The organism is Microbacterium sp. WCS2018Hpa-23 (assembly GCF_031843845.1).
GTDB lineage: Bacteria > Actinomycetota > Actinomycetes > Actinomycetales > Microbacteriaceae > Microbacterium.
Genome location: NZ_JAVTIZ010000008.1, coordinates 111,947 through 164,189, shown reverse-complemented (window position 1 = coordinate 164,189; position 52,243 = coordinate 111,947). Strand labels below are relative to the sequence as shown.

The window sequence follows — 52,243 nt, the reverse complement described above, 5'->3', positions numbered from 1 at the left end:
CAGCGGTCGCCGTCTTGACATCACGGATCTCGCCGATGAAGAGCACGTTCGGGTCGGCGCGGACGATGTACTTCATCATGTCGCCGAACCCGGCGCCCTGGATCTCCTCTTTGACCTCGATCTGAGCGATCCCGGGGATCACTCGCTCTACGGGATCCTCGAGGCTGATGAAGACGCCGCTCTCCTTCTCGCGCAGGTACTTCAGGGAACTGAGCGCCGTGGTGCTCTTCCCCTCACCTGTCGGGCCGGCGACGAGGGTCATGCCGCCGGGGAGGTTCAGGAGATCCTTCGTGAACTCCATGTTGCGAGGGGTGAATCCCAGCTGGTCGAGCGGTCGCAGCTCTCCGATCTGCGGCAGTCGGAAGACGATACGCTCCCCGCCATCGAACAGCGGCAGCACCACGGCACGAGCGCGGTAGGGGTATCCGTCGATCGGCAGCTTGTAACTTCCGTCCTCCGGGACCAGGTTGACACCCGAGGACATCTCGGAATCCGTCTTGATCAGGGTGTGGATCGTCTGGCCCAGAACCCCCTCGTAGACGTGCACCTCCTGTGGGGTGCCGTCGACGCGAGCCTCGACTGTGAACGTGTTGCCGAGCTTCGACCGGGTCATGTGGACATCGGAGACGCCCTGGCGGACGAGGTCGATGAACAGCTCCCGGAAATCCGCAGCCGAGCGCCGCGGCAACTCGCTGAGCGGCTTGGTCAGCTCCTCGTACATGGCAGCGACCGGTACGAGGCTGTTCGCCTCGGTAGATGCGACGCGAGGAGTCGCATGCGTCCGCGCGGTCGGCGGCGCCGGGTCAAGAGACACGGTCCGCGTGGGCGGAACGGCCTCGCGCACGGGCGCAGGAGCCGGTCGCGTCTCGACGAATGCAGGCGCAACGGGTGCGACTGCCGCAGCGGGTTCGCGAGGCGTCTCCTTCAGACGCACGGGTGGCGCACCGAGGGTGAGGGTCCTCTTCGGCTGTCGGGCTTCGGTGTGACTCATGGGCACCATTCGGTCTGAGGGTGGGTCGTGGGGCATTCCATCGTATCCGTTTTTACTCGTAAATGGTTGAATTCGTCGTTTCCGCTCGTAGGCGTTGATGGTCGTCAGCTATGCTCCAAAGTCAGTGGATGTGCACTCCGGCAGGAACGTCGGGACTTGGCATCGAGGGGGGCGGCTGTGAAAGCTCGAAACGGATTCTGGGGCGCGGCGGGGGCTGTTGTGCTTGTGCTGACGCTGACGCTGACCGGGTGCGCCGGCCCAGACACGGCGGCTGAAGCAACGCCGACGCCGTCCGAATCCAACTCGAGCAGGTCGACCGCCACCCCGAGACCGAGCGCAACGCCGACCGCCACGCCAAAACCGCCAACCCTCAAGACGGTCACGATTGAGTGCCGCTGGCAAGAGCCCTCGTCCACTATCGGTGAGCCTGCCGAGTACAAGATGGCGACGTACACCGATGTTCATGACGCGTGGGCGAGGGGTATCGCCTTCTCTGGGTGCGATGCGGCCATGAGCTCTTCCGGCGTGTACTCGACCGACGAGATAGCTGCAGTCACAGTTGCATACCCCGAAGAACCGCTCCCGGAGAAGGTGAAGACACTCTGGGGTATCTGCGCTGAGACCTCGAACTTCTACCAGACGAATGGGCCCATCAACCAGAACCAGAGCATCGAGGCCGCGGGCGCACTCATGCTCTGCCCCGACCACCCATCTGCCGCCATCATGGCAAACGGATCGCAGGAGCAGCAGGAACGGAACAACGGCCTGCGTTTCGGATCAGGTGTCTTCGAGGTGAACACGAAGATCCAGCCCGGGACCTACCGCGCCTCCGGCGACATCCAGAATTGCTACTGGGAACGCCTGGACTCCGCCGGCGAGATCATCGCCAACAACTTCGTCTCTGCAGCGACACAAGTCGAAGTCACTGTTCAGGCCTCAGACTTCTCCGTGCACTTCACCGGATGCGGCGAGTTCGTGAAGGTCGGCTGACCCGAGACTCTACTCCGGCGCAGTCTCCACCTGCCTGTCGTCGTCTGATGATGCGCGTTCAAGAATGCGTTCCGTCCATGAATCCAGAAAATCACCGATGGCGCCATCATGTCCGGGCTGAAAACGGAAGTCGCCTCTTGGGAAGCCGACGAACTTGAAGGTCACCCCGTATTCGCTGCTTTGATATTCAGCGACAACCCACGTGGAACTCACGCTCACCCCTGCCGCCACGTGGCCTGTGAGGGTAGGACGCCCACCAGACCGCGTCGCATGGCGATCGTCGACGAAGTAGGGCAGACGATGCTCCGTCGATATCCTCTCCAGCTCGAGCACGATGTGATCGATGAACGCGAGCTTCTTCGTGGCCATACCTGAACGGTACTAGGCGTCGACTGCTCGCCCTAGGAGCCACGGAGTGACGTTCATCCGCTGCGCGCATGAACGTGTGTGCGCCGGCACCTGTCGGTGCGGCAACTGCGACAGGACTGGCTGCGACCAAGTCGCAGCCGGGAAGAACAGTGAGGAGCAGATCTCCTCACCCCACGCCCTCCGAGACACAGGACTTCGAGACCCCCTCTGCAGTTGCAGCGGGGGTCTTCGTCTCGTGACGGGCGTCACATGCACTGACCGATCCAGGAGGAACGCATCGTGTTCAAGAACTACTTCGAAGCGCCCGAAGTCGAGGTCGCACGACTGGCCACGGCCCCCGTCGGGTCCAAGGCTCACACGCTGTCGACTCTCCCGGTGAACATCCGCGGTCCGGTAGAGGATCTGATGATCGAGCTGCCGTTCGCCGCGCAGAGCGGATACACCGTGGTCGTCGTGCCGTTCGACTCCTACGAGCTGACTGCAGAGGAGAAGGCCGAGAAGCCTCCGATCCGTCGTTACCGCACCTGGTGGCGCTGTCTCGTGATCGCGTCCAACCATCCGAGCTACCCCGTCGGCGGGAATCGTCTCGCCATCGGTGAGGACGAGATCGTCCGCGGCACGCTCCGAACGCTCGAGGTCCCCGCTGCGCCCGCGAACGCTGACGCATGAGTGCCACCGCAAAGCCGACGCGTCGCAAGCGCAAGGTCGACCTCTCCCCCGCCGTACCGGCTGAGGCTGACATCAGTCAGTTCCACGTTGGCTGGCCGAACACGAAGCGCGTCGCCAAGCTGATCGGGTACATCGTTCTCCGCATCCCCGTCTGGTGGCGGAGACCCGGTTTCCACACGGAGCCGTTCCGTGCGACCCCTCCGAAGTGGCACCTTCTGCGCGCCCGAATCCACAGCGGTCAGAAAGGCGACTGGGGTGTCCTGTGGGTCGCACAGTGCGGCTACGAGTACAGCAACGACGAGATTCTCGGATGGTTCCTCGACTTCCGGAAGACGGCGCCGAAGAAGGCGGAGCGCTGCATCAAGTGCGAAGACGCTTTCGCTGAGGTCAAGCGCAACGCCGGCGCCTGAGCGTGCCAGTCCCGACCGAACGCAGAAGACCCCGCCCACGAGCATGTGCTCACGGCGGGGTCTTCTGTACGAGATGGGTCAGAACGGGGTGTCGTCACCCATGGGCGTCCACGCATCCGCTCCGCCGGGAACCGCAGTCTCCCAGCCTGCTCCCGCCTCTGCGCTGGGACCCGAAGGTGCGCCGCCGGCGAACGAGCCCGCACTGGCTCCGCCACTCGACGCGGCACGCGTGACCTGGGCGGTCGCATAGCGGAGCGACGGGCCGATCTCGTCGACCTCGAGCTCGATCGCAGTGCGCTGGTTGCCCTCGCGGTCCTGATACGAGCGCTGACGCAGGCGGCCCTGCGCCATGACGCGCATGCCCTTGGTCAGCGAACCGGCGACGTGCTCGGCGAACTCGCGCCAGACCGATGCCCGGAGGAACAGGGCCTCGCCGTCCTTCCACTCGTTCGCTGCGCGATCGAAGTTGCGCGGAGTGGACGCGATCGTGAAGTTCGCGACCGGGAGCCCGTTCTGGGTGTACCTCAGCTCGGGATCCGCCGTGAGATTCCCTACGACTGTGATGACCGTTTCGCCTGCCATGTCTGCCTACTTTCCTCGGTGAGAGCCTGTGTCAGCGCCCGCACCTCGTGCCGGCACCCTTCATTTTCAAGCGTATACCAGCCAAAACGTAGAAAGTAACGGAGTACCAATGTTTATGAACAGCGTGGGCCTCGCTGAGGCGGCTGGTGCATACCTAAGGCGTTGTCGCCGCGAGAACGGTCTCACGCTCGAGGCGATCGCCAGAACCGCTCGCAAGCACGGAGCCAGCTGGAGTCTGTCCAGCGTCCGTGCCTTCGAGAACGGCAACGCGGCTCCTACGCTGCCCACACTGCTGATCGTTGCCCTGACGGTGAGCGAACTGACCGGCAACGACGTCCGACTTGCCGATCTCTTCAGCGACAGCGACACCTTCGACTTCCCGAAACACACGTCCCGCGCCTCGATCAGTCGCGATTGGCTCGAAGCCGTTCTGGCAGGTGGCCCCGTCCGTCCAGGCCCTGGGACACCCGGTGGACCCTTGACCGCGCAGAGCAACATAGACGACCTCCCCGCGCTCGCGCTGAAACGTGCTGCCGAAAAGCTCGAGATCTCGACCGAGGCACTCGAACACTGGGCGGTCGCGCTCTGGGGAGTCGGATTTCAGGACGAAATGCGCCGGCGAGCAGACCTCCGAAGTAGTCCACAGGCCCGCGGACATATCACTCGGTCTCTTGTCACAGAGATCCGCGAGGCGATGGCATCCGAGTCATCCCCTGCATCTGCCCTGCCCGCGCCCGAGAGCGCGCCGAACCATCGACCAAGGAGCTTCACCTCATGAGCACACCCACCACCCGACTCGTCACCAAGGCCGAGGTCACCGATCTGATCACCTTCCTCGGCGCCAACGTCGATGTCGCCGTCGCTGACGGACGACCCGACAAGGCGGACAAGTATCGCCAGTTCCAGGGCACGGTCAGCGGCCTCGTCGACCTCGTCGGTGAGCTTCCGGCCGCGCTGCCGTCGCCGACCGCACCCTCGGCGACCGACCGCCGCGATGTCCCTGTCGCTTCAGATGACGCCGACGTCCACATCTACTTCGACATCTCGGGTAGCGCCAACATCGATGCGATCTTCGCTGCGATCGCGTCTGAGGTCGATCGAGTCAAGCATTCATCGGCCATCGCTCGGCGCCCGATCATGGTGTCGTTCACGCCGTTCACACACGAGGTGCTCCCCGGCGATCACACGATGAAGGTCTGGCCGGCGTTCCCCGACAGCCGCGAGCTCAAGGAGCACCTTTCGGAGATCCCACTCCGCAGCGGCGGAACTGATTTCCACCGGGTGTGGCACGAGATCAACGGAAGCCAGATGCGCAGCGAGCGTCGCAACGTGATCGTCTCCGACCTCGAATGGCTCACGACCCCCGACGTCCTCGCCCGAGAGCAGCCGATCAACATCGTGTACGCCGTGACTCGCGGAGCCAAAGGCGTCACCGTGAACCGCTTCGTCGAGATGTTGCGCGCAGCAGGCCGACACGAATCCACACCCATCCGGTTCTACTGAGCCGACGGGCGCCCCGCACCCGAATGGAGGGCCGCCCGCACCGAAGGAGCAGCATGTCATCACACACGACCATCGACGGCGCCGTGCGCTCCACCGGGCTGAACGTTGCCATGCTCGTCGAGTACGGCTCGCGGGCATACGGCACCGCCGGCGATGCTTCCGACCGCGACCTTCTCGGTGTCTACGTCGAGCATGACCACGAGGTCTATGGCCTGCTGTCGGCTGAGACCCAGATCTTCCGCTTCGGCGCCGGCGGCACGATGACGCAGATGGTCTCAGAGAAAGACCCCCGCAGCAGTGAGGGCGACGTAGAGATGATCTTCCATCCTCTGCGAAAGTTCGTCTCACTTGCGGCGGCCGGGAACCCATCGGTCCTTGGAACGCTCTGGAGCGGGCCCGAGCACTACCTGATGCGGTCCGCTGCGGCACGGCTTCTCGCCGACCACCGCCACCTGTTCCTGTCAAAGCACGCATGCTTTCGGCACGCCGGCTACGCGCGCGCCCAGCGTGACGCGCTGCTCGGTCGCACGAACCGCCGCACCAACCGTCCAGAGCTGATCCTCGAGCACGGGTACGACTCGAAGTATGCAGGCCACCTGATCCGACTTCTCCTTGCTGGACTGACTCTGGTTCGAGAGCGGACGTTCCATCTGCCGATGAAGCCGGAGCACGTCGAACAGCTACTCGAGATCCGCCGCGGTGAGGTCAACTTCGACGATGTCATCGCGTGGTCCGAGAAGCTCGAGCAGGAGCTGTCAGATGAGACCGAAGACTCGGATCTACCCGACAAGGTCGACTACGACGCGATCAACGACCTCCTTCGCGATATCCGTCGCGCTCATCTCCTCCGCTGATCTCAACCACCACCGATGGCACAGCGCGGACGAAGTCCGTGCCCGGCAGCCAGCAAGCGCAGCGCGCAGTACCACTCGACATCGATCATCCGAAGGAACGCCATGATGAAGACCCTCCAACGACGCAAGCTCGAAGCGCGAGCTCACCGTGACTCCGAACTGAAACGCCAGGCCGAGGAGGCCCGCAAGGCTGCAGAAGCCGCGGCACTGAAGAAGAGCGCCCGACGGTCTCTGATTCGTTCGATTCTCGGATGGTCGACTGCAGTGGCTGTTGTCGCTGGGATGGTCGTCCTCACGAACTGGGCGAATGATCTCGGCGAGCGGAATCGCCAGGCCTATCGCGAGGAGATCGCGAACACGGAGTTCTCGCTGGTCACCGATTCGACCGACTCTCTCCTTCGGCGCGTCGATGGCTCGTACTACTCAGTGTCCACCGATGACATCGGGGTCGTTTCGTACGCGTACTCGACCGTCGATGAGCGTGGCGGCGTCGTCGAGCGATCGGTGTCATCCCGAGAGATCACCGGTGAACGATTCCTGTGGATCAAGGAAATGCAGCCTGTAGACGTGACGGTGAAGGTCATCGACCCTGAGGCTGTCTCGCAAGAGCCCCGAGTCGTCGGCGAAATCTGCACGGCCGAACCGATCGACTCGTCCAAGCCGAGCTACACAGATGACCCGCGCTCTGCATTCGGCCCCGACGGACACCCCGCAGATGATCTCTACGGGCCACGGCTGTGCGTCAACCGCGTCACCCTCTGGGTGCCCGACGGCGCCATTCAGCCCTGACCGCACCTCCTGAGCCGCGGCGCATTCCAGAACGACACCAACCTGAGAGAGGCCGTCATGGCTACCGCCGAATTGCACGAGGGGCCAGCATGCGACTGCGAGTACAACTCGCGACATCTGCTGATCGTCCCCGAGGGTGCCCCGGAACTGACGCGGCTGATAGCCGCTCCGATGGCGCCACGGCCCGGTGACACCATCATCAGACCGTTGACCCGTCGCGGAGTTCTGAGAGCTGAGTACAGCTCAAAGATCGAGGGGCATCCGCCCCGCTTCGCGAGGACTCCGCTGGGGTATCGAGCGAACCCGGACTACTTCGAATGGGCATCGCGGGCCGATGCGTGGGCCGACTGTCAGCCCGCACGAGAGCCGAGCGAGCGCCGGTAGGGCCCGCGTTCTCACCCCTCATCCATCCTCCACTTCATTCCCGGCTCTGCATCCCGATCAGGCTCCTCGCCCCCACACCCATCCATCTCCCTCATCGATGGCACAGCGCGGACGCAGTCCGTGCCCGGCAGCCCCGCAAGCGCAGCGCGCAGCCCCATCCCGTTCCCGGAAGGACGCACCATGATCGACCACACCACAGAGAAAGACAGCGCCGAGCTCGCCAGCGAGCAGGGCTTCACGGGTACGTTCGCCGGCTTCATCTCCTGGCTCGAGGACGCACTCGTCTACGGCGCCATCCAAGTGGAGGAGCCGTCGCAAGACGACCTCGGGCGCACCGTCACCCGCGTGCGCACGGCGACGGGAGGGTTCTCGTCCGATGAGCGGCTCCTGGGCCGGATCCGTCGCAACTATCGGCTGACCATGTTCTGGGTGAGCAGTCACCGGGGCGGAGGCACCGTATGGGAGTTCCCGGAGCGCGTGACGACCAGTGACGAGCGGCGAGTCTGGCTGGAGCCCGACGACGGCGTCTTCGAACGCCTCATGCGTGCACGCCGCGTCCGTGTCTATTCCACGGACGGCAGCTACCTCGAGCACGCCTACGAGCACGGAGTCGAGTTCGCGTTCGAAGAACCCGACCGAGACATCATGGAGCCCGACGGCATCGTGATGGTCAGGCCCGCCCCTTCACTGGACGAGCTGTACGGGCCAGCGACCGGAGAGGCGGAATGAGTAACTCGATCCCGGGCGCCGCCCGCGTTCGCGCATGGCTCACGTCTCGGTTGAGCAAGCTCCTCGTCCCGGCCCAGCTCCGGGAGGACATCTTTCATCTTGTCGCCGCGGCCGAATCCACACCCGTCGTGCCGCCCCTGGTGAAGCGCCCCGGTGTCGGAGCGACCGTCACACTGGCCCGCTTCGATCCGTACATGCACCGCGCTCACGCGGCAGTGCCCGGATCCATCGGAGTCGTCACGCGTCACTCTCGATGCACGTCGGATGACGACGGCGTGCTCGTCGACTGGGGCACCGGCGGGGAAGTCCGCTGCGACCTGAGCGAGCTCACCTACCCCTGAGCCTCACACCGAGAGCAACCGCCTGGTCGCACGCACCCCGCGCCGCTTCTCAGAACCATCCAGAAGGAGAGCACCATGCTCATCACCATCGCCAAGAACGTCACGGTGTCGTTCAACCGTCGCTCGTACACGGGTGACCTCCAGTTCGACTCCGAAGCCCACCTGCTGAACATGCTCTATCCCACCGGCGACGAGGACGTCCTCACGCACTCCGCCGATCGCTACGGCCTCGAGACCGCCGCCGACACCGTCTGGATTCAGGACTGGAGTCACCACCAGGGCGTCGCAGGCTCGCTGGTGCGCGCCGGCGTTACGGACGTCGTCCGCTCAGTCCAGATCGCCCTCAACCAGCACCTCATCGAACTGCGGGTGCGGGCGGCCGCCGTTCCCCTGGGATCCACGCTCGATCGGGTCACGACGTCATCGGGATCGGTCTACGAGTTCTCCTGGGATGCCCCCGGATGGCCGGAGAGAGGACCCCGTTCCGGCCACGCCCGCAAGGCCGGAGGCGAATGGCGGCACATCCGCATGGTCAGCGTCGGCTTCGAGTACGGCACGCGCATGTACTTCCACTACGACGACGACTCGAGCGTCACCACCACCCGCATCGTCTCGGCCGAGACGATCACCGTCGACGCGGCACGAGCCGCATGACCCATCAGCCACGAGGAGCACACCACCCATGACCACCACCACGACGACGTCGCGAGTACTCGACCCGCACCTGGAGATCGAACTCGCAGACGGCACGATCCACGTCGGACGGCTGGAATACTTCCCCGACGGGAAGAGCCTGACGCTGTTCGACGACGAGGTCACCGATCCGGTGCTGCTCACCGTCCCGGTCACAGAAGCCCCCATCGAGACCGCAGCGCTCCCTGACGACCATGTGTTGCTGCGCAACTGGACCGAACACCGAGGCGTCCCCGAGCAGCTCGCGAGCAACGGTCTCATCGGTCTCACCGATGAGCAGGTCGCTGTCGGGATGTTCCGCCTGCAGGGCCTCGTCGCCAAGGTCCTGTAGTCGGGTCTCCGGCGCCGCGACGCCGGAAGCACGCACACGAAGAGCAGGTCTCACCAGAGGTTGAGACCGGGAACCGCGTGAGAGCGAAGCCCTCCGCGAGTGAAGGGGGTATCTGCCCACCTGCTGTCACCCAGGCCAGACCTGGGCTGGCGAGATCCGACCGGCAGACCGACCTTCCGCACAAACAGCACGAGCGGGCCAGGACAACAAGTCGTGGCCCGCTCTGCGCTGCAGCAACACCACCAATCCGTGCGCACAGCGCCCGTTCCGCGATCAGCACAAGCGAGTCCCGCGGAGCGACCAGACCGACATAGGCCCCATCACGATAAGGCGGGCGGCTCGCCCTGCAGGACGCTAGTCGGTCACTTCAAGACCACCGCAGCAGTAGCTGCGAGAAACCTCAGATCCCAAGACGAGCAGAGCTGTCTACGGGGGAAGAGATGACGGAGAGTCAGGGCCGGCGACCAAGCCGCCTCATGTGCGCGAGGACGCTTTCGCACGGTGTGAAGCAGTCGCTGACCGCTCCCGACCACAACTGAACAGACTTCCGCAACCTCGGTTGCGATCACGCAGGAACCCCAGGACGGCACAGCCGTCTACGGGGGAACAGGTGACGGAGGAACAGGTCCTCTGCACCAGGAAATCAGACACCGATCACGGCACGGAGCCGTGGTCACATCCCTCGATCAAGGAGATCATCATGGCGAACCCCACCAACAACGGAAGCATCACCGGCCGCGTCGCACAGGACATCCAGTCCTTCACGAACCGTGATGGCAGCAAGAGCCTGCTCATCACCATCGCCGCACGCGACAACTTCCTCTCGGGCACCGGCGAGGACCGCAAGGCCGCGTCGCAGTTCATCGACCTGCGCGCCTTCGTGCCGAGCAACGTCGAGGGCAACGGCTCCTGGGATCGCGTCGGCAACGGCGACCTGATCTCCGTGAACTACAGCCTCTCGCGTCGTCCGTACACGGACAAGGATGGCGAGACCGTGTTCCCGCCCGTCACGGTCGAGGTCGACGGCTACCCCGTCTTCCTCGAGTCGAGCAAGGTCACCCAGGAGCGCGCCGCGCGCAAGGCTGTCGCCGCCGAGGCGCCGGCTCCGGAGTCGACCCTCAGCGAGACCGACGCTCAGGAGCTCGCGCGTCTGCGCGCGCAGCAGGAGCAGCTCGCCGCCGAGGCCACCACGCCCTTCGCAGGTGTGCCGGCCGCAGCCTGAGCGACCTCACAGGCCGACCGTGATGGTGTCCCCCGGCCGGGATGCCATCACGGTCAACCAACCGGATCCCCTCCGCGAGCAACCCCGAGACCCTGCAATCCACTGACTCGACCGACATAGGGCCGACGCGAAGCACCAGGAACTCGCTCAGATGAGCAACGCCGCACTACAGGCTGATCCAACTTCCCCACAGGAAGCGCACAACCCACAACTTCACACCGAGAACCCCACCCCATCAGCGGGTGGGGTTCTTCTTTTCTCCCGGCAGGTAGGAGACCCCTGGTGAAAGAGCAACACGGCAGAGCCGTGTCGGAAGAACACATGACAGAGAAGAGATCCCTGTCCACGTTCCGAGGCAGGAGTTCGCCATGCACATGACCACCTACCAGAGCTGGCAGACGCTGCTCGTCTTCCTCGTCATCGCGATCGCGATCGTCGCGCTCGTCATCCAGCTGGAGCGGCGACGCCGCTGGCGAGCCGAGCAGGTCGCCGCCGGCGAAACCGCTGACACCACCGGCGATGGACAGAAGCCCGTACGCCACCTCCACCTCGTTCCCAAGCCCGCTCCCCAGCCGATCTACGACTGGGAGAAGCAGGGGATCTGACGCCCTTACCAAGCGCCCCTGCCACCACCGACGACATCGCAAAGCCATCACCCGGAGAAGAAGACATGACCATCACGCTCGACCGCACTGAATCCCGTACCGCGTACGTCCGCCCGCTGCTCCCCCGCACCGGACAGTACGTCGTGTCGACGCTGACCCTCGGCGCCTACGTCGCCAACCAGATCGTTCGCGAACAGATGGACCACTCCGTCATGCAGACGGTCGAGTGGACCCTCGCCATGCACAACGTGGTGCCTGTGGCAGGCGGCTCGCTCCCGCGACCGCTCGCCGATATCGCCGGTGAGATCGACGACCTGATCGAAGACCGCGTCGGAGACGAGGACATCGAGCTCCACGACGCCCAGGACATCGTGACGAAGGCCCTCACCTCCGTCTACGGGCGCCAGGCGAAGATCAGCGGCTGGATGCCCGGACATCGCGTCGCCGAAGGTCGCACGGTGCTCGAGCTCAGTGGTGACACGTGCCCGAGCTGCGTCCAGAACCCGACGGGCTTCCGCGTCGGGGACTACACCAACACCGCTCGCTGCCTGAACAGCGAGGACTGCGGATGGACCAACGCCTAAGGCGGGTCCGCTGCAGCTGAGGGGTCGCGCAGAGCGCATCGTCGCGCGACCCCTCACAGACCACCACCGACATCACACCGCGACCAAGGAGAAGCCGTGACGGCATCCACCAGCATCCACATCGAGATCACCCACCCCACCCACGTGCCGGTTCGCCGCCACGTCACGATCCCGAGGTCTGACCAGCTCACGCAGGACTGGTTCGACAGCCAGACCGACCAGTCCGCATCGGTGCGACTGCTCATCCGCGACGAGATCCTCGAGCACGGCATGGGCGACCGCGTCACGCGAGAGAAGTTCGGATCCACCTCCGCTCAGCTCGCGGCTCGCTCAGGCGGCTCCGCCTTCACCGCACCTACCCCCGCCACGCCAACTTCGGCCGCATCCTCGACTGCACCCACTCCGTGGAGTGTCCCGCTGCTCGATCCGCGGGACGAGGAGATCGCCCGGCTGAAGGAACAGCTCGAGCAGAAAGGCGCAGAGCTCACGAGCCTCCGCAACCTCGTCGGCCCGTACATCGAGTTCGCATCGGAGCTCGAGCGCATCGGACTCACCAAGGACGGGCTCCTCATCTGAGCGCCTACCACCGCCGGCGGCCCACACTTCGGGCCGCCGGCAGTCCCCGCCATCAAGCACCCGTGCGGATCGATCCGCGCTACGTCTGACCCGCTGGGTCGAGAAGGAGACCCACCGTGTCCACCGCCGTCCTCGAATCCCCTGTTCGTCAGCTCGTCGTCGGCGACAAGGTGACGATCCTCCGCAACCTCGACAACCCCGCATGGTGCCAGCCGATATACGGCACACCCCGCGACGTTAACACCCAGTGGGTGCGTCAGGAAGGCTGGGCGGCCGAGATCGGCGTCGGCGAGGTCACCGACGTTCGCGATCGCACCCAGTACACCGTCGTCGACGGCGAGCTGGCCAAGATCGTCCGTCGTGAGATCCGCATCTCCCACCAGACCTGGTACGACGCCGAGACCCTCCAGCAGGTCGGACCTCGAGCGACGTACATCACCCCCATCAGCTTCGACCAGGAGACCCTGTGAGCTCGCAGACCACCACGACCAACATCAGCATTCGAGTGACCCAACGCACGAGCGAGGAGTCCGTGCGGAGGCGGGTGTCTATACCGCCCTCGGACTCCGTTGTTCTGGACTGGTGGGACACCCAGGTAGATCCCGGGCTGTCAGTGCGCCTTCTCATCCACGAGGAGGTTCAGGCTCACGGGCTGGTGGACCGTATGAACCGGATCGGAGCTTCTGCCGCTCCGCAGACAGCGCCCGCCGCGACGGCGGCTGCGGGCACCACCATCCCTGATCACGTCGCCGCCGCGATTGCGCAGATCCGTAGCCTCAACGACCACTGGGGTCCGCTGTTCGACGATCTCGTTCGCGAAGCGCGCGCCTGAGTTCCCGAGCGAACCGGCGAGCCGATGGGGCCAACTCTCCTGTCGGATCGCCGGTTTCGGCTACCGCCACGACCACAAGCACGGAGGTGCCATCATGCGTTACTCCCTGACCGACCTCTACAACGCCGACCTTCGGGTGAAGGACGCAACCGCGCGCCGGCTGGCCGCCGGCGGACTCATCCCGCACCCACTGATCAACGTCCAGTACGCCGACGCGATCAGCACCTGCACCCACGCGAAGCGGCACCGCCCTGGACAGTTCTGCCCGGGACGGGTGAGGTTGCCCGACGGCACGTTCGCGCCCCGGCGGCAGGAGATCACTGCGGACGATCCGCTCCCCTCTGGCGCAGACATCGAGCGCCGCGTCATGGACCGCGTCTACCGCCGCAGCAGCACTCCCACAGGCAGGTACGCGCAGAACCTCGGGGCTGTCCGCGTGCGCACCGTCCTTCAGAACCTTCGAACCCAGACCACAGAGGAGGTTGCTCGATGAGCGACACCAGCTACGCCCCCGTGACCGTCATCGGGGCCTCCGAGCCCTTCGTCACCCCCGTCGAGCTGTCTGCGGAGGCCGTGAACGCTGCGCGCCACACGCCCGAGGCGATTCAGGCATCGATCGATGAAGTCGACGCGATCCTCGTCGAGTCCCTGCACGCCGCCTGGCTCAGCGCACATGTGGCTCGCATGGAGTCCGGGAATCGCGCCATGCGCTCGATCCCGGCCTACCAGCGCGCGAACGCGGCCAAGCACCAGCTCGAGGCCGTCTGGATCACGCTCGGCCTCCCCGGGAAGATCCACGACGTACCGCAGCGCATCGCCAGCTGACACGTCGTGCACGAGCAGCGGGGTCCCGGGTGACGACACCTCGGGGCCCCGCTCGCCAACGATCGCCACTCGGCTGCGGATGCGGGACGATGGACACCACTCTCCCGCTTGCAACGGGATTCGGATATCCTGGTAAATGAGAAGAAACGAAGGTGCGCCATGCCTGCCGAGAAGATCTACTACGAGGACCAGACCAACTGGGACACCTCTGACTTCCGCGCGCTGTGGCGGTACTTCGATCACCTCTTCGGTTTCGTTGGCCCGACGGCACCGCTGCGTGAAGCTCTTGCTCAGTTCGACTCACTCTCCGAGCTGGATCAGCGACGCGTGACTCGCGCGGCCGCGCACCAGGATCGTCGCACCGGCAAGAAGGACGACGAGCTCTCTGCCCTCGACCTCGCGCGCATGAGCCCCGAGACCCGCTACCTGATGAAGCACATGCTCATCCACAAGCAGCTCTTCGACACCGCCCTCGAGCGGTTCCCCAACCTGCGCGGCCTCGCCGACGTCGGAGACCTCGGTCGCACCCTCGTCCTCGAGGAGAAGCCCAGTGGCTCCTTCCCGTACTACGCCTCCGTGGGCATCCAGCTCTGACCCACGCCCCCCTCAGAGAGAGCAGCGCACCATGAGCGATTCAGGCAACCGGAAGACGGCCGCCGAGCTGGACGACGCGCTGCGCCTACTCGATCACGAGCTCAACGGACTTCACCTCGAGCAGCCCATGCAGATCAGAGCGATCGGTGGCTACGCGCTCCTCAAGCACGGCGTGCGCAAGGGTGACATGGCCTACACCGTCGACATCGACACGGTCACCAAGGACTACAGTGCCGAGGTCATCGCGGCCATCGAAACAGTGGCCGAGCGACTGGGTCTCGACTCCGACTTCATCAACAACTACAACCTGATGGACGAGCCGGAGCACGTCGAGCAGATGCTCGACGCCGAGTGGCTCCCCCAGCCGATGGGTCTGCGCAACATCGCCGTGTCTATCGCCTCGATCGAGACGCTCACCCGAGCGAAGATCATCGCGGCCGACACCGCCTCCCTGTCGGGACGGGACCGCGACACCATCGACCTCCAGGCGCTGCTCGATCACCAGGGCATCACGACGATGCGACAGTTCAATGCGTCGTACCCCGACCCGTATGGCGAGTACCCCGAAGCGCAGGAGATCGTTGCTGCGCACTTCCCAGGAGGAGCGCGCTCCGTGCCCTCGCTTGCTGGCATGTTCCCCGAGCTCCAAGATGTCGAACTCGACCCGTATGGTCTTGGTGAAGACGTAGACGACTACGTAGACGACACCAGCTTCTACAGATAGGACTGAGCCATGGATCTGCAATCCATCCTGATGGTCGTGGTTCTGGCGATCGCCACGGTGACCGTTCTCACCTGGATCATCAACGTCTGGCGCCGTCGCAACAGGCGCATCGGAGACTCGCTCACTCCGGAAGAGATCGACCGGGTAATCGAACTTCGCGATCGTCGTTACCAGTCGATGCAGGACGACAAGGATCGCCTCGTGATTCGCGCCGTCGCGATCGTCCTTGTGATGGCCGGCGCTCTCGGTATCGCGTGGGTCAGCTCGCAGATCCCCGCACTCCTTGGAGGCGCCCCTCGATCGACCGATGTTGCCCAGGCCGCCATCTGGTGGGTCGGTGCCACCATCCTCGCCGGGTGCGTCATCGCCTTCCTCGTCCTCCTCCTTCGACCGCTCTACCTGCTAATACTGATCACGGGTGCTGACCAGAAGGTCACCGAAGAGATGCGCACTGCTGCATCCAAGCGGCGTCTCGCACAGGCACCTCGGTCTCGCGGTCGACGACTGCGTCGAGCACGCTGAGCCCCTCCCCTCCGAAAGAACTCCATGAACGACAGCTCATCCACCGCACTCACCGCGACGGTGCTGTTCGCTGCCATCCCCCTCACGATCGTCATCGTCTCGATGATCCAGGTCGCGATCATCCACCGCCGAACCGCTGTGCGCACGACGCCGCTCGAGCGCCCCGCCCTCGTCGCGATCGCGCAGGGGCGTGCCCGGTACGAGGCGCTCTACGCGGGATACCTCGGAGCGACGCGTCTGAAGTACGGAATCCTCATCGTCGCCATACTGCTCATCGCAGTCGGTCTTGCGCTCACATCTCTCGACGAGGAGGTCGGCGTCGCCGTCATCAGCGTGAGCTTCCCCCTGCTCGCCGTGCTCGGCCTCTACCCGGTGTGGCTGAAGCTCCGCCTCGAGTCCTACGCCGGACGCCTCACACCTGCTGAGCGCGAGATCTCTCGCCATTCGCTCTGAAAGCACCGAGCGCATAGAACCGCTTGCGCGGTTCGGGTGTCCGTGGCAGAGCCACGCACGGGGTGATCCGTGACGCAGTAGTTCAACCGTTCGGTCCCAGGTGCGGGTGGTGCAGCCCCCTGGAGAGACCCACGGCCCGCCGATCGTTTCCTGTCAACGACGATCCGCTGAGAAGAACCCCGGCCCCTAACCGGCGATGGAGTGCAAGGCTCCCACGCGTCCCTCTTCCCGTCGGCCTCTGATTCCTACACTCGTTGGCCGGCGGGAAGCACCACCACTCAGACCCCGCAGTCCTCACCGACTGCGGGGTTTCTTCGTACCACGATCACAGCTGAGGAGCACCATGAACATGTCCGAGATCACCATTCCGATCGTCCTCGAAACCGAGCTCGAGGAGCTGCTCAAGCTCGCCGAGGCCGCCCGTGACGAGCAGGGCAACGAGGACTCGATGGCTGCCCGACGCCGCTTCGACCGGAAGATCACCCCGGCGATCGTCATCGACCTGATCGCACAGTTGAAGCGCGCGGAAGAGGAGCGCCGTGAGAGCCGGTCGGTCGAGGCCGACTACGCCAGCATCCTCGCGCGCGGCAGCGAGCTGCTCACCGGCGTGGCGAACGCCCTGAAGGGGGAACCGCTCTCAGGTCGCACCTGGTCTCACCACGACCTTCCCGAGCTCGTCACGGCTCTCGTAGAGGCGTCACGTCAACGCTCCGTCGCCCTGCCCGAACTGTTCAGCCCGCACACATCGAAGCTGTCTCCGGCGTCCATGCTGCGAGAGATCCTCGCCGAGGATGGCCCTCTCACGCACCGGAAGGCTCTGATCCTGCTTCGCAGGCGCCTGAACCAGCTCGACGCGGTCGAAGAGATCCCGACTGAGATCCAGGGTGATCTTGAGTTCCTGCTCGCTCAGGCGATCGACCTCCCCCTCCCCGCCATCGGCCGCTGAAAGGAAGGAGCGCACCATGACGCGACTGAGCGCACACGAGATCGACGAGGAGCTCAGCAATCACGACCCCGAGGACATGTTCATCAATGGGTCCGTCGATCTACTCAGTGGACAGCTCGAGCACATCTACGAGTCTGAGCGCTGCGTCTTCTGCGACACCAACGTCTACGACGTCGGGCTGCCCGGAGTTCCGGCGCACTGCTCTCGCGAGCCGATCACCTACTCGACCGACACCGGAGGGGCGCACCCTGGAATGTCGACATGCGCCGCCTGCAACGGCGCCGGACATCGCGCCGATCAGATGTGCACGCACTGCTCGGGTCGTGGCGAGGTCCCAATCCGTGAGACCTGGGACGAAGACTGGTGACCCGCTTTCTCCCCCTGCCAGCTCCGCTGGTGCGCGGTGTCGATCGCCTCGCACAATCCGCGACCTGCCTCCTGCTCGGCCACGACTGGACCCTCTGGTCCAGCTCGACGGAGCTGCTCACGGTGTGCGATCGCTGCGAGGCGGAACGATCCACACCAGTCCCCTTCGAGGTCTGAGCGGCAACGTCCAGACCCGGACCCACATCGACGAACCCCCGCAGCCTTGCCGGCTGCGGGGGTTCTTTCGTTCGGTCTCAGCCGAGTCCCGGGCTGTCCCGCTTGACGCTGTCCCATTCGGAGGGCAGGTAGCGTGCGCCGCCTTCGGCGTGGATCTGCGCGCTACCGTCACGGCCCCGCTCCGGCCACATCCGCACTCCCCCGACCTCGAGGCTAGGGATCTGCCGCTTGATGCACTCGATGCTGCCGCGTACGAGAACGTGCGCTGCCTCTTCCGGAGCGCGTGCCGCGCCGACCACCGAATCCTCGTGCGCGACCAACATGGCCTCCCAGATCTGACCGACGCCCTCTGGGTCCAGCGTGTAGTGGATCAGCCCCTGCGGCGCCGCCTCCACCTGTATGACGATGGAACCGTCCACCATGTCTTCAGCCCCCTGAAAGCCAGCCATCTTCGATTCCCCTGCGTCGAGCGACCCCACGCCGCTTTCGGTCAGGATACTGGGCTGGCGATCGAACATGATGACGATTGCATCACGTACAGATCTGTGGGTGCCCGAGGACGAACGTGTATCCTGCTCCGACTCTTCACTCCGATACGGCTCGTCCGCCGGACAGAATGCATCTCGAATACCCCATCGAGTTGTCGCCTATCTGCACGCGCTGTATTGTCCGAGGCATGGCTAGACGAATTGTGCACCAGCTGGTTGACGACATCGACGGAACCGAGCTCGACGAAGGCGAAGGTGAGACCGTACATTTCTCGCTGAATGGCACGGCCTACGAGATCGACCTCACGTCAGAGCACGCCGATGAACTGCGTTCCGCACTGGCGCCGTATATCGAATCGGGCCGAAAGGTCACCTCGTCAGCAGCGCGGTCAACGAGTTCCCGCGGCACGTCCGTCCGCAAGCGCCCCGCCCGAAACCCTGAGGTGGCCGCTATTCGCGCATGGGCGAGAGACAACGGTCACGAACTCTCGGAGCGGGGCCGCATTCCGCAGCCGATCGTCGACGCTTACAACGACGCCCACTGATCGTACGAAAGGGGCGCTTCCCGAGGGAGGCGCCCCTTTTGCGTGGGTGAAAATTCCGACGGTCAGCTGCTCAGCACAGCGGAAGGGCTCTTCGGGTGGAGTTCGTTGGGCGTCGAAACGAACGGCTCGATGAGCCTGCGTACATCTTCATCGGCATGACTCAGCCGGCGCGACGTTGTCCAGCCGATGTGCTTCGCTCCTCGACGTCCCTCTTCGCCGTAGAAGTGGAGGACCCTATTGCTGCTTCGCACCCCCAACTCGGCGACGGAGATGGAGCGCACCTGGTCCATATCGACCGACTGGGTCACCCGGCGTCCGGTGATCGTGTTCCAGGAGAGATCCAGCACTGAACCGTTGATCCTGATGGTGGAGCGAGCGCGTTTCGCTTCGTTCGCGAACTCGACAAGGGCTGTGACGATTGTCGCGAGCACGAGGATTACGATTGCCGATCCAGCGCCAATCAGTGCGCCGAAGACGCCTCCCTGCAGGCCTCCGATCTGCACACCGATGTGGAATCCGACCAGCGAAAGGATCATGCCTCCGACCAGCATTAGTGGCGCCGCGAGTTGTCCAAGGGGCATCAGCTTTCCTCCGTGCTTTCTGTGACATCCGACTGTGTGTCGTCGGCGGGTTCGGGATCCGCGTCAACCGGTGTGGCGATAGCGAAGATGTTCTTCAGGAAGTGGCGGTCCTTCGTCATCGGGCCGCCGCACGTGGTCACGACGAGCTGTCGCTCCCCTTCGTTCGACCAGTACTCCTGCGGGAAGTCGGTGTGCTGCTCGACACGCATCTTCGTCAGCTGCCACTCCTGCACCTGACCCTCGGCATCCTTCGTGTAGATCAGCTCCCCACCCGTGAGCGTGTACAGGTATCGAAGCGAGCCCCATCCGCTGCCGGTGCTGACGTGAGCTGCCACGAGAGTCGTACCCGCGTCTCCGCCCACGAGCGGCGCACCGCCCGCGTAGTGCGCGGCACGTCGCGGGTTGCTCGGCACCTTGAGGGTGTCGAAGTCGGAGTATCTGCTCGAGACGAACGTCGAATCGGCCTGGACGGGCATGTACACGCCGAGAGCCGGGATGAACATCGTGTTCGGCTCCATATCCGCGACCGTCATCTGCGACCCGTCATCCATGGGGACAGGTGAGTCGCCGGCCGCACCGACCGGATCCTGCAGCGGCACCTCGAACTCGCTCTCCGGAATCGGAGCGCTGGAGTCGGCCGGTGTGAACGCCTGCCAGACGAGGATGCCCGCTCCGATGAGGAGCACCACGACGAGCATGCTGAGGGCGATGTTGACGATCCGACCCTTCTTCGTCGAACCCTTCGTAGAAGTGGACTTCCCCGGCCTCACGGGTTCGGTGGTGGATGCGGGCGGTGGTGTGAAGGAGTTCGTACCGGATCCCGGTGCCCAGGGCTGTGACGTGCTCATGATGCTGCCTTCGATTCGGTGCTGCGGTAAGTGTGTGTGAGGTGAGTCAGGCGAGCCGCAGCTCGCGCCATGCCCGATCCATCAGAGAGGTTGTGTCGGCGGCCGCGGTGGTCGTGATGAGACCCTCCCGCCGGAGATGCGCGACAGCCTGGCCGCCGGCGAGTGTGAGAGAGATGCCGACGATGGTGACGAAGTAGAAGTCGTCCTGGAGTGCGGAGCAGACTTCGCGGCCGTCGTAGTCGTGGAAGATGCGCACGAGCTCGCGAGAATGTTGTTCGGTCTCGTGCTTGAAGAACGGCTGCAGCGCAAGGTCGACCGTCTCGATCCGTGTCAGAGTGGCGCCCTCGTGCTTCTCGGCGAACTCGGCGACACGAACGAGGTCCTGGCTCCCCAGGTGCAGTCTCTGTGACGGTTTCACCTCTCCGAATGCCGTGGGCAGGATGCGCAGTTCCGATCCTTGCTCGGTCACGTGGATCATCAGCTGCCCCTCGACAGCAGTCCCGGATGCGATCACGGTGCTCACGCGGCCTCCTGCGATTCGACGCTGTCTTCAGGGCGATCAGGGCGGGCGAGGTGCTGCAGACGGGTCAGTGACCAGTTGGCGCCGTCTGCGAACCACTGGCGTACGCGGGTCTTCTTCGCCACATCGGGTTCGAACGGCTCCGTCACGATCTGCGCGACCAGGCGATCGATCTCGGCCGCGACCCGGACCTTCATGCCGCGCTCAGTCACCATCAGCGGGAGCATTTCGATCACGCGGTCCAGGAGAGCGGCCTCGGACGTCGGGAGTCCCTCGAGCTGACGGAACTCGCGGAGTGGGTCGATGAGCGCCAGCACTTCCGTGTCCAGGTCATCGACGAGACGCAGAGCTGCGCGGTCGACGAATCTCAGTGGCGATCCGTCGTCGAAGCGGACCAGAAGCTCTTCGCCGCCGCGGTCGGCCACCACTCGTCCGTACCAGCCGCGCTGATGACGGACGCGGTCGCCGGTCTTGAGTCGAGGCAGAGGGGTGGATGCGACCGCAGAATCGTCATCCGCGGGGGTGAGTTCGCGGAGCCAGTACACGCCCCACCGCTCACCGTTCTCGCGCAGGATGACGTCGTGCTGGATGTCGTCAGTGTTGTCGATCGTGAAGATCGAGCTCGCGCCGCCGTCTGGCATCCGAAGAGGCTCGGGCATGGTGAAGTCGCCAGGCCCCTTGGGTGACATGCCGATCAGCGCCTCATCGGTGAACCGAACGCGGGTCCCATCCGGCCATCTCTGGTGTTCGAGCTTGTTCATGTGGATGCCGTCCTGGTGCTCAGCGGGGTGAAGCGTGATGTCGAGACGAGTGGCTGTCGTACCCAAGCGCGGCCGCCGCTGGAATCGAATCTCAGCGGCGGCCGCGCGTGATGGTCAGGCTGCGGTGGCGAGCTTCTTCTTGCCCGTCGCCGACGCCTTGGCGTCCTCGATCATCTGAGCGGCGATGAGCAGACCTTCGCGGTTCAGGTGACGCGAGTAGCGCACGTCCAGGAACAGCACCGGCGTGCCCTCCGGCGCGACTGCCAGGAGCTTCGCCTCCAGCGAGGCGCGGACGGAGCCGCTGCCGCCACCGAAGACGTAGACGACCTCGGTGGAGCGGCCGACCTCGGCGAGCACCTTGCGGAACTCCTCGGCGACCTGCTCGCTGAACAGCTCGGCCTGCTCGGCGACGATCGCGGAGACCTTGGCGTGCTCGGCGCGCTTGAGCGGCCCCGGGGTCGACAGCAAGTAGTCCGCGAGTGCCTTGCGCGAGTTGAAGGGGAGCTTCGCGCGCTTGAGCGGGATGAGGGAGTTGTTCAGGACCGTGCCGTAGCCCTTGTCGAAGGTCCGCGACGCGTCGCCGTTGAACTTCGCACCGGTGTAGACGGGGAAGTTCACCGTGCCCTCGCCGATGTCGATGCCGACGGTGTTGGTGGCGTCGTTGATGTCCTTGCCCGAGATCCCCGCGAGGGCTTCTGCCTGGGCAGGACTCTTCTGGCGGACGTCGGCGAGCATGGCATCGGCCAGCTCCACACCCAGCTGACGGATCGCGAACTGCGCCGAAGCGCCCTCGGCCGCGACCTCGACGTGGCTGAACTCGATGCGGACGCTCACCGGCGTCTCGAAGTTGTTCACGGTGACGAGGTGGGCGGAGCGCTTGAACTCATCGGCGAAGGTCTGGCGGTGCTCGCGGAACTCGTCGATCGGCAGAGCGAGAGCGACACGAGCCTCCACCTCGAGCTGCGACGTGGGAAGAACGCCGTGCTCGGCCACGTAGTCGCGGACGGCCTTGCCAGCGAACAGTCCCAGCACGAGAACCTTGCTCAGCGTCTGCTCGGCCTTGCTGATGCCCGACGACACCAGGAACTCTTCGAAGCGCGAGGTCTGCGCATTCAGCGCACGCGTGCCGAAGATGTGGCGGTGGGTCACGTGCACGAGCGGCGACGTGAACGTCATGTCCAGCTCGTTGAAGAAGTCACCACCGGCGACCTCCACTGCAGCAGTATCCGGCGTTGCCAGATCGACCGCGCTGGTGACGAGTGCGACACCCGAGGGGATATCGAACTTGTCGAGCTTGTTCGTGCCACCACGGAGTGCGGCCTTCGTGTAACCGTTGCCGACGTCGAGTCCGCCGGTGATCTTGATCTTGCTCATGTGGGTGATTCTCCTGATCTAGGGATGTCGTGAGGTCGGCGAGGGAGGGCTAAGCGCCCAGGCCCATCAGCGATGCGATCGGATCCGGCTCGTTCACCGAATACGGGGACTCGTCATCGCGCGGCACAGAGCGCCCCGAGCGAGCAGGTCCGACGAGGATCGTCCGCTCGGACGCCGCGTCCGGCGTGACTACTGCATCAGCGGCGGCGACGGCGGGCTCAGCCTGTGCTGAGGGGGCACTCGCTCCTGCGTCCTGAACGTCGTCGTTGGAGGGGCGTCCGCGACGAGGCAGCTGCGTCGCCTTGCCGAAGGCAACGTCCGTGTACCCATTGCGCTCAACCTCGGCGCGGATGAGCATTCGAATCGAGAGGCCGGGGTCATGCTGCTTCTCCCACCAGTCGAGCGTGGTCGTGTCGACCTTCGGGATCGTCACGCGCCTGCGCACGCTCGTCTCTTCCTTCTCTTCGCGAGTCTCGGCCATGTGGCTCCGCTCCGTTTCGGTTCGTTAGTCGTTGAAAAACACGTTTCTGCGCATAAACCAGCATAATCGACGTTTCGGACGTTTGCAAGAATAGTGACCGCTACGTGACCGCGATTGGGCCACGTAGCGGTCACACCAAGGCCCAATCGCGGTCTGAGCGCGCCAGAACCCACTCGTACAGCGGGATCCACGGCCTCGGGGTGGCCGCGAATTGGTCACCCCGCGGACACGGTCTTGCTGTCCGAGTCGTGTGGCAGACTCCAAGGACCAACGAAGGGCAGATATGGGTACCAGCGCATTCATCGGACTCACGCATGGCGGACAGACGATCACCGCATCCAGAACGCAAGACGGCTATCCAACCGCTCTCGGCGTCAGCACCATGACGATGGTCCGAGACGAGCGCGACAACCTCGCCGCGCTCGGGGATGCCCTGATGGCCCTCCCTCGTCTCCCGTGGATATGGCTCGATGCGAGTTCAACGGATGCGGACGTAGAAGCGGCAGCTCGCTTCGATGACGTCGAGCTGGGTGCCAAGGGAGACCTGCGTCACTTCGTCCGCGAGGGAGCCTTCCCGCTGTACAGCGATCGGTCCCCCGACGCGCTGTCACAGGCAGACCTGAGCGACAGCTACGGCAACTTCGAGTACGGCTACCTGATCGACCTCGACGAAGCTGCTCTACGTATCTACGGCGCCTCGCTCGCAGATGACATCGGCCTACGCAAGACCACGATCCCCTTCGACGAACTCCGCAGACTCGCTGACGACGACATTGAAGCCCTCTGCAAGGTCCTCGAATGGCGTTTGAACGACCCTGAAGACCCTGAGTTTGCGGCGGCCGGCAGACGATCCATCGCGCGAGCAATCCGAATGTGGAGAAATCAGCAGAGCCGCTGAACCACTGATCTGCCTGAGGGCGGGACCCGGCCTAACGGCTGGCCCCGCCCTTTCCCTTGCATGGCGGCAGGGCCGCCCCGGGAGTCTGGGGACAACCCCTGCGCTGAGAGAGAGCATCGAGGAGACATGATGACCACCACCGCACCCGCTGCCCCCGCCCCGACTCACACCGGCACCGTCAAGACGCTTCCGGATGCGATCGATCCCGTCGGGTGCCTCTGCCCGCAATGCGGGACCGGACGTCACGTCCCTCTCGATGAGACCGACAGCACCGAACGCCTCGCGATGACGCTCGGACACGTCCGAGACAACACCGGACTCAGCTTCGCCCAGCTCTACGCGTGGGAGCAGGCGAACTGCCCCGACGAGAACGACATCTGACCCGCATGACTGACCCGAAGGAGACCATCGTGTCCGACCACCCGTACGCCTCGCTGCCCTCGCCGAAGCCGGCGGCCGCACCCATCAGGCAGTTCAGCGATCAGCACCGCTTCCTCTCCAACTTCTGGGGCGTTCCCGACGGCATCCAGTTCGACGGCCACCGCGTGAAGACGGTCGAGGCCGCCTTCCAGCTCGCGAAGACCTTCGACCCCGCAGAGCGCGCCGCCATTCTCGCTGCGAAGCGACCCGGCGAAGCGAAGATCATCGGGCGCACCGTGACGCTGCGCCCTGACTGGGAGCAGGTGAAGATCGGGGTGATGACCCTCCTGCAGGCGCAGAAGTACCGCGACCCGCTGCTGCGGGACTCTCTGCTCGCCACCGGTGACGCCGAGCTCATCGAGGGCAACCACTGGGGAGACCGATTCTGGGGAGTCGATTCCCGAACGGGCGAGGGCGAGAACTGGCTCGGCCGGATCCTCATGATCCAGCGAAGCGTGCTGCGACTGGCAGTCTGAGCTACCGATCGAGGCTGGCGTCGGCGATGGCCATCTGCTCTGAGAGCTTGATGGCCTCCGCCGCCCACTTCTTCTCCCACTTCCCCGTCACGGCGAACTCCGACGCCCGCTCGACGAGCATCTTCAGGTGATCCCAACGCGCCTCACGTGCGGCTGACGACGCTGTCGTGTTGTCGTCGATCTCGCCCAGCTCGGCGTGCCACTCATAGAGCACCGAGTACCCGCTCGTGTTCTCGATATCGAGCGAGAGGTACTTCGCGAACTCGCGGTTGTGGATGAGCAGAGCCGTGTCGGCCGCCTCGAGCACGAGCGGGTAGGAGATGGCCCGGCCCTCTCTGTTCGCCTCAACATGATCGACTCGCAGCTTCCGCAGCCGTTCGACGACACCCTCCACCACCGCCGTCTGCTCGGCCCTCCGGTTGTACCGGCGCTGCAGAAGGCTGATCCAGTAGTCGAGCACCGGCTTCAGGAGCGTGATCGCCCCTGTCACGACGGCACCGATGACCGTGCCGGTGAGCAGTGCGGGCAGGAGCTGTTCCATGCCATCACCGTAGCGGCAGCAGCAGGAGGCGGCAGATGCCGCCTCGGGAGATCCCCGACAGGAAGACCATCACGACACCAGGAGACCTCATGGCGCCGACCCTCATCGAAGAACCCACGACCACGCTCGAGGAGACCACGACGGTCCTCGACCAGAACCAGATCGAGCCCGGAGATCACGAGCGCTTCTCGCACTACGTGAAGAAGGACAAGATCCTCGAGTCCGCGATCACCGGCAAGCCCGTGAAGGCGCTCTGCGGCAAGAAGTGGACCCCGGGGCGCGACCCCGAAAAGTTCCCCATCTGCCCCGACTGCAAGGGCATCTACGAGGGAATGCTGAACTGATCTCGTCGCAACGGACAGGAGGTCTCAGCGTGACGCACATCGACGCACGAACGTACCTCGACGAAGCGATCAGAGATGCCAAGCAACTGCCCGAGGATCTCGCATGGAGCACCGACGAGGTCCTGGAGACGCTGCAGGAGCTTCGCAGTCTGCTCGGCGCGCCAGGCACCGAGGCAGAGGCGTCGCTCGGATGCCGAGACTGCAGCGAACCAGTCGACGATTGTCGCTGTGAACGCACCTGCGCTCTCTGCGGTAGAACCGACATCGTGGCGAAGGACATGCCCTTCGACGACAACGGAACCGCATGGGTCGCCGGCGACGGATCCGTGATCTGCACGCGATGCGACCCCATCAAGGGGCGCTCTCGTGAGCTGCCGATCAGACCGGCCAGGCGCCAGGATCTGACCCCCTGCGGCAACATCGTCTGCACTGGATGCCGCGTGTGCGGATGTCCGTCCCTCGGAATCGAGCCGCAGGTCGAACCATCCGACAGGGCGTCGGATGCAGCGCAGATCGCCTTCCACGAGCACACCTTCGGGCCTGACCCGGACTTCCTGACGCCTCGCCGACTCGAAGCCGGTCGGGCCGCGTGGAAGGTCGCTCTACGGGCCGCTGCTGCCGCCAGCGAGCCGGAGGAGGCGGCTAACCAGGAGTGACAAGACCCCGCCACGGAGCATCGCGCTCTGTGGCGGGGTCTTCGCTTTCCGACAGCACAGCTGTCGCGGGTGAGCACGGAGCAGGCCCGCCTGCCAGGCCCCGCACACCCGCGGGAGGAAGCCACCCTCCGGTCCGACACACCCGTCCGACCACAGCGAAAGGTCCACCATGAAACTCCCCACCACTGCGCGAGCAGTCCCCGACGGCTCGCATCGCGACCACCCTGAGCTGTTCGGCTCTGAGGACGGCTTCGAGCTCTCCACGATCCGCGATGAGGATGCCTCTGTCGCTATGGAGCTGCTCGTCGGCGGGTACGCCTCTCCGATCGAAGCTGTCATCCGTGAGCTGTACATCAACGCCGCTGACTCTCACCGCGAAGCCGGCCAGACCCGGCCCGTCATGATCACCATGCCCACCGAGGAGCTGCCGTTCTTCATCGTGAGCGACCAGGGGCTCGGTCTCGACCCTGAAGGCTTGGTCGGGACGTTCGCCCGCCCTGTGGCGTCGACGAAGCGAAACGAGAACCTCTCCGCCGGCGGCCTCGGGATCGGCGCGAAGTCTCCCTACACCGTCACCGATCGATTCACCGTTCACGGCTTCAAGAACGGCTTCTCCGCCACCCTCTCCATGGCGCGCATCGACGGTCAGCTGAAGCACCGCCTGCATGACGTCGCGGAGGTCGAGCCGGGCACTCCGAACGGCGTCACGGTCGTCGTGCCCGTCGAGGCCGCGAAGATCCTCGACTGGTGGCGCGCGCTGGCACGCGTCCACTTCTGGTGGAACACGGGCGGCTTCGAGATCACGAACGCCTACCTCTCCCCCGTCAAGCTCCCGCGGTGGACCAAGCGTCTTCTCGGCAAGGGCGAGCCGGTGCCCGAGGCGCCGTCGATCATCCGTGGTCATCGCCCTGATCTCATCAAGTCGCCGCAGTTCGTCCACACGACCACCGTCCTGGACGAGTCCAAGGTCCTCATGGGCCAGATCGCCTACGCCATCCCGAAGGGTGCCGCCGCGCCCACGAATGAGCCCATGGTGTTCCACCTGCCCATCGGTGGCGTCTCCGTCGGGAACACCCGCGAAGCCATCATCGACACCGTGGAGAACCGAAAGGTCCTCACCGATCTGTTCCACGCCTGGCAGCACCAGCAGGTCGCTGCGTTCGCGCGCCGGATGCGGGATCCTGAGACGACCTACCTCGAGCTGATCCGCATCAAGAAGGAGATGACCGCCAGGGGGCTCCTGAGCCACTTCGATCAGTGGTCTCACCGCGTCCACGCGGACAAGATCACCTCAGGGAAGCTGCCAGGCAGTGCCTACCGGTTCCTCGATGACCTCGCGTTCCGTCCGGAGCCGAAGTTCTCGGCATACGGAGCGCACGGAGGTTCGGTCCTCCAGCACTGGTCGGTCAGCGAACTCGGTGAGCGCATGACGAACCACCGAGTGGTGTTCGTGGACGAGGGCACCCTCCCAGAGGCTCGTCGGAAGATCCTCACCCGGTGGGCGAACGACGAGAACATCGTCGCCGTCGTGACCAACCGGACCGTGTTCGAGAAACTGCGGTTCTCCCGTCGTTGGCCCGAGCAAGCGCGTCGCCGGGGGTGGCAGGAAGAGGCTGAGCGGGAAGTCGTTCGGCCATTCGCGCGTCCCGAGAAGATCGAGTGGGTCGATCCGAGCGACATCAAGGTGTCGCGGCCCACGAGGGAACGGGAGCCAGTTCCGGATGGCGCTTCGGCTGTCACTGTGAGGTGGAATCTGCTCTCTCCGACTGTCGATCAGGTGACCACCGTCGACGAGGTCGTGGAAAAGGTCAAGGCGAGCAGGCACGGGTGGGCGATCATCGACACCCGCGCGAAGCTGATGGAGGTGATGAGGTACCTCCCCGGCCGAATCGTGACGATCGCCACCGGACAGCGCCCAGCACTCCTGGTGCGTGAGCGACTCGGCAAGAAGGCGCTGACCGTGATGGAGTACATGGATCGGCGCGAAGAGATCCTCGGTGCTGCGATCACGCAGGTCCAGCGGCGACGATTCGCCGATGAGCAGCTCTTCACCTTGACCGGCGTGAAACGGTACTTCCGCAGTCGCACCGAGTGGATCGAGGAGACCCCCGATCCGGAGGTGCGCGCAGTCGCCCAGGAGATCGCGCGAGCAGTCGGCTCATACGTCCACCTCGACCCTTCGGGGATGTCCAGCCATAGATGGAACGAGTTCGTCCGTCTGCGTCGCTCGCTCAGCGGTATCCGGTGGAGCGAGGAGTGGTTCCTCCAGAACTCCTCCCTCGGTAAGTACGCGCCGGCGGTGTTCGCGGCGCAATCGGAGGGCGTCGCCCTCTGGTACGAGGACGGCTACTCCCCCTCCACAGTCGCGCTGATCCGCAGCGCGATCGCTTCGCAGCTCGTCTGATCGACGACACTGCACCGGTGAGACCCCCGCACGGCGTTCGCGTCGCGCGGGGGTCTTCTCTTTCGTGGCTTCGCCGGCCAGCACAGCCGGCGCGGGATCCCCGTGAGATCAACTCGATCTGAACCATGCCCCGAGGAGGCACCATGTCGACCCTGACCACTCCCCCTGCCCGCGCCGTCCTGGCGACGGGCGTGGACTTCAACACCGACGCCGACCGCATCAATGCCTCGATGAGGCTGACTGTGACGAGTGAGCACGCTCCCCAGCTGCGGCGCGCTGCCGCCGACGCACGTCTGGATTACGTCGCAGCTGTGATGGCGATGGACGCTGCCGAGAGCATCCCCGGTCGCCACAACCTGCAGGAGCAGGCGGATGTCGAGACTGCGTTGCGCGCTCTGGGCCAGGCCTTGGCCGACTACGCACGCGGCGAGGCTGCTGAGATCACCCCGTGCGCGCACGCAGAATCGAGCGTAGAATGAGCGTGCGCACACTGACCCGACCGAAAGGAGACCCCATGTCCGCCAACATGGTGCACGGTCTGCAAGCGGCACCGGCAAGCACGTCTATGGACCCAACGATGCCCGCCGACGAACGTCTCAGCAAGATGCGTGAGATGCTCACGAAGCAGCTGGATGACATCAGCGCGATGGTCTCGAACTTCACGCTTCAGCACCTCGAGACGGCCACCGCTGTTCTCAGCGAGGCCGAGTCGATGATCGAGGCTCAGAGCCCGGACGACGGACTCACCGCTGCCGAACGTGAGTACATGGTGTCCTCTGGCGCGTTCACCCCCGAGAAGCTCGCCGAGATCGATCGCAACCTCGCGGCCGGCCAGCTCGAGCGCGTCGAGGCACGTACTCGTACCGGCGCTGTTCTGCGCACTCTCAGCTCATCCGACGTGTCGGAGCTGCTGGGTATCGATGACTCTCGAGTGCGTCATCGCGTGTCGAAGGGGCTGCTGTACGGATTCATGACCGGAACTAAGCGCCGCTACCCCCAGTGGCAGTTCGACGATGGTGGCCCGATTCCGCACCTCGCTGCAATCATCCGTGCGTTCCCTGCTGACTGGCCCCCGGCCAAGATCGAGGCGTTCATGACCGTGCCGAAGTCCTCGCTGCGTGGCGAGCTCCTCGGTCACCCAGAGATTGAGCGCATGTCACCGACGCAGTGGCTGGTTGAAGGTGGAGAGCCTGACGTCGTGATCGGCATCATCGAGAGCTTCCTGCTCTCGTGACGGCTGCGACGACACCAGGGAGGAAGCCGACTCCCCCGAAGGTTCCCGCTCCCCCCTCGACGCCTCTAATCTTCGATGCGTCTAGGGATGTGGTCACACTGCAGGATCCCCTGTGGCGGATCTACCGAAGTGAAGGCGAGCACGCCCTGGGATGGAACCAGCTGAGGCACTGGGGTCCGGCGCCGGATATGCGGTACGACCCGCACCACCTTCCGACGCAGGACTGGCCTGACACCGGCGTCATGTACACCGCGCTGGAGCCGGACACAGCCTTCGCAGAGGTGTACCAGGAAGACCGGGTCATCACTCTCTCTGCTGGAGCGCCGAGACTGGCATCGTGGAAGCCATCACGACCGCTGCAACTGCTGAATCTGACGAAGAACTGGCCGATCCTCAATGGCGCGGCCTCCGCGATCATGATGGACGACAAGACGCACACCCAGGAGTGGGCGCGCGTCATCAACGACCAGATCGGCAACGACATCGACGGTCTCTTCCACAGTTCATCGATGCTCAACACCCCCATGGTGACCCTGTTCAGCCGCACCGAGAGAGACCCCGCCTTCCCCAAGGACCCGTCCTTCAACAGGCTCCTGTCCGACCGTGCAGCACGGCGGTACATATCGTCCGCGCAGACGACGACCGGGTATGGTGTCCTGTCCTGAGATCGACAGCAAGACGAAACCCCCGCAGCCAGACGGCCGCGGGGGTTTCGTTTTCGCACGTCGGAGGCGCCGGCTACCAGCCGCGACGCGCCTTCTGCCGCCGTCGCATGATCTCCGCGACCATCGCCGCGGCGATCGTCATCAGAGCGGCTGCGCCGAGGAGGCTCGACCGGGTGTCATCCGAGTTCAGTCCCTCACCCGTCACGGCGCCCTTCGGGCCATCGACAGCGGCTCCGGACCGCGGCTGCAGCGGGAAGCGGGCATTCCAGGGGTCGTCGTCCGAGACCGCGGTGCCCGAGTACGTGCCCGACGCGGTGACGGTGACCTCGTTGCGGTGCGCCGAGTCCTCCTTCACGTCGACGAGGGTGCCGAGCAACAGGGCGCTCGCTCCCACCTCGAGATCGGTGAGCTCCTCGAGCGACCGCTGCACGTACTGCTTGCCGTTCAGCTCGACCGTCTCAGGCGCCGGCGCGGGCTCCTCGACGGGTGTCTCCCCCTCTGAGGGCTGATCCTCTGCCGGGCCCTCACCGTCGGCGGGCGCCTCGTCCTCGCTGTAGGCCTCGAGCTCCGGAGCGGTCTCGCCGGCCCCCTCCTCCGGCTTCGGGTCGGTGTCGGGCAGCGTCTCTTCGACCAGGTCGTACCAGGTGATGCCCTTGACCGATCCCTCGAAGCCGTCGTTCGTCTCGGAGAGGATCTCCAGAGCGCTCAGCGGTTCGTCACCGGTGTTGGTGACGTCGACGCCCACGAACACGCCGTTGGCGGCCTGTGCGGGGGTGAGGACGAACGCATCAGCGGCCTTGTTCCGGTCGCCCTTCTCGCGACCCTCCTCGAAGGTGTACTCGACGATCTCGATGCCAGGCGTCGAGAGGGCCTTGGCGTACCAGGTGTCGTGGGCCTTGACGACCGTGTCGGTGAAGATCGACTTTCCGGTGACCACCGCAGTGTCGCCGTGAGTCATGCCCTTCTTCATGCCGCGGAGTGTCCCGCGGCAGTCAACCACCTGCCCCACAGAGAGTTCAGTGATCGATTCCGGGCGTACCCATACCGAACCGTTCTCATCGGGGGTGATGACGGTGTCGCCAATGATGGCTCCGGGTGCGGTGGGGTCAGCGGGGACCGCGCAGACGAGGCCTTCCAGGTCTCCGTATCGGCCGTCGTGGGTGACGTCGGTCAGGGTGACCTCCTTCAGCGGGACGTCTCCGGTGTTCTCGAAGCGGATGCCCACGTCGACGCCCTTCTGGATGTTCGCCACGGACAGGCCGGTTGCGGCGTCCTCGTCGAGCTCGGCGTCTGCGAGCTGCTCCTCGCTGAGGATGTAGGCACCCTCGGCGTTGCGGTGCACGCCGTCTTCGCGTCCCTCGTCCTGCGTGAACTTCTCCAGCGCCAGGTCGGGGTACTCGATCGTGTACGTGTCCACCTCGTTCGTCACACGGTCGAAGCCGTTGTAGGCCTCGGTCGCCTGGTTCACGATGTTCTCGCCGGGAGCGACGCGCACCATCTTCGTGTAGACGCTGAACGCGTTCGCGAGGTCGGGACGGGATCCTACGAGGTCGAGGTACTTCTTCGTCGCCGTGGCGGTGAAGGTGTACGTGTCCTCATCGAACTTCACGTCGAACAGGTCTGCCCACGGAACGCTCTCGTGTCCTGCAGAGTCCTGCAGCAGCGCGCCCTTCTTGAACAGGTGCTCGTCGCCGTTGTAGACGTCGATGTTCGCGTAGATCGCCCACACGCCCGTGTACTGGTCGTGTGCACGGTCGAAGGTGTCGCTGATCTTCCAGCTCTTCGCCGCGTACGCACGGTCGGCCGGAATCTCGGAGCTGTTGAGGCGGTAGTTGAACACGGTGTTCATCCGCACCTCGGTGCCCTCGATGGAGTCGTCCTTCGTCTCTTCCGAGATGACGGCGTCCTTGGACGGGTCGATGTCCTTGATGGGGTTCGACACGATGCGGGTCGTCGTCTGGACGTTCTGAATGTTCTGACGCGCCTGGTTCTCGATGACGTGACCGTCCTGCTCCTTGCTCACCGTGGCCCGGAGGTTCACGTTGTAGAGCTGACCCAGCAGCGCCTGATCGATGATCGGGTCCTCCAGAGGCCGGATCGCTGCCGCGTCGAACGCTGCGAGGTCCGCAGCCTGCGGGTCACCGGGGATGATGCCGCCGTACACGCCCTCGGTGTCGACCGTCTTGGCGAACACGTACGCCACGCCATCCTTGATCTGCACGTTGAACTTGCTGGTGACGTCGTTGCCCGTCGCCTTCTCGGTGACCGTGATGTCGCTCTCCTCGAGGTCGAGGAACTCCTCGTCGAAGTCATCGACGATGCCGAGCTTGTGCACGTTGTACGCCAGCTTGTCGCGAGCGGGGCCGGCGTCGAGCGTGAGGCGGTAGAGCACCACGTCGCCCTGCACGAGCGTCTTGCCGTCGATGTCGACCTCGTCCGTGGAGAGGCTGTCCTTGTCGGGCTTGACCGTGGGGATCTCGATGGTCGGGATCTCCGTCGCAGTGCGGTTGCCGTTGATGATCTGGAACGCCTGGTTCACCACGGTGTTGCCCGCCGGAATCGCCTTGGAGACCATGCCCGTGACGCGCATCGTGAGCCAGCCCTGGCTGAGCCAGCGATCGTTCGCTCCCTCGCCGCTGACGTTCTTCGCGATCCACTCATCCGTGAACGTCGCCGTGAAGGTGTGAGCGGCCTCATCGAAGCGCAGCTCGTACGCCGAGCGGGGCACCGGCTTCGGGCCCATCGCGTCACGGGAATCCCAGAACTCGACCGAGCTCTTGTCCACCATGAAGAACGGGTCGTACACGTCCTCGATCGCGAGAGTCTTCACACCGCGAGCAGTGCCTGCGGGGACACGGAGGTCCACGCCGACGCGGTACTCGAGCTTCTGGCCGGGCCACACGGATGCGCCGTTGATGTTGTCGTGCGCCTTGTCGCCGGACTCTTCAGCCGACCCCAGCACCTGCTTGTTCGGGTTCGGGGACCAGGCGAACACAGCCGGCGAGTTGGTGGCGTCGGTGCGGTTGTTCCAGGTCTCCGAGCCGGAGTTGGTCAGGCTGACGATCTTGCCGTCGGTGTCGAAGTCGTCGCGGAACTGACCCGAGACGACCAGCTTCACCGCTCCGGGCTTCGCCAGTCCCTTCGTGGCCGCCAGGAACGGAGCCTTGGCGACCGCGGTCGTCTTCGTGCCCTCGACGTTGATGTCGAAGCCCGAGGTGACGTCCTTGCCGTCGTAGAACACCTTCGCCTTCGTCGCGTCGGAGAAGTCCACGTAGGTGGCGGCCTTCGTCCAGTCGTCGACGATCGAGTAGTGGTAGAGCGGCGAGCCGAGGTTCGCGGGAATCGATCCGTTGACAACTGCCGAGATGGCGTCGTTGCCCAGGAAGATCTTCCCGTCCGCTCCGACGTTGTTCGCCCAGTCCTTGTCCGACGTGCTCAGCGCGCCGTCCTCGTCCAGCACCCACACCTTGTCGGGCGTCGGGGTGACCGCGTAGATCGCCGGGCTGTTCGTGGCGACATCCTTGCCGTTCCAGCTCTCGGAACCGGAGTTGATGACCCGCTCGATCTTGCCGTCGGTGTCGTAGTCGTTGCGGAACGATCCGGTGATGAACAGCTTCACCTCGCCGATGGTCTTGCGATCGATCGTGCGGTCCAGGAAGGCCTGCTTCGCGGTCGCGATCGTGCGGTTGCCCGAGACGGCGACCGTGAACTCGTTCGTCACGTTGCGACCGTCGAGGAACACCTTCGCCTGGCTGGCGTCGGAGAAGTCGACGTACCGAGCCGAGGCCGTCCAGTCGTCGGTGATGACGTACGACTGCAGCTTCTCAGCGAGGTTCGTCGGCAGCGAGCCGTTCACCACTGCGGAGATCCCGGCGCCGGGTGCGAACGTCTTTCCGTCCACGCCCTCGTCATTCGCCTTGTCCTTATCGGTCGAGGTCAGCGCGCCGTCCTCGTCCAGCACCCACACCTTGTTGGGGTCGGGGGTCACCGTGTAGATCGCCGGAGTGTTCGTCGTGACGACCTTGCCGTTCCAGCTCTCCGAGCCGCTGTTGGTGAGGCTGCGGGGAACGCCGGCGGTGTCGTAGTCGCTGCGGAACTTCCCTGCGATGAAGAGCTTGACGACCGCGTCTGCGGCGCGCCCCTTCGTCGCGGTGAGGAACGCCGCCTTGGCCGTGGCCACCGTCTTGTTGCCCGAGATGGTGATGTCGAACTGACTGGTGACGTCCGTGCCGTTGAGGAAGACCCTCGCCTTGCTCGCATCCGAGAAGTCGATGTAGCGCGCGGCGGCGCTCCAGTCATCGGTGATCGAGTACGAGGTCAGCGCCGAGCCGAGGTTCGCGGGGATCGACCCGTTCACCACGGCGGAGATGCGAGCGTTCGGTGCGAATGCCTTGCCGTCGACGTCGTCGTTCGTGAGTGCGCCGTTCTGGTCCAGAACCCAGTGCTTGTCGGGGTCAGGGGTCACCGTGAAGATCGACGGCGTGTTCGTCTCGATCGTCTCGTTGTTCCAGGTTTCCGCACCCGCGTTCGTCAGCTGCTCGGTCTTGCCGTCTGTGTCGTAGTCGCTGCGGAAGGTGCCTCCGATGTAGAGCTTGACCGGCTTCGCCGCGCTCAGCCCCTTCGTGTTGTTGAGGAAGGCGGGCTTCGCCGTGGCGATGGTCTTGTTCCCCGAGATCGTGATGGTGAACTGGTTGGTCACGTTCGTGCCGTCGAGGAAGACGCGCACCTTGCTCGTGTCCGAGAAGTCGATGTAGCGAGCGGCGCCCGACCAGTCATCGGTGATCGAGTACTGGCTGAGGTTCTCAGCCAGCTTCGCCGGGATCGAGCCGTTCACCACTGCGCCGATCGCGGAGTTAGGTGCGAACACCTTGCCGTCGACGGCTGCGTTCGTGAGCGCACCGTTGGCGTTCAGCACCCAGGACTTGTCAGGGGCGGGAGTGACCTTGCGGGTCTGCGCTGCGTTGCCGTCGAGGCAGTTCGTCAGAGCTGCTGTGTAGCAGACGCGCGACGTGTCCCGGATCGTGTAGTCGACCTCCGTCGGACGCATGTACGTCGGGACGACGAGGGTGTACTCCTGCGCCTGGAACGCATTTGGCATGTTCGTCACGGTGCCCGTGACCGTGACTGCAGAACCCGTGCGATCGATGCGCACAGTGGCGCCGGTGACCCGCGCACCGCTGGGGTCACGGACGTACGCTGCAGAGGCCACGTCGCCGGTCTGCGATCCGATCCACACCTTGTCCGTGCCGATCGTGTCCGTAATCGTCATGGAGCTGGCGTAGCCGTTCGTGCGTGCAGAGATCTCAGCGTTGTAGAACTGTCCGGACGCGAGCACCTCGTCGGCAGCCATCGGGTCGGCAGAGGTGCCCGAGGTGAGGACCTTTCGAGGTGCCGTCATGCCGGCGGTCCAGTTCTCACGAGGGTCGTTGACACCGTCGTGCGAGACGGCGGCCTTCATGCGCCCCTGCTTGGGGACTGCGACGTTGAACCAGAACTTGCCCGCGGGCCAGCTCGCCCATCCGAACTCGGCGGGAGTGAACGCCGGGGAGTTGGTCACGCCGTAGTTCGGTACCGTGACGGACTTCGCCACCGTGCGAGGGTTGCCCTCGAGTCCGCCCCAGGTGAGGGAGATGTTCGCGGTGATGTTCTCGCTGATGTTCGAACCCGCGCGGCTGGTGTTGATGCGGTCGCTGACCGCCGCCGTGGAGCCCGCCAGCGAGAAGACCGTGTTCTTGTCGGTCGAGAGCTCGAGCGTGTAGTTGGCGACCTCGGAGTCGTTGAGAGCCACGCACACGACGCGCGGCGTCTGGCCGATCGCACCGTAGAAGGTGTCGTAGATGCCGCTGAGCAGCGTCGCCGGGTAGTTCGGCAGCATCGGCTGCCAGTAGTTCGCGTTGGTCTGCTGGGTGTACCAGTTCCGCATGTCGGTCTGAGTGCCACCCCAGCCCATGTACCAGTTGCCGTTCTGCGTGTCGACGGAGACGCCGACCTGGACGACGCGAGCACGGTTCGAGACACCGTTGCTTCGAGCGATCGCCTGGTTCATCGCGGCGTTGCACGCGGTGTTGATACCGGTGCGGCCCTGCATCGCCGTCGCCCACTGCATGCTCTGTTCCATCGCGGAGGCGAAGGCATCAGTGGATGCCTGACCCCAGAGAGTGGGCGTCCCTGAGGCATCGAGGAAGTCACCGGTGAACAGCGAGAAGTAGTCGGCCGGGCCAGAGTTACCGCCACCGCCGCCGACACCTCCTCCGCCGATGTTCGCCATCGCAGGCGTGGCACCGGTGGCGACCAGGCCCGCAACGATTGCACCAGCGACGAAGCTCTTCACTCCACGGATCAGTCCGGGACGCTTGGTCCCAGCGTATTTTCGGTCTCGGTAGGTGACGGTCGAATCCCGATCACTCATCTACTTCCCCTTTCATCGTGGTGCGAGTCCAGTCCTCAACGGGGCATGTTGGGGACTGGACTCGCTCTTGGAGTCTACCCGAAGAAACGCGTTTTTCGCCCATAAATGAGGCGAAATCACGATTCACCTCATCTCTCACGAGATACGTGTCGCGATGAGTGAACGCACCCCGGCACAGCTCATCGAGACACGCGTCAGAACCATCGATACGCTCGCGACATGTCGATGGTCGAACCAACTCGCTGGGCTCGCTGATCGGCGAAGAACCGCACGCGGAGTCGGTGCGAGAGTGAAGGGCTTCTGGCGATTGCGCGGCAGTCGGTACGCTGGCCCCATGACACGGACTCGCATCCCAGCTGCGGCCCTCGCCGCGGTCACCCTCGCGTTGAGCCTGGCCGCCTGTGCGCCCCAGTCTCCCGAGGACGCGTTCCTGTCCGCCGTGAAAGCCGACGATCGCATCACGATCGCTGAAAGCGACGACGATCTCCTTGGGATCGGACAATCGTTCTGCGACCTCAAGGACATGGTGGATGAGGATCAGGTGCAAGGGATCATCGACGCCACCGCCGAGGAAGTCCCCGAGGCTGGCCTGGTGGCAGAGCACGCGAACGAGAAGCTCTGTCCCGATGAGTGACCTCCACTCCTGAGAGCTGAAGAAGCCCCCACCTGCGACGGAGCCGGTGGGGGCTTCTTCATGCCCGGGGACCGGATCTGTTCGCAGCGTAAAGCACCTGCAGGACGGGAGCCGGCGAAGCCGCCTCCGGGGACTGCTGCGACAGAGGAGACCTACTCCTGCGCATCTGATCCGAGGAGCGGACCATGGCCAAACACATCACCGTCAAGGGCGTCCGCCTCCAGGTGACCAACGACATCGACGAGAGCAACCCCGAGCACATGGAAGCCCTCGAGGGCTGGGCCGAATACCTCGCCTCGCGGGCGCCGCGCATCGCCGAGGACCAGGCAGAGCGCCAGGACGCATCACGCGAGCGCATTCACGCACGCAACGAGCGACTTCGGGGAGTGACCGCATGAGCACCCTGACCGCACCCTCGCGCCGCTTCCAGCTCGGCGATCGAGTCCGAGTGAAGGACTCCTCGCTCTTCGACGGCCGCGTCGGAGAGATCATCCCCACAAGCGGTCACCCCGACGATCCATGGGATCACTACGTGACCCTCGAAGCCGAGGGGCTCTACGGCCCCCAGCGCATCGGCGTCACCATCGACCAGATCGAGCCGCTCGAAGACGAGGCCACCGAGCCTGCCGAACAGCTCTGACCCCTTCACATTCGACTCCTGGAGGAGCACCATGTCCACCATCAACACATCCGCCCTCGACGGCGCCAAGGCCGCCATCGCGATCGCCACCGGCGCCGCAACGAGTGAGCCCATCGTGCTCCGCGCCCACGAGTTCGCCGATGTCGACTCGGCGGTGAAGGCCGCGCTCTTCGCGACGGAAGTCCCCGGGATCGAGTACCTCACCATCGACGTGCCTGCGAGCTACGGCGTCCACGGCGTACACGCGGAGATCGGCGACGACACGTTCAACGGCACAGGGAACTACCTCACCGCCGTCATCCGCATCGCGAGCGACCACCCGATCAGCGACCTCACTCTGATTCCCGTGCTCAGCTCCATCCGCCGCGAGATCGAAGGAGCGGCCGAAGAGGTCGACATCTTCATCTGCCGACACGTCTACATCATCGACGAGCCCGCGCCGGCGACCCTGACCTGAGAGGATCACACCATGACGCATCGCACTGAGATCGCCATCGAGCCTGGCGCGACCTTCCAGATCGAAGGCATGTGGTTCGCCTACCTGCTGCGCATCAACCAGAAGGCGTACGACCGCTTCGAGCTCGTGTTCGACGACTACGAGACGGCGATGCTCGTCGAGGTCGACACCCGCGGCTTCAACCGCACGCCGCTCGAGGGCGCGCACCGGAACATCGATAGCCTGGTGCTGACGGAGGGTGACATCGTGACAGTCCCAGGGCTGCACGAACGCACCGCTCACGCGATCTCCGAGGTCCGGGAGGGGCGCTTCCGGTTCAGGCTCGAGAAGAAGTACGCCGCAGCTGTGAACGTCGACGTCGTTACCTCGCGTGACATCGAGCGTCGCAACGAGGCCACGGTTCGGATCGCGGACCCGGAGCGGCCGAGTTCGGAAGTTCTCGATGGTCTCCTCTATCCGAGGTCCGCGCGCGGAGCATTCCTCAACAACTCCGACTGACCTCAACCACTCCAGAGCCGCGTCGTCCATAGGTGGCTGGACCAGGATGACCGCCCGTCGAGAATGTCGGACTCACAGTAGAAGGTAGAAGCATGGACAGAACCACAAGCGCCGAGGGATCAATCGCACGATATGCGGTCATCTGGGTGGCAGCCGTCGCCGGCGGCATGCTGGCCTTCGGGATCATCTCGCTGCTCATGAACTTCGGGGCTGAGATGATCCCGCACATCGCGATCGGCCTCGGCCTCATTGCGCTCATCGGCATCGCGGTCGCCATGATGATGCGCATGTTCCGGTAGGCCAGGCGCGCACCTCGCCAGACCCCCGTTGCCCTCGCCGGCGACGGGGGTCTTTCGTTTCTCCGCGGCGGCCGCCGGATCTCTACGTGGAAGGGAGTCGGCAAAGCCGCCTCCGGGGGAAGTGGTGACAGAGGAACATCTCTCGCCTGAGGAGGCACCCCATGAGCAACATCATCGCTGGTCACTTCCCGGCCGAGGTCAAGGTCCAGGCGCTCAGCCTCCAGGTCGGCGACACCCTCATGAACGGCGACGTCGTCGCCGAGGTGCGCCCCATCGACCTGTTCCCCGGTGCCGTCCTCGTCCGCTTCGAGGTCGACGGCATGAGCACATCCCAGCGCGTCCACGAGACGAGCCAGTACCGCGTTCGCCGCCAGGTGGCCGTCGCTGCTGACTGGTCGATCGTCGAGGAGCCGGCCCTGGCCATCGCTGCCTGACCCCAGACTCACACCCGAGCCCGCGCCGATCGCAGGCTGTGTGCACACCCAGACCCCTGTCGCCCATCGCGGGCGACAGGGGTCTCTTCTTTCCGGTTCCGGTGCGCATCTGCACAGGCGGGATCGGCGCGGCCGATCCGGGATCCCGTTCGACACGAGCCTGAGGAGGCCACCATGACAGACCGTCCCGAGATGCACACTCCCGCCCACAGCGAGTGGGATCAGGGTGGCTACTGCAACGAGCTGGTCCTGGACCACGACGGCGAGACCGCGACCACCTGCGGCTACCGCGCGCCACGCGAGACCCCGACGCCAAGCGCCGAAGACATTGCCCTCGCCGACCTGATCGCAGAGGCGCGCCGGTGGCCCGCCGGCCTACCCGATGACCCCGCCCCGGCTGCGTCGCCGCACGACATCATCAGGCGTCTGGTCGACGAACTCGAGGCGCGAGCATGAGCGCTCCGGCCTCCGTCGTCGACGAGCCGAAGACTGCCGTCCGCTGGCTCACCGAACGGCTCGTCGAGTCTGCGAACGCACGGATCGATCGGACCATTGAGCGTCGCGCTCAGGAGGCGATCGATCGCCTCTACCGCATGCACTCCGGTCCGAGCGGTGTCTGTCAGTGCGGCAGCTCATCCTTCAACCACCCGACCATCGACGACCACGCGGCCGCCGACATCCCCATCGACAAGGCCTGGGCCGTCGAGACCCCCGCCTGAGGAGGCACCCCATGCACAACATCGACGACTACGCCGCAGCGGCGGCGTTCATCGCGCTCGAGATCGCCGCTGGTGATCGCTTCACCACCCCGATCATCATCCACCACGAGGACTTCACCGCCGACGTCGATCCGACGGACTCACTGCGTGCAGCCCTCGACGCACACGACCTCGTCCGACCCAAAGGGCTGCGTCACACCCGCGTCGACATCGATGCTCGCTGGGACCTCGACGGGCTGACGTTCGACACGGAGAGCCTTGCGCTCCCCGAGGACAGCTTCATCACCGTCGTCGTCTCACTGTCCAGTCCGTTCCACCTCGACATCGTGAACAACACCTCGGTGTTCACCGATATCCGCCACGGAATCGACGATCGCGAAGAGGTCACCGGGACGTACGTGAACCGGATCATCTTCTTCGTCGAGCAGGAGGGACGATGACTCTCAGCCCGCTACAGCCCCAGCCATTCGGTGAGCACGCCGTCACCTTCGCCGACCACGAGCTGCGTGTCTCGCTGATGATCAACCCGTGGACGATCGCAGCATCCGCCGTGCTCTTCGACGCCGACGCCAAGCTCGTCGCCGAGTACAGCTGGGAGTACCAGGGGTACTGCGCCACGGAGATCGTCGCACTCGTCGCTCGAGCGATCTTCGAAGAGCTGCCCGTCTTCGACGTCGATGCGATCGATGAGCTAGTCGCCGAGCAGATGGTGGCGTGCACGTGTGACGACGAGGACGAGGACGAGGAGCTCGAGGAGGCGATCGCCGCATGACCCACGAACCGGAGTTCCGACTCGGAGGCGTGCTGAGGCACGTTGCCGCGCACGACCTGAAGCCGGGCGATGCGTTCGAATCAGGTGGTGTCCGCGTGATCGCGGTCGAGCACGACGAAGCATCAGCCCAGGTCGTGTACACCTACGAGGGGTACGACTACGGCCAGTACTTCACCAACTCGCTGAACACCGAGGCCGAGGGCTTGCACCTGGTCCGCCGGCGCCCGGGACCGTGGTCTCCGCTGATCGTTCTGAGCCTCGCTGCTCGGGCAGGTCTGCACCTCGATCGCCTGTTCCAGCGCTATCGCGTGTTCGCACGAGCCGATCAGTAGCGATGCCGCCGACTCGCTCGCCCACCTGCAGACCCCTGTCGCCCATCACGGGCGGCGGGGGTTTCTGCTTCTCAGCGGCGGCCGCCGGATCCCCGCGAAGACGGGATCGGCAAGGCCGATCCGGGACCGGTCGTGACAGAGAGACATCTGCTGCCTGAGGAGGCCCCCATGAGCACGAACACCACTGACCAGGTCTACATCGACATGACCGTCGCCAACGAAGACCTCCTGCCCGGAGACCGTCTGCTCGAGAGCGACGGCTCCTGGGGTGACGACGAGAGCGTCGTCGTGTCCGCCACCGATATCGCCGGAGACCCCGATTCGGTCTACCTGATCATGACCGTGTTCGCAGGCGAGTTCACCGCCGGATACCGCGTACCGCGCACCTCAACGACCAACATCCAGCGCGCCGCTGAGGGGCGATCTGTCCTCCTGGGTATCACCTCTCGCGATCTGCTTCCCGGAGACGTGCTCGAGCGCACCAACGAGGTCGTCACGGCCGTCGAGAAGATCGAGAACGATCCCGAGGGTGTCCGCGTCTTCATCGCTACCGACGACCGCCAGCCGATGGCCTACGTCCGCCGGATCTCCACCCCCGCACTCATCCGCCGCCGCATCGACGCCGGCCACATCCTTCCTGACCTGATCGGAGCAGCAGCATGACCACCACCGCCGAGGCGAACCTCACCTTCCTCACTGTTCCCGTCTACGACCTGCGCGAGGACGACGTCTTCGTCGGCACCGGTGGCACCATCATCAAGATCGATGCGCCGACTCCGTGGAAGCGGATCATCACCGAGCGTCGTGACGGTCTCGCACCAACGCAGTCCCAGCTCGAGTGCGCGGACGAGGTCAACATCTACCGCCGCATCGATCCCAACGAGCTCCTCGACGAGAAGATCGCGGCTCAGATCCCGAAGCCGACGACGAACACCCAGCGCCTCGCGGGCATCCGCTGCCCGCAGTGCTCCCACGAGAGCGCGTTCGTGGTCCAGATCACCCTCAACGTCGTCATGCTCGACGAAGGTCACGACATCTTCGGATGCGAAGAGCCGCCGGCGGACCACTTCCCCGGTCGTGTCATCGACTCCGAGGACGGATTCTTCGACGACGACCCCATCCAGTGCTACCAGCGCCGAGGCGGCTGCGGCCACCGCGGCACCGTCTCCGAGTTCCGCATCACCGAAGAGGCATCGGCCGCTTCCATCGGCGCCTGAGCGCCTGCGAAAGGAGTTCCCCATGCGCGGCGAACTGTTCATGTCCGGCAACTGCAACTTCCGGTGCTTCTTCTGCCTCCGCGAGGAGATCGGCGCGCGCCTCACGCGAAGCTCCTACGAGCGTCTCGACGAGTGGATCGCGCTGCTGCACGAGCACGGGATCACCGGCGTCACCGTCAGCTCCTTCAACGCCGAGCCGACGATCCAGCGCGAGTTCCTCTCGCTGGTGAGCCGCCTCGCCGACGAGGGCTTCGATCTCGAGCTGCGCACCAACGGCGCGTTCGACTACGACGACGCGGAGCTGATCGCAGCGCTCAACCGCTTCGAGACCGTGTGGCTGTCGGTGCAGTCGCTCACCTCGGACACCCTCTACGCGATCAGCCACGTGCGTCAGGTGCCCGACTTCGTCCGGCTCGCTGAGCTGCTGATCGAACCGGAGCTTCGCGCATCGGTCGTGGTCAACCGCTTCAACGCACCGGAGCTGATGGCCATGCTCGCCTCCCTCGAGGCGTTGCCCGTCACGGTGACGCAGGTGCGCCGGCCGTACGAGGAGAGGCTCAACAAGCTCGACGAGGACACCGCGGCGTTCGACGAGGTGCTGCCGAGCCTGAAGGCGCTGCCCGTGATCGCCGAGAGCCACTTCGAAGAGCACCAGCTCGGCCGCATGCGCGTCAGCATCTGGCGCGATGTCCTCATGGAGGAGACCGGGCTGAAGTACTTCCCGGCCACCGAGCAGATCACCGACGTCGGTCGCATCATCCCGCCGCTGCGCGCCGAGCTCGCGTAGTTCACTCCACGATCAGACCCCTGTCGCCTCACGGCGGCGGGGGTCTTCTCATTCGCCGCGACACGCCGCCGTGAGCCCCAAACCGGCCTCTCAGACGCGTTCTGCGCCGCCGACAGGCATCATGGGTGCCATGGCTAACTCGCACGCATTCCGATACCGCAGCTTCGACGACTTCGCAGTGGGCAAGGAGGTGCACCTCCGCCTGACGGAGGAGGATGAGACCGACGAACCGACGTTCCGCAACGCGAAGAAGGCCAGCGAAGCGAGCGGCAAGACCGGCGAGATGCACGCCGACTTCTACCTCGACGGGAATCCCTACCGCACCGAGATCAGCGAGAAGGTCTACGCCGCGTGGAGCCTCCACGAGTAGGCGCACCGAGCACGAAGCCCCCGATCTGCGTCGCCGGAGCCGGGGGCTTCGTCATTCCCGGCGCGCGCGGGACGCGCACTCGGCTTCACGCTGTCCGCCCTCCTGACGTACACTCGACAGATCGAACATCGGTTCGAACGTGTGACGGCAGTGAGTGGGGCGGTGAGATGAGCGTTCTCGAGGTCCTCGGTAGGATCGATCCGCTCGCGCCGCCCGCTGGAATCCGGACCCCAGTCGGCGCCGCGGTGTCCGCAGGATTCCCGTCGCCGGCCCTTGACCACTACTTCGGCGACCTGGATCTCAACGATCACCTCATCCAGGATCGGACCTCCACCTTCGTGCTCAACGTGAGCGGCGAGAGCATGTCCGGCGTCGGGATCTTCGACGGCGACTACATTATCGTCGACCGCTCTCTCACCCCCGAGCTCGAGAACGTTGTCGTCGCGATCGTCGACGATGAACTGGTCCTAAAGACACTCGCGCGTTCGGGTGGCCGGCTGATCCTGCGGGCCGAGAATCCGCTCTTTCCATCGATCGCTCTGGAAGGCGAGATGGAGATGACGATCTGGGGAGTCGTCACATTCTCGATTCACCCAGCTCGACACCAAAAGCGCACCTGAACAGGCATAACATGACCTACCTGCTCTGTGATGCCAACAGCTACTATGCGTCAGCCGAAGCGGTCTTCGACCCATCGCTACGCGACGCAGAATGCTACGTCCTCTCGAATAACGACGGTTGCGTCGTGGCGATGTCGGCCAAAGCGAAGGCCACCGGCATCAAGATGGGCACGCCCTGGTTTCAGATCAAGCGTGAAGTCGAAGCGCGTGGCGGAGTCGCCCGCTCATCGAATTATGAACTCTACGGATCGCTCTCAGAGCGCATGCACGAGGTCGTCGGACGCCACGTTGCCGAGGTCGAGCGCTACAGTATTGATGAGTGCTTCGGGGTTGTGAACGAGCGTCGCGTCGACCTGATAGAGCTCGGCCGTGACATACGTCGCGCAGTGCGGCGCAACGTCGGCCTTCCGGTCTCGATCGGCATCGGACCCACCAAGGTGCTGGCGAAGCTGGCGAATCATGGGGCGAAGAGAACTCCGAAACTCAACGGTGTGTGCGACTGGTCGTCCTACACGCCCGAGCAGCAGGAGAACATCCTCGCGCACTACCCCACCAGCGAGACCTGGGGCATCGCCGGACGCCTCGAAAAGCGCCTCGCCGCTCGGGGTATCAAGACGATGCTCGACCTCCGGAACGCCGAGCCATCCGAGATCCGCAAGGGGTTCAGCGTCGTCGAGGAGCGTCTGGTCTACGAACTGCGCGGTATCAGCTGCATCGAACTCGAGCCGGTGCGCAAGACCAAGCAGCAGATCCTGGCCAGCCGGATGTTCTCGCAGCCACTCCGAGATCCGAAGAAGGTCGAGCAGGCTCTCTCCGTCTTCGCCCAGCGCGCCACCGCGCGCATGCGATCCGAGGGCTCGGTTGCAGGCCTCGTCAGCGCCTTCGCCGCCTCCTCCCCCTACGCCGACGGCTACACCTCTGCCTGGGGGCAGGCGGTGTTCGCGATGCCGACTGATGATCCCGTCGCGATCACCAAGGCGGTGGCCCGGGCACTGCACGACAAGCTGCAGCCTGGCGTGAAGTACGTCCGCGCCGGCGTCATGCTCAACAAGCTCTCCCCCGCCGAGTCGCACGCGTTCCTGCCGATGTTCCAGCCAGAGTACGATCACCGCGGCGTCGGCGAGCTCCTGGACAAGATGCACAAGCGCCACGGCGAGAAGGTCATCGGTCTCGGCCTCGCGGGCATGAAGACCGGGCCCGCATTCGAGATGCGCCGAGAGATGCTCTCCCTCCGCGCCACGACCCACTGGAACGAGCTCGCGACGGCCTACGCCCGCTGAGCAAGTGGATCAGAGGTCGGAGGGCAGGTGATGGATCGGACTTCGAACGATCTCAGGGATCAACTGGTCCAGCGGCATCAGGAGATCACCCCTATCGGTCTCGAGCACAGCGCCTGAGTACACGTCGAGACCTCCGATGCGGTGAAGCAAGTCCACCGCCTCGAGTTCCATGTTTCGATCGGTCACCTGGATCACTTTCATGCGCGGCTGCAGTCCAGGGAACGGCTTACCGAAGACGTCCTCGAAGTTGCGCTGAGGTCGCGCTGAATCGACCCTGTCGAAGCCACCAATGTCGATGTTCGACGGATTTTCCAACTCCTTCATCGCCAGCGTCAGATCGACGACCATCTTCTCGTCGACAGGCGCACGGGTGATGTTGATCAGGTAGAGCATTGCGTCCGCATCTAGCGCCAACACGCTGGCATCGCCCGACAAGAGCCCAGGCTCAATGCCGATCGGAACCATCTCCGGGCCGAAAAGTGCCACTCCCCGGTTGAGCAGGTGGAAGAGTGCCCGACCTACGTGAACATCGCTCCGGGTCAGATAGACGTCCTGACCGTCTATCTCCCACCAGCCGATGTCGTGCTCCTCAGCGTCGTGCATGGGTTGATCATCCCACGCTCTCGCTGAGCAGCACCGGCAGAGCCGGCGCCGGGGATCCCCTCGAGAACGAGACATCCCCGACAGAGACGGAGCCTCCCATGGCCACCACCATCCAGCCTTCCAACACCCTCGTCTTCACGCGCCCCGGTCGCGGCGCGATCGCGCAGCTTCGCGAGCAGCTCGTCGAGCGCGGTAGTCGCTTCGCGATCCTGAACGGCGCCGTCAAGGACTTCGTCGGCCTTCGCTACGACGCGAGCGGCCACGGCGCCGACGGCCCCGAGTTTCTCATCGACGTCGACACGATCGTCATCGACGAGGCGCTGCGGCTCAACCCGGAGATCCGCCCGCTCGTTCAGGAGCTGCTCCTCGAGCGCAGCCTTCACGGTCACACGCTGCCTCACCTGAAGAATGTCGTCCTCGTCTACTCGTTCATCGACAAGCGCGAAGCGATCGAGCCGTTCGACATGGGCACGACCTACCCGACCGCGACCCTCGACATCTGACCAAGGAGACTCCGATGCCTGCACCCCAGCACCTTCACATCCAGCCCGCCGTCAACGACAGCCCGGGCAGCGTCCTTGTCGAGTTCGCGATCGTCCGGCCGCATGACTCTGTTCCGCTCCCGGGACGCACTGAGGTCATACGCTCCGGAGACCGCGTCTGGGTCGAGACGACCGTCAACGGACAGACGCTCTTCAGCAACAAGCTCGATCCGAACGACGGCATGAACAACTTCGACGTCCTGCGCGCCGAGCTCGCGCACATCGAGGAAGCCTTCGTGATTCCACTCACCAGTCGCTCGACGGATGGAGCCGCTGCCATCGCGCACGCGTACGTCTCCGGCGGCCGCCCCGAGTGGGGCTGAGCCTCGCCGTCCAGACCCCTGTCACCTTCGGGTGGCGGGGGTCCTCTTCTTACGGAGGTTCAACCGAGGTGGCGCTCGACATACGTGTCCAGCGCTTCTTTCACGATGGCGTGTGCTTCGATCACAGACTCCGCGAGCTGCGAATCGCGTCGCCGCAAGACGGAGACGGCGACGCCGTCTCGGGGATGCCCTCGACAGGACTCAGGCACTTCTGCCGAGACGACGCCGAGGAGGCAGACCATGATGACCCCCGTCTTTCCCCAGATCCCGCTCAAAGACATGAATGCCGCTCAGCTCGTGTTCGAGCTGACCCGCGAAGCAGAGGCGCTCGTCTACGACGAGGACCGCCTCATCGTGAACGCGGCGATGATCGCCACGCACCTGCACCGCAACCAGACCCGCAGCGTCCGAGGCGACCTGCCCCGCGTGCCCTACATCGAGCACCCGATCCGCAACGCGCTTCGCGCCCTCCGCTTCGGGAAGGGATCCCCTCAGCTGATCGCAGCGAACCTGCTCCACGACACCCTTGAGGACTGCCTGGACGAGATCGTGCGGATGTTCGTGAACGTCGACGAGCTTCCCGCGCACGTCAACCTCGAGACCATCAGGGGTCGCCGCGTTGCCGCCTTCCTGTGGATGGCGGGTGCGTTCGGACAGCACATCGCCGACATCGTGCTCGAGGTCTCCAACAAGGTCGGTGGCACACGTCAGGACTACTGGATGAAGCTGGCCACGCTGGCTGAGCGCGCTGGAGGCACGGTCCCCGACCCGGTGGCCGTCGACGCACTCATCGTGAAGGCGATGGACCTGCTCGACAACGCCGGCTCGCTCCGTCATCAGCTCGCCGCGGGCGAGGACCCGCACGTGATCCTCCGCCGCGCCGAGAAGTACCGCCCTGCAGTGGTGCTCGTCAGCACCGCGCTTCGCGCCATCGGCGAGATCGCGATCTCCGACGCACTCGACGAGCTCGAGGGTCACCTCAGCAAGATCATCACCGACCTGACGGTCTGCGGCTGATCAGACCCATGAGACCCCGCCACCGTCATCGGTGGCGGGGTCTCATCTTGATACCCTGCACTCGACCGAAGGAAGGCCATGCGTGTCCAGAAGACGGATGTGATCGCCGGGCTCCCCGCACCCCTCGCTCGTGAGGTGCTGCGCAAGGGTGTGCGCCGCGAGATCTATCACGCCCACGTCGCGAAGCTCTTCGACGGCCTCGACATCGACCCCGCGGCAGCGCTTCAGGCTCTCGCCGATGCGGGACTGTTCGAGTTCGTCCAGAAGGACCAAGACGGCGACACGTGGTGGAGACCGACGGTCAACGGCAATGCCCTCGCCATGGCCAGCTTCGGAAAGCCGATCACGCGCGCGACCGCAGACCGGTTGCTCGCCGGCGTCATCGAGCGAGCCGAGGGTATCAACGCGGATCCCGCGAAGATCTTCTTCGTCGAACGTCTCCGTGTCTTCGGTAGTTACCTCGACCCAGAGGTGGATCCACTGGGCGATCTCGACATCGAGCTGGTGCTCGGTCAATACAGGGTGCCCAACGAGGTCGTCGAAGCGTACGTGAAGTCCAGCGGCCGCCGCTTCAGCTCCTACATCGACAAGCTGTTCTGGCCGGAGCGCGAGGTGGTGCAGATCCTGAAGAATCGCTCCGGATCGATCAACATCACCCGCGAGGACATCGGTGAACTCACCGATCGCGTGCGCACCGTCTACGAGTTCGCTCCTACTCGCGGACCTGTCGTTCTCTGACTCGTGGTGCGACAGACCCCGCACCCTCCCCAGGGGCGGGGTCTGCTGCTTCGAACAGTATCGAATCGGCTCATAAATGAGGTAATCCTCGTTTTTCGACACGCCGCGCGCTGATTTGTAAAGACCCCCGCCGTCATGAAACGGTAGGGGAAGACGGTTCCCCAGCCGTCTTCCCCTATGGGCCCCTGCTGACTCCCCCACGTTGCAGGGGCCTCTTCCTTTCCCAGGGGGGGGGCAGGTCACTCGCCGCGCATGCGACGGACGTGATCTTCGCCCTTCGTGCGAGCGATCCACTCCTCCACGTTCTGCTGGTTCTGAGCGCGTTGCGCACGACTGGGCCCGCGCCTCGAGAGCATGATGATCGCCATCACGATCACGCCGAGCACCACGGTGCCGACGATGGCGATGCCCCCAAGAGTGAGGACGAGCGAGAGCACGGTCATACGGAGATCATGGCAGACGGCTTCGCCGCCTGGCTCAGAGCCAGCGGAGCTGTCTCCGGGGTGGTGGGTGACAGAGCCTCCTCTCTCGGTCGTGCATGTTGTCTCCTTCCTCCGCGAGAACCCTCGTTGCCTTCTGGCAGCGGGGGTTCTCGTTTTCGAGCGTCCAGCTCGGGCGCGGGAGCCAGCGGAGCTGCCTCCGGGTGGATGGGTGACAGGAGCAGGCCCGGGTGTACCGGGGACTCCGAACGGGATCTGCGCGTCGCGCGGGACCGGATCCGTCGTCATGCAGCCGAAAGGCACGGGCGACGGATCACGCAGCGAGAAGAGCTCGGACGAGATCCGAGAGCTGGCCGTCAACCAGCCGACTGTGGGCGAAAGGACTGATCATCCCTCGTCGAGAAGAGCGTAGGCACGCGGCAACGCGGGGCGCTCGATCCTCTCTCTTCACCTCACGTCCGGATGCGCACCTGGACATCGTTGAACCCCTGCTGCCCTAACGGGCCGCGGGGGTTCTTCTCTTGCAGACCGAAGGGCCTCTTCGAGTGAGGCCGACGATACGATGCCGCTGCGAGCGGTGAACCGAAGGAGACCCCATGACCAGGAAGCCAGTCGTTCGAGAAGCGCTGCTCGACCTCGCCGACGTCGACTGCGACGTTCGGATCCTTCGATCGCTCGTCGGTGCACCAGATGACCTCTCGTGGACGACTGTGCCGAGCTGCATCTCGCGCGTGGAAGCCACAGCGACACTGACGAGCTACGACGACACGGGCGATGGCGAGCGATCTGTGATCGCCGGCGCCTCGGCGTACGTCGTCGCTCTCGACCGCACGGACGATCCGGTGGACGCACTCGATCACCTCGACCAGGAGATCTTCTCTGTCGTCGAGGAGATCTACCGTCCCAGCGACAGCCTCTTCGACATGCTCGAGCAGAAGGACGAGTTCCTGGGGTCTCTGGTGACTCAGCTGGTACTCGTCGACAACGTCACCGTCGAGGAGGCATACCGCGGCCAGAGGCTCGGGCCGCGCCTGCTCACCACGCTCATCGATGTCGTCGACGGAACTGGCCACTCGACACTGATTGTTCTACGTGCGCAGCCACTGCAGTGGAGTGAGCTGTCGGAGCTCAAGCTGCGCCGCGCGCGCAAGAAGGTCGCCGCATCCTACGAAGCCGTCGGCTTCGCTCACTTCCGCGACAACGTCTACTGGCGGCACAACGCCTTCATAGGAGCGGAGAGCATGGAATCCCCCGATGTGATCGCGCGCTGACTTCACCGCCCGCCACCTCACACCCTCGTTGCTCTCGGGCAGCGGGGGTGTTTCTTTCTCCGGCCGTGTCCTCCGTTCGGGGGACAGACGAATTGCCCGGTGCTTGCCTACTCTCGAGAAGGAAGTCATACGGAACCGAAGGGATATAGAACATGAAGAAGTCACTCAGAATCGTCGGAGCTGCGGCGGTCTCGTTGGCCCTCGTCCTCGGAGGCACCACCGCGGCATCCGCCGCGACGAGCGTCACCGCAGATGCGAAGCCGTACCGCACGCTCATGACCTACGGCAGCATGGCTGACTGCCTTCGGGACATGCCCTTCATGTACTTCTCGGGATGGGATCCCGTCACCGGCTGCGAAGCCAAGGGTGGGCAGTGGACCTCGCTCTGGCAGAAGAACAACACCTGGTGGTGACTCCTCGCTGCTGAGAGTCTCACGCTCACACCCTCGTCGCCCTCACGGGCGGCGGGGGTTCTTCATTCTCGGGATGCAAGCCCTGAGATACGATGCGGCTGTCGCCTACAGAAGAGAGTCACGACGATGAG

General features: G+C 64.8%; 74 protein-coding genes (2 of these 74 cut by a window edge). 60 read left to right on the top strand and 14 right to left on the bottom strand.

From position 1 onward, the window contains the following. Positions 1 to 991: the 5' portion of an ATPase, T2SS/T4P/T4SS family gene (locus RQG77_RS14895; RefSeq protein ID WP_311245420.1), read on the bottom strand. It extends 380 nt beyond the left edge of the window; 991 of the gene's 1,371 nt are visible here — the first part of the coding sequence; its start codon is at positions 989 to 991; its stop codon lies beyond the left edge, outside the window. A 177-nt stretch (positions 992 to 1,168) separates the two neighbouring features. Here RQG77_RS14895 and RQG77_RS14890 point away from each other — a divergent pair, with 177 nt between their 5' ends. Beyond that, positions 1,169 to 1,981 carry a hypothetical protein gene (locus RQG77_RS14890; protein ID WP_311245419.1) on the top strand — a complete coding sequence of 271 codons (813 nt, stop codon included), beginning with the start codon at positions 1,169 to 1,171 and terminating at the stop codon, positions 1,979 to 1,981. Between the two features lie 9 nt (positions 1,982 to 1,990). Here RQG77_RS14890 and RQG77_RS14885 read toward each other — a convergent pair whose 3' ends face one another. Continuing rightward, on the bottom strand, positions 1,991 to 2,350 hold the full coding sequence (locus tag RQG77_RS14885; protein ID WP_311245418.1) for a hypothetical protein: 360 nt from the start codon (positions 2,348 to 2,350) through the stop codon (positions 1,991 to 1,993). A gap of 279 nt (positions 2,351 to 2,629) precedes the next feature. On the opposite strand from RQG77_RS14885, the gene RQG77_RS14880 reads away from it, so the two are divergent. Further along, entirely contained in the window at positions 2,630 to 3,019 is a 390-nt protein-coding gene (locus RQG77_RS14880) for a hypothetical protein (protein WP_311245417.1), read from the top strand. Next, positions 3,016 to 3,429: a hypothetical protein gene (locus RQG77_RS14875; protein WP_311245416.1), complete on the top strand. Its 414-nt coding sequence runs from the start codon at positions 3,016 to 3,018 to the stop codon at positions 3,427 to 3,429. Before RQG77_RS14880 ends, RQG77_RS14875 begins: the two co-directional genes overlap by 4 nt. 78 nt (positions 3,430 to 3,507) lie before the next feature. Here the strand turns inward: RQG77_RS14875 and RQG77_RS14870 are convergent, their stop codons facing one another. Beyond that, a complete protein-coding gene (locus RQG77_RS14870; protein ID WP_311245415.1) occupies positions 3,508 to 4,011 on the bottom strand; it encodes a single-stranded DNA-binding protein in 504 nt (167 codons plus the stop codon). 109 nt (positions 4,012 to 4,120) lie between these two features. On the opposite strand from RQG77_RS14870, the gene RQG77_RS14865 reads away from it, so the two are divergent. From RQG77_RS14865 to RQG77_RS14760, 22 genes are all read left to right on the top strand, one after another. Then, positions 4,121 to 4,789: a helix-turn-helix domain-containing protein gene (locus RQG77_RS14865; protein WP_311245414.1), complete on the top strand. Its 669-nt coding sequence runs from the start codon at positions 4,121 to 4,123 to the stop codon at positions 4,787 to 4,789. Continuing rightward, complete coding sequence (locus RQG77_RS14860) at positions 4,786 to 5,514, top strand: hypothetical protein (protein ID WP_311245413.1); 729 nt, start codon at positions 4,786 to 4,788, stop codon at positions 5,512 to 5,514. Before RQG77_RS14865 ends, RQG77_RS14860 begins: the two co-directional genes overlap by 4 nt. Positions 5,515 to 5,567: 53 nt before the next feature. Further along, positions 5,568 to 6,368 carry a DNA polymerase beta superfamily protein gene (locus RQG77_RS14855; RefSeq protein ID WP_311245412.1) on the top strand — a complete coding sequence of 267 codons (801 nt, stop codon included), beginning with the start codon at positions 5,568 to 5,570 and terminating at the stop codon, positions 6,366 to 6,368. A gap of 102 nt (positions 6,369 to 6,470) precedes the next feature. Then, positions 6,471 to 7,157, top strand: a complete 687-nt coding sequence (locus tag RQG77_RS14850) for a hypothetical protein (RefSeq protein WP_311245411.1) — start codon at positions 6,471 to 6,473, stop codon at positions 7,155 to 7,157. Between the two features lie 564 nt (positions 7,158 to 7,721). Further along, positions 7,722 to 8,270 (top strand): hypothetical protein, encoded by a 549-nt coding sequence (locus RQG77_RS14845; protein WP_311245410.1) that lies wholly within the window; start codon positions 7,722 to 7,724, stop codon positions 8,268 to 8,270. Continuing rightward, complete coding sequence (locus RQG77_RS14840; RefSeq protein WP_311245409.1) at positions 8,267 to 8,611, top strand: hypothetical protein; 345 nt, start codon at positions 8,267 to 8,269, stop codon at positions 8,609 to 8,611. Before RQG77_RS14845 ends, RQG77_RS14840 begins: the two co-directional genes overlap by 4 nt. A gap of 75 nt (positions 8,612 to 8,686) precedes the next feature. Then, complete coding sequence (locus RQG77_RS14835; protein ID WP_311245408.1) at positions 8,687 to 9,265, top strand: hypothetical protein; 579 nt, start codon at positions 8,687 to 8,689, stop codon at positions 9,263 to 9,265. A 28-nt stretch (positions 9,266 to 9,293) separates the two neighbouring features. Then, on the top strand, positions 9,294 to 9,635 hold the full coding sequence (locus RQG77_RS14830) for a hypothetical protein (protein WP_311245407.1): 342 nt from the start codon (positions 9,294 to 9,296) through the stop codon (positions 9,633 to 9,635). Between the two features lie 700 nt (positions 9,636 to 10,335). Beyond that, positions 10,336 to 10,857 carry a hypothetical protein gene (locus tag RQG77_RS14825; RefSeq protein ID WP_311245406.1) on the top strand — a complete coding sequence of 174 codons (522 nt, stop codon included), beginning with the start codon at positions 10,336 to 10,338 and terminating at the stop codon, positions 10,855 to 10,857. 368 nt (positions 10,858 to 11,225) lie between these two features. Then, positions 11,226 to 11,462, top strand: coding sequence for a hypothetical protein (locus tag RQG77_RS14820; RefSeq protein ID WP_311245405.1), 237 nt, complete (start codon positions 11,226 to 11,228; stop codon positions 11,460 to 11,462). Between the two features lie 65 nt (positions 11,463 to 11,527). Continuing rightward, positions 11,528 to 12,046, top strand: coding sequence for a hypothetical protein (locus RQG77_RS14815; protein ID WP_311245404.1), 519 nt, complete (start codon positions 11,528 to 11,530; stop codon positions 12,044 to 12,046). A gap of 96 nt (positions 12,047 to 12,142) precedes the next feature. Further along, positions 12,143 to 12,622: a hypothetical protein gene (locus RQG77_RS14810; RefSeq protein WP_311245403.1), complete on the top strand. Its 480-nt coding sequence runs from the start codon at positions 12,143 to 12,145 to the stop codon at positions 12,620 to 12,622. A gap of 116 nt (positions 12,623 to 12,738) precedes the next feature. Next, a complete protein-coding gene (locus RQG77_RS14805) occupies positions 12,739 to 13,092 on the top strand; it encodes a hypothetical protein (protein ID WP_311245402.1) in 354 nt (117 codons plus the stop codon). Next, a complete protein-coding gene (locus tag RQG77_RS14800; RefSeq protein ID WP_311245401.1) occupies positions 13,089 to 13,454 on the top strand; it encodes a hypothetical protein in 366 nt (121 codons plus the stop codon). Before RQG77_RS14805 ends, RQG77_RS14800 begins: the two co-directional genes overlap by 4 nt. Before the next feature lie 94 nt (positions 13,455 to 13,548). Then, positions 13,549 to 13,947, top strand: coding sequence for a hypothetical protein (locus RQG77_RS14795; RefSeq protein WP_311245400.1), 399 nt, complete (start codon positions 13,549 to 13,551; stop codon positions 13,945 to 13,947). Continuing rightward, entirely contained in the window at positions 13,944 to 14,279 is a 336-nt protein-coding gene (locus tag RQG77_RS14790) for a hypothetical protein (protein WP_311245399.1), read from the top strand. The genes RQG77_RS14795 and RQG77_RS14790 overlap by 4 nt, the downstream gene beginning before the upstream one ends. 159 nt (positions 14,280 to 14,438) lie before the next feature. Continuing rightward, entirely contained in the window at positions 14,439 to 14,873 is a 435-nt protein-coding gene (locus RQG77_RS14785) for a hypothetical protein (RefSeq protein ID WP_311245398.1), read from the top strand. Between the two features lie 31 nt (positions 14,874 to 14,904). Then, on the top strand, positions 14,905 to 15,597 hold the full coding sequence (locus tag RQG77_RS14780) for a hypothetical protein (protein ID WP_311245397.1): 693 nt from the start codon (positions 14,905 to 14,907) through the stop codon (positions 15,595 to 15,597). 9 nt (positions 15,598 to 15,606) lie between these two features. Beyond that, the gene (locus RQG77_RS14775; RefSeq protein WP_311245396.1) at positions 15,607 to 16,119 is read left to right on the top strand and encodes a hypothetical protein; all 513 of its coding nucleotides are present in this window, start codon (positions 15,607 to 15,609) and stop codon (positions 16,117 to 16,119) included. A 24-nt stretch (positions 16,120 to 16,143) separates the two neighbouring features. Further along, positions 16,144 to 16,572: a hypothetical protein gene (locus RQG77_RS14770; RefSeq protein ID WP_311245395.1), complete on the top strand. Its 429-nt coding sequence runs from the start codon at positions 16,144 to 16,146 to the stop codon at positions 16,570 to 16,572. A gap of 343 nt (positions 16,573 to 16,915) precedes the next feature. Then, positions 16,916 to 17,518: a hypothetical protein gene (locus RQG77_RS14765; RefSeq protein WP_311245394.1), complete on the top strand. Its 603-nt coding sequence runs from the start codon at positions 16,916 to 16,918 to the stop codon at positions 17,516 to 17,518. A 16-nt stretch (positions 17,519 to 17,534) separates the two neighbouring features. Beyond that, positions 17,535 to 17,885 (top strand): hypothetical protein, encoded by a 351-nt coding sequence (locus RQG77_RS14760; RefSeq protein ID WP_311245393.1) that lies wholly within the window; start codon positions 17,535 to 17,537, stop codon positions 17,883 to 17,885. 253 nt (positions 17,886 to 18,138) lie between these two features. Here the strand turns inward: RQG77_RS14760 and RQG77_RS14755 are convergent, their stop codons facing one another. Next, positions 18,139 to 18,579, bottom strand: coding sequence for a hypothetical protein (locus RQG77_RS14755; protein ID WP_311245392.1), 441 nt, complete (start codon positions 18,577 to 18,579; stop codon positions 18,139 to 18,141). 98 nt (positions 18,580 to 18,677) lie between these two features. Here RQG77_RS14755 and RQG77_RS14750 point away from each other — a divergent pair, with 98 nt between their 5' ends. Continuing rightward, a complete protein-coding gene (locus RQG77_RS14750; protein ID WP_311245391.1) occupies positions 18,678 to 19,094 on the top strand; it encodes an Lsr2 family protein in 417 nt (138 codons plus the stop codon). A gap of 62 nt (positions 19,095 to 19,156) precedes the next feature. Here the strand turns inward: RQG77_RS14750 and RQG77_RS14745 are convergent, their stop codons facing one another. The 6 genes from RQG77_RS14745 to RQG77_RS14720 are packed head-to-tail and all read right to left on the bottom strand — an operon-like array spanning position 19,157 to position 23,659. Then, complete coding sequence (locus RQG77_RS14745; RefSeq protein ID WP_311245390.1) at positions 19,157 to 19,675, bottom strand: hypothetical protein; 519 nt, start codon at positions 19,673 to 19,675, stop codon at positions 19,157 to 19,159. Continuing rightward, entirely contained in the window at positions 19,675 to 20,523 is an 849-nt protein-coding gene (locus RQG77_RS14740; protein ID WP_311245389.1) for a class F sortase, read from the bottom strand. Before RQG77_RS14740 ends, RQG77_RS14745 begins: the two co-directional genes overlap by 1 nt. Before the next feature lie 46 nt (positions 20,524 to 20,569). Next, positions 20,570 to 21,046, bottom strand: a complete 477-nt coding sequence (locus RQG77_RS14735) for a hypothetical protein (protein ID WP_311245388.1) — start codon at positions 21,044 to 21,046, stop codon at positions 20,570 to 20,572. After that, a complete protein-coding gene (locus RQG77_RS14730; protein ID WP_311245387.1) occupies positions 21,043 to 21,870 on the bottom strand; it encodes a hypothetical protein in 828 nt (275 codons plus the stop codon). The genes RQG77_RS14735 and RQG77_RS14730 overlap by 4 nt, the downstream gene beginning before the upstream one ends. Before the next feature lie 48 nt (positions 21,871 to 21,918). Continuing rightward, a complete protein-coding gene (locus RQG77_RS14725) occupies positions 21,919 to 23,178 on the bottom strand; it encodes a ParM/StbA family protein (RefSeq protein WP_311245386.1) in 1,260 nt (419 codons plus the stop codon). Between the two features lie 49 nt (positions 23,179 to 23,227). After that, positions 23,228 to 23,659, bottom strand: a complete 432-nt coding sequence (locus tag RQG77_RS14720) for a hypothetical protein (protein ID WP_311245385.1) — start codon at positions 23,657 to 23,659, stop codon at positions 23,228 to 23,230. A gap of 283 nt (positions 23,660 to 23,942) precedes the next feature. Between RQG77_RS14720 and RQG77_RS14715 the strand changes: the two genes are divergently transcribed. The 3 genes from RQG77_RS14715 (at position 23,943) to RQG77_RS14705 (ending at position 25,453) form a co-directional block, all read left to right on the top strand. Then, positions 23,943 to 24,557, top strand: coding sequence for a hypothetical protein (locus RQG77_RS14715; protein ID WP_311245384.1), 615 nt, complete (start codon positions 23,943 to 23,945; stop codon positions 24,555 to 24,557). 129 nt (positions 24,558 to 24,686) lie between these two features. Beyond that, the gene (locus tag RQG77_RS14710; protein ID WP_311245383.1) at positions 24,687 to 24,938 is read left to right on the top strand and encodes a hypothetical protein; all 252 of its coding nucleotides are present in this window, start codon (positions 24,687 to 24,689) and stop codon (positions 24,936 to 24,938) included. A 5-nt stretch (positions 24,939 to 24,943) separates the two neighbouring features. Next, the gene (locus RQG77_RS14705; RefSeq protein WP_311245382.1) at positions 24,944 to 25,453 is read left to right on the top strand and encodes an NADAR family protein; all 510 of its coding nucleotides are present in this window, start codon (positions 24,944 to 24,946) and stop codon (positions 25,451 to 25,453) included. A 1-nt stretch (position 25,454) separates the two neighbouring features. Here RQG77_RS14705 and RQG77_RS14700 read toward each other — a convergent pair whose 3' ends face one another. Next, positions 25,455 to 25,994, bottom strand: coding sequence for a hypothetical protein (locus RQG77_RS14700; RefSeq protein ID WP_311245381.1), 540 nt, complete (start codon positions 25,992 to 25,994; stop codon positions 25,455 to 25,457). Positions 25,995 to 26,029: 35 nt separating this feature from the next. Between RQG77_RS14700 and RQG77_RS14695 the strand changes: the two genes are divergently transcribed. From RQG77_RS14695 to RQG77_RS14670, 6 genes are all read left to right on the top strand, one after another. Beyond that, positions 26,030 to 26,338 carry a DUF3039 domain-containing protein gene (locus RQG77_RS14695; RefSeq protein ID WP_396653418.1) on the top strand — a complete coding sequence of 103 codons (309 nt, stop codon included), beginning with the start codon at positions 26,030 to 26,032 and terminating at the stop codon, positions 26,336 to 26,338. Positions 26,339 to 26,367: 29 nt separating this feature from the next. Continuing rightward, entirely contained in the window at positions 26,368 to 26,994 is a 627-nt protein-coding gene (locus RQG77_RS14690; protein ID WP_311245380.1) for a hypothetical protein, read from the top strand. A gap of 169 nt (positions 26,995 to 27,163) precedes the next feature. Further along, positions 27,164 to 29,398 (top strand): hypothetical protein, encoded by a 2,235-nt coding sequence (locus RQG77_RS14685; protein ID WP_311245379.1) that lies wholly within the window; start codon positions 27,164 to 27,166, stop codon positions 29,396 to 29,398. Positions 29,399 to 29,541: 143 nt separating this feature from the next. Next, entirely contained in the window at positions 29,542 to 29,877 is a 336-nt protein-coding gene (locus RQG77_RS14680) for a hypothetical protein (RefSeq protein WP_311245378.1), read from the top strand. 98 nt (positions 29,878 to 29,975) lie between these two features. Beyond that, positions 29,976 to 30,632: a hypothetical protein gene (locus RQG77_RS14675; RefSeq protein WP_311245377.1), complete on the top strand. Its 657-nt coding sequence runs from the start codon at positions 29,976 to 29,978 to the stop codon at positions 30,630 to 30,632. An 89-nt stretch (positions 30,633 to 30,721) separates the two neighbouring features. Then, the gene (locus tag RQG77_RS14670) at positions 30,722 to 31,297 is read left to right on the top strand and encodes an RES family NAD+ phosphorylase (protein ID WP_311245376.1); all 576 of its coding nucleotides are present in this window, start codon (positions 30,722 to 30,724) and stop codon (positions 31,295 to 31,297) included. 73 nt (positions 31,298 to 31,370) lie between these two features. Here RQG77_RS14670 and RQG77_RS14665 read toward each other — a convergent pair whose 3' ends face one another. Next, positions 31,371 to 37,706 carry an LPXTG cell wall anchor domain-containing protein gene (locus RQG77_RS14665; protein ID WP_311245375.1) on the bottom strand — a complete coding sequence of 2,112 codons (6,336 nt, stop codon included), beginning with the start codon at positions 37,704 to 37,706 and terminating at the stop codon, positions 31,371 to 31,373. A 334-nt stretch (positions 37,707 to 38,040) separates the two neighbouring features. On the opposite strand from RQG77_RS14665, the gene RQG77_RS14660 reads away from it, so the two are divergent. The 18 genes from RQG77_RS14660 to RQG77_RS14575 all read left to right on the top strand — a co-directional run bounded on the left by RQG77_RS14660 (position 38,041) and on the right by RQG77_RS14575 (position 46,765). Beyond that, a complete protein-coding gene (locus tag RQG77_RS14660) occupies positions 38,041 to 38,340 on the top strand; it encodes a DUF732 domain-containing protein (RefSeq protein WP_311245374.1) in 300 nt (99 codons plus the stop codon). A 185-nt stretch (positions 38,341 to 38,525) separates the two neighbouring features. Further along, entirely contained in the window at positions 38,526 to 38,738 is a 213-nt protein-coding gene (locus RQG77_RS14655; protein WP_311245373.1) for a hypothetical protein, read from the top strand. Continuing rightward, positions 38,735 to 38,980, top strand: coding sequence for a hypothetical protein (locus RQG77_RS14650; RefSeq protein ID WP_311245372.1), 246 nt, complete (start codon positions 38,735 to 38,737; stop codon positions 38,978 to 38,980). Before RQG77_RS14655 ends, RQG77_RS14650 begins: the two co-directional genes overlap by 4 nt. A gap of 31 nt (positions 38,981 to 39,011) precedes the next feature. Beyond that, entirely contained in the window at positions 39,012 to 39,437 is a 426-nt protein-coding gene (locus RQG77_RS14645; protein ID WP_311245371.1) for a hypothetical protein, read from the top strand. A 12-nt stretch (positions 39,438 to 39,449) separates the two neighbouring features. Next, positions 39,450 to 39,935: a hypothetical protein gene (locus RQG77_RS14640; protein WP_311245370.1), complete on the top strand. Its 486-nt coding sequence runs from the start codon at positions 39,450 to 39,452 to the stop codon at positions 39,933 to 39,935. A gap of 92 nt (positions 39,936 to 40,027) precedes the next feature. Further along, positions 40,028 to 40,234, top strand: a complete 207-nt coding sequence (locus RQG77_RS14635; RefSeq protein WP_311245369.1) for a hypothetical protein — start codon at positions 40,028 to 40,030, stop codon at positions 40,232 to 40,234. 161 nt (positions 40,235 to 40,395) lie between these two features. Then, entirely contained in the window at positions 40,396 to 40,668 is a 273-nt protein-coding gene (locus tag RQG77_RS14630) for a hypothetical protein (RefSeq protein WP_311245368.1), read from the top strand. A 174-nt stretch (positions 40,669 to 40,842) separates the two neighbouring features. After that, entirely contained in the window at positions 40,843 to 41,124 is a 282-nt protein-coding gene (locus RQG77_RS14625; RefSeq protein ID WP_311245367.1) for a hypothetical protein, read from the top strand. Further along, a complete protein-coding gene (locus RQG77_RS14620; protein WP_311245366.1) occupies positions 41,121 to 41,387 on the top strand; it encodes a hypothetical protein in 267 nt (88 codons plus the stop codon). The genes RQG77_RS14625 and RQG77_RS14620 overlap by 4 nt, the downstream gene beginning before the upstream one ends. Before the next feature lie 11 nt (positions 41,388 to 41,398). Next, positions 41,399 to 41,827 carry a hypothetical protein gene (locus RQG77_RS14615; RefSeq protein WP_311245365.1) on the top strand — a complete coding sequence of 143 codons (429 nt, stop codon included), beginning with the start codon at positions 41,399 to 41,401 and terminating at the stop codon, positions 41,825 to 41,827. Beyond that, positions 41,824 to 42,159 carry a hypothetical protein gene (locus tag RQG77_RS14610; RefSeq protein WP_311245364.1) on the top strand — a complete coding sequence of 112 codons (336 nt, stop codon included), beginning with the start codon at positions 41,824 to 41,826 and terminating at the stop codon, positions 42,157 to 42,159. The genes RQG77_RS14615 and RQG77_RS14610 overlap by 4 nt, the downstream gene beginning before the upstream one ends. Further along, entirely contained in the window at positions 42,156 to 42,491 is a 336-nt protein-coding gene (locus RQG77_RS14605) for a hypothetical protein (protein ID WP_311245363.1), read from the top strand. The genes RQG77_RS14610 and RQG77_RS14605 overlap by 4 nt, the downstream gene beginning before the upstream one ends. A gap of 168 nt (positions 42,492 to 42,659) precedes the next feature. Next, positions 42,660 to 43,154 (top strand): hypothetical protein, encoded by a 495-nt coding sequence (locus tag RQG77_RS14600; RefSeq protein ID WP_311245362.1) that lies wholly within the window; start codon positions 42,660 to 42,662, stop codon positions 43,152 to 43,154. Continuing rightward, on the top strand, positions 43,151 to 43,708 hold the full coding sequence (locus RQG77_RS14595; protein WP_311245361.1) for a hypothetical protein: 558 nt from the start codon (positions 43,151 to 43,153) through the stop codon (positions 43,706 to 43,708). The genes RQG77_RS14600 and RQG77_RS14595 overlap by 4 nt, the downstream gene beginning before the upstream one ends. Positions 43,709 to 43,730: 22 nt before the next feature. Next, on the top strand, positions 43,731 to 44,495 hold the full coding sequence (locus tag RQG77_RS14590; protein WP_311245360.1) for a radical SAM protein: 765 nt from the start codon (positions 43,731 to 43,733) through the stop codon (positions 44,493 to 44,495). Positions 44,496 to 44,625: 130 nt separating this feature from the next. Further along, a complete protein-coding gene (locus tag RQG77_RS14585) occupies positions 44,626 to 44,865 on the top strand; it encodes a hypothetical protein (protein WP_311245359.1) in 240 nt (79 codons plus the stop codon). 167 nt (positions 44,866 to 45,032) lie between these two features. Then, positions 45,033 to 45,485, top strand: a complete 453-nt coding sequence (locus RQG77_RS14580) for a S24 family peptidase (protein ID WP_311245358.1) — start codon at positions 45,033 to 45,035, stop codon at positions 45,483 to 45,485. A gap of 11 nt (positions 45,486 to 45,496) precedes the next feature. Beyond that, positions 45,497 to 46,765 carry a DUF4113 domain-containing protein gene (locus tag RQG77_RS14575; RefSeq protein ID WP_311245357.1) on the top strand — a complete coding sequence of 423 codons (1,269 nt, stop codon included), beginning with the start codon at positions 45,497 to 45,499 and terminating at the stop codon, positions 46,763 to 46,765. 9 nt (positions 46,766 to 46,774) lie between these two features. Here RQG77_RS14575 and RQG77_RS14570 read toward each other — a convergent pair whose 3' ends face one another. Beyond that, positions 46,775 to 47,368 carry a hypothetical protein gene (locus RQG77_RS14570; RefSeq protein ID WP_311245356.1) on the bottom strand — a complete coding sequence of 198 codons (594 nt, stop codon included), beginning with the start codon at positions 47,366 to 47,368 and terminating at the stop codon, positions 46,775 to 46,777. A gap of 98 nt (positions 47,369 to 47,466) precedes the next feature. Between RQG77_RS14570 and RQG77_RS14565 the strand changes: the two genes are divergently transcribed. The 4 genes from RQG77_RS14565 (at position 47,467) to RQG77_RS14550 (ending at position 49,988) form a co-directional block, all read left to right on the top strand. Further along, the gene (locus RQG77_RS14565) at positions 47,467 to 47,871 is read left to right on the top strand and encodes a hypothetical protein (protein ID WP_311245355.1); all 405 of its coding nucleotides are present in this window, start codon (positions 47,467 to 47,469) and stop codon (positions 47,869 to 47,871) included. Positions 47,872 to 47,885: 14 nt separating this feature from the next. Further along, positions 47,886 to 48,233, top strand: coding sequence for a hypothetical protein (locus RQG77_RS14560; RefSeq protein WP_311245354.1), 348 nt, complete (start codon positions 47,886 to 47,888; stop codon positions 48,231 to 48,233). Positions 48,234 to 48,473: 240 nt separating this feature from the next. Then, complete coding sequence (locus RQG77_RS14555; RefSeq protein ID WP_311245353.1) at positions 48,474 to 49,250, top strand: hypothetical protein; 777 nt, start codon at positions 48,474 to 48,476, stop codon at positions 49,248 to 49,250. Positions 49,251 to 49,328: 78 nt separating this feature from the next. Then, a complete protein-coding gene (locus RQG77_RS14550) occupies positions 49,329 to 49,988 on the top strand; it encodes a hypothetical protein (protein WP_311245352.1) in 660 nt (219 codons plus the stop codon). Between the two features lie 239 nt (positions 49,989 to 50,227). Here the strand turns inward: RQG77_RS14550 and RQG77_RS14545 are convergent, their stop codons facing one another. Beyond that, positions 50,228 to 50,431 carry a hypothetical protein gene (locus RQG77_RS14545; RefSeq protein ID WP_311245351.1) on the bottom strand — a complete coding sequence of 68 codons (204 nt, stop codon included), beginning with the start codon at positions 50,429 to 50,431 and terminating at the stop codon, positions 50,228 to 50,230. Positions 50,432 to 51,024: 593 nt separating this feature from the next. Here RQG77_RS14545 and RQG77_RS14540 point away from each other — a divergent pair. The 3 genes from RQG77_RS14540 to RQG77_RS14530 all read left to right on the top strand — a co-directional run. Next, on the top strand, positions 51,025 to 51,699 hold the full coding sequence (locus RQG77_RS14540) for a hypothetical protein (RefSeq protein ID WP_311245350.1): 675 nt from the start codon (positions 51,025 to 51,027) through the stop codon (positions 51,697 to 51,699). A 152-nt stretch (positions 51,700 to 51,851) separates the two neighbouring features. Further along, complete coding sequence (locus RQG77_RS14535) at positions 51,852 to 52,112, top strand: hypothetical protein (RefSeq protein ID WP_311245349.1); 261 nt, start codon at positions 51,852 to 51,854, stop codon at positions 52,110 to 52,112. Between the two features lie 126 nt (positions 52,113 to 52,238). Further along, positions 52,239 to 52,243, top strand: partial view of a GNAT family N-acetyltransferase gene (locus RQG77_RS14530; protein WP_311245348.1) — the 5' portion only. The gene runs 661 nt beyond the window's last position; only the first 5 of its 666 coding nucleotides appear in the window; its start codon is at positions 52,239 to 52,241; its stop codon lies off the right edge, out of view.

Excerpts from the sequence above, each read along its gene's own strand:
- RQG77_RS14830 (WP_311245407.1), top strand. The coding sequence starts at position 9,294 with ATGACCACCACCACGACGACGTCGCGAGTACTCGACCCGCACCTGGAG.
- RQG77_RS14535 (WP_311245349.1), top strand. The coding sequence starts at position 51,852 with ATGAAGAAGTCACTCAGAATCGTCGGAGCTGCGGCGGTCTCGTTGGCC.
- RQG77_RS14610 (WP_311245364.1), top strand. The coding sequence starts at position 41,824 with ATGACTCTCAGCCCGCTACAGCCCCAGCCATTCGGTGAGCACGCCGTC.
- RQG77_RS14775 (WP_311245396.1), top strand. The coding sequence starts at position 15,607 with ATGGATCTGCAATCCATCCTGATGGTCGTGGTTCTGGCGATCGCCACG.
- RQG77_RS14645 (WP_311245371.1), top strand. The coding sequence starts at position 39,012 with ATGTCCACCATCAACACATCCGCCCTCGACGGCGCCAAGGCCGCCATC.
- RQG77_RS14855 (WP_311245412.1), top strand. The coding sequence starts at position 5,568 with ATGTCATCACACACGACCATCGACGGCGCCGTGCGCTCCACCGGGCTG.
- RQG77_RS14760 (WP_311245393.1), top strand. The coding sequence starts at position 17,535 with ATGACGCGACTGAGCGCACACGAGATCGACGAGGAGCTCAGCAATCAC.
- RQG77_RS14680 (WP_311245378.1), top strand. The coding sequence starts at position 29,542 with ATGTCGACCCTGACCACTCCCCCTGCCCGCGCCGTCCTGGCGACGGGC.
- RQG77_RS14650 (WP_311245372.1), top strand. The coding sequence starts at position 38,735 with ATGAGCACCCTGACCGCACCCTCGCGCCGCTTCCAGCTCGGCGATCGA.
- RQG77_RS14575 (WP_311245357.1), top strand. The coding sequence starts at position 45,497 with ATGACCTACCTGCTCTGTGATGCCAACAGCTACTATGCGTCAGCCGAA.
- RQG77_RS14590 (WP_311245360.1), top strand. The coding sequence starts at position 43,731 with ATGCGCGGCGAACTGTTCATGTCCGGCAACTGCAACTTCCGGTGCTTC.
- RQG77_RS14845 (WP_311245410.1), top strand. The coding sequence starts at position 7,722 with ATGATCGACCACACCACAGAGAAAGACAGCGCCGAGCTCGCCAGCGAG.
- RQG77_RS14780 (WP_311245397.1), top strand. The coding sequence starts at position 14,905 with ATGAGCGATTCAGGCAACCGGAAGACGGCCGCCGAGCTGGACGACGCG.
- RQG77_RS14585 (WP_311245359.1), top strand. The coding sequence starts at position 44,626 with ATGGCTAACTCGCACGCATTCCGATACCGCAGCTTCGACGACTTCGCA.
- RQG77_RS14865 (WP_311245414.1), top strand. The coding sequence starts at position 4,121 with ATGTTTATGAACAGCGTGGGCCTCGCTGAGGCGGCTGGTGCATACCTA.
- RQG77_RS14875 (WP_311245416.1), top strand. The coding sequence starts at position 3,016 with ATGAGTGCCACCGCAAAGCCGACGCGTCGCAAGCGCAAGGTCGACCTC.
- RQG77_RS14740 (WP_311245389.1), bottom strand. The coding sequence starts at position 20,523 with ATGAGCACGTCACAGCCCTGGGCACCGGGATCCGGTACGAACTCCTTC.
- RQG77_RS14820 (WP_311245405.1), top strand. The coding sequence starts at position 11,226 with ATGCACATGACCACCTACCAGAGCTGGCAGACGCTGCTCGTCTTCCTC.
- RQG77_RS14870 (WP_311245415.1), bottom strand. The coding sequence starts at position 4,011 with ATGGCAGGCGAAACGGTCATCACAGTCGTAGGGAATCTCACGGCGGAT.
- RQG77_RS14565 (WP_311245355.1), top strand. The coding sequence starts at position 47,467 with ATGGCCACCACCATCCAGCCTTCCAACACCCTCGTCTTCACGCGCCCC.
- RQG77_RS14555 (WP_311245353.1), top strand. The coding sequence starts at position 48,474 with ATGATGACCCCCGTCTTTCCCCAGATCCCGCTCAAAGACATGAATGCC.
- RQG77_RS14600 (WP_311245362.1), top strand. The coding sequence starts at position 42,660 with ATGAGCACGAACACCACTGACCAGGTCTACATCGACATGACCGTCGCC.
- RQG77_RS14745 (WP_311245390.1), bottom strand. The coding sequence starts at position 19,675 with ATGCCCCTTGGACAACTCGCGGCGCCACTAATGCTGGTCGGAGGCATG.
- RQG77_RS14725 (WP_311245386.1), bottom strand. The coding sequence starts at position 23,178 with ATGAGCAAGATCAAGATCACCGGCGGACTCGACGTCGGCAACGGTTAC.
- RQG77_RS14795 (WP_311245400.1), top strand. The coding sequence starts at position 13,549 with ATGCGTTACTCCCTGACCGACCTCTACAACGCCGACCTTCGGGTGAAG.
- RQG77_RS14720 (WP_311245385.1), bottom strand. The coding sequence starts at position 23,659 with ATGGCCGAGACTCGCGAAGAGAAGGAAGAGACGAGCGTGCGCAGGCGC.
- RQG77_RS14560 (WP_311245354.1), top strand. The coding sequence starts at position 47,886 with ATGCCTGCACCCCAGCACCTTCACATCCAGCCCGCCGTCAACGACAGC.
- RQG77_RS14660 (WP_311245374.1), top strand. The coding sequence starts at position 38,041 with ATGACACGGACTCGCATCCCAGCTGCGGCCCTCGCCGCGGTCACCCTC.
- RQG77_RS14840 (WP_311245409.1), top strand. The coding sequence starts at position 8,267 with ATGAGTAACTCGATCCCGGGCGCCGCCCGCGTTCGCGCATGGCTCACG.
- RQG77_RS14625 (WP_311245367.1), top strand. The coding sequence starts at position 40,843 with ATGACAGACCGTCCCGAGATGCACACTCCCGCCCACAGCGAGTGGGAT.
- RQG77_RS14765 (WP_311245394.1), top strand. The coding sequence starts at position 16,916 with ATGAACATGTCCGAGATCACCATTCCGATCGTCCTCGAAACCGAGCTC.
- RQG77_RS14550 (WP_311245352.1), top strand. The coding sequence starts at position 49,329 with ATGCGTGTCCAGAAGACGGATGTGATCGCCGGGCTCCCCGCACCCCTC.
- RQG77_RS14580 (WP_311245358.1), top strand. The coding sequence starts at position 45,033 with ATGAGCGTTCTCGAGGTCCTCGGTAGGATCGATCCGCTCGCGCCGCCC.
- RQG77_RS14545 (WP_311245351.1), bottom strand. The coding sequence starts at position 50,431 with ATGACCGTGCTCTCGCTCGTCCTCACTCTTGGGGGCATCGCCATCGTC.
- RQG77_RS14815 (WP_311245404.1), top strand. The coding sequence starts at position 11,528 with ATGACCATCACGCTCGACCGCACTGAATCCCGTACCGCGTACGTCCGC.
- RQG77_RS14605 (WP_311245363.1), top strand. The coding sequence starts at position 42,156 with ATGACCCACGAACCGGAGTTCCGACTCGGAGGCGTGCTGAGGCACGTT.
- RQG77_RS14750 (WP_311245391.1), top strand. The coding sequence starts at position 18,678 with ATGCATCTCGAATACCCCATCGAGTTGTCGCCTATCTGCACGCGCTGT.
- RQG77_RS14685 (WP_311245379.1), top strand. The coding sequence starts at position 27,164 with ATGAAACTCCCCACCACTGCGCGAGCAGTCCCCGACGGCTCGCATCGC.
- RQG77_RS14715 (WP_311245384.1), top strand. The coding sequence starts at position 23,943 with ATGGGTACCAGCGCATTCATCGGACTCACGCATGGCGGACAGACGATC.
- RQG77_RS14570 (WP_311245356.1), bottom strand. The coding sequence starts at position 47,368 with ATGCACGACGCTGAGGAGCACGACATCGGCTGGTGGGAGATAGACGGT.
- RQG77_RS14705 (WP_311245382.1), top strand. The coding sequence starts at position 24,944 with ATGACTGACCCGAAGGAGACCATCGTGTCCGACCACCCGTACGCCTCG.
- RQG77_RS14710 (WP_311245383.1), top strand. The coding sequence starts at position 24,687 with ATGACCACCACCGCACCCGCTGCCCCCGCCCCGACTCACACCGGCACC.
- RQG77_RS14640 (WP_311245370.1), top strand. The coding sequence starts at position 39,450 with ATGACGCATCGCACTGAGATCGCCATCGAGCCTGGCGCGACCTTCCAG.
- RQG77_RS14620 (WP_311245366.1), top strand. The coding sequence starts at position 41,121 with ATGAGCGCTCCGGCCTCCGTCGTCGACGAGCCGAAGACTGCCGTCCGC.
- RQG77_RS14755 (WP_311245392.1), bottom strand. The coding sequence starts at position 18,579 with ATGTTCGATCGCCAGCCCAGTATCCTGACCGAAAGCGGCGTGGGGTCG.
- RQG77_RS14860 (WP_311245413.1), top strand. The coding sequence starts at position 4,786 with ATGAGCACACCCACCACCCGACTCGTCACCAAGGCCGAGGTCACCGAT.
- RQG77_RS14630 (WP_311245368.1), top strand. The coding sequence starts at position 40,396 with ATGAGCAACATCATCGCTGGTCACTTCCCGGCCGAGGTCAAGGTCCAG.
- RQG77_RS14785 (WP_311245398.1), top strand. The coding sequence starts at position 14,439 with ATGCCTGCCGAGAAGATCTACTACGAGGACCAGACCAACTGGGACACC.
- RQG77_RS14675 (WP_311245377.1), top strand. The coding sequence starts at position 29,976 with ATGCCCGCCGACGAACGTCTCAGCAAGATGCGTGAGATGCTCACGAAG.
- RQG77_RS14825 (WP_311245406.1), top strand. The coding sequence starts at position 10,336 with ATGGCGAACCCCACCAACAACGGAAGCATCACCGGCCGCGTCGCACAG.
- RQG77_RS14665 (WP_311245375.1), bottom strand. The coding sequence starts at position 37,706 with ATGAGTGATCGGGATTCGACCGTCACCTACCGAGACCGAAAATACGCT.
- RQG77_RS14770 (WP_311245395.1), top strand. The coding sequence starts at position 16,144 with ATGAACGACAGCTCATCCACCGCACTCACCGCGACGGTGCTGTTCGCT.
- RQG77_RS14635 (WP_311245369.1), top strand. The coding sequence starts at position 40,028 with ATGGACAGAACCACAAGCGCCGAGGGATCAATCGCACGATATGCGGTC.
- RQG77_RS14850 (WP_311245411.1), top strand. The coding sequence starts at position 6,471 with ATGATGAAGACCCTCCAACGACGCAAGCTCGAAGCGCGAGCTCACCGT.
- RQG77_RS14540 (WP_311245350.1), top strand. The coding sequence starts at position 51,025 with ATGACCAGGAAGCCAGTCGTTCGAGAAGCGCTGCTCGACCTCGCCGAC.
- RQG77_RS14615 (WP_311245365.1), top strand. The coding sequence starts at position 41,399 with ATGCACAACATCGACGACTACGCCGCAGCGGCGGCGTTCATCGCGCTC.
- RQG77_RS14790 (WP_311245399.1), top strand. The coding sequence starts at position 13,944 with ATGAGCGACACCAGCTACGCCCCCGTGACCGTCATCGGGGCCTCCGAG.
- RQG77_RS14700 (WP_311245381.1), bottom strand. The coding sequence starts at position 25,994 with ATGGAACAGCTCCTGCCCGCACTGCTCACCGGCACGGTCATCGGTGCC.
- RQG77_RS14835 (WP_311245408.1), top strand. The coding sequence starts at position 8,687 with ATGCTCATCACCATCGCCAAGAACGTCACGGTGTCGTTCAACCGTCGC.
- RQG77_RS14885 (WP_311245418.1), bottom strand. The coding sequence starts at position 2,350 with ATGGCCACGAAGAAGCTCGCGTTCATCGATCACATCGTGCTCGAGCTG.
- RQG77_RS14595 (WP_311245361.1), top strand. The coding sequence starts at position 43,151 with ATGACCACCACCGCCGAGGCGAACCTCACCTTCCTCACTGTTCCCGTC.
- RQG77_RS14695 (WP_396653418.1), top strand. The coding sequence starts at position 26,030 with ATGCCGCCTCGGGAGATCCCCGACAGGAAGACCATCACGACACCAGGA.
- RQG77_RS14655 (WP_311245373.1), top strand. The coding sequence starts at position 38,526 with ATGGCCAAACACATCACCGTCAAGGGCGTCCGCCTCCAGGTGACCAAC.